52 protein-coding genes and 1 tRNA gene (1 of these 53 running past the window's edge) are annotated in these 57,671 nt (G+C 37.3%); 27 read left to right on the top strand and 26 right to left on the bottom strand.

Annotated features, from left to right (window positions below):
* The 6 genes from FBT53_RS13370 to FBT53_RS13345 form a co-directional block, all read left to right on the top strand.
* Positions 1-217: the end of a VCBS repeat-containing protein gene (locus tag FBT53_RS13370; protein WP_169630369.1), read on the top strand. Its footprint begins 3,074 nt before the window's first position; only the last 217 of its 3,291 coding nucleotides appear in the window; its start codon lies beyond the left edge, outside the window; the stop codon is at positions 215-217.
* 19 nt (positions 218-236) lie between these two features.
* Entirely contained in the window at positions 237-1,958 is a 1,722-nt protein-coding gene (locus tag FBT53_RS13365) for a GMC family oxidoreductase (protein WP_136951691.1), read from the top strand.
* Positions 1,959-1,960: 2 nt separating this feature from the next.
* Positions 1,961-2,671 (top strand): gluconate 2-dehydrogenase subunit 3 family protein, encoded by a 711-nt coding sequence (locus tag FBT53_RS13360; RefSeq protein WP_136951690.1) that lies wholly within the window; start codon positions 1,961-1,963, stop codon positions 2,669-2,671.
* A gap of 127 nt (positions 2,672-2,798) precedes the next feature.
* Complete coding sequence (locus FBT53_RS13355) at positions 2,799-3,209, top strand: 6-carboxytetrahydropterin synthase (protein WP_136951689.1); 411 nt, start codon at positions 2,799-2,801, stop codon at positions 3,207-3,209.
* A gap of 25 nt (positions 3,210-3,234) precedes the next feature.
* Positions 3,235-3,309 (top strand) — tRNA-Val (locus tag FBT53_RS13350).
* 190 nt (positions 3,310-3,499) lie between these two features.
* Positions 3,500-4,456 (top strand): hypothetical protein, encoded by a 957-nt coding sequence (locus FBT53_RS13345; protein ID WP_136951688.1) that lies wholly within the window; start codon positions 3,500-3,502, stop codon positions 4,454-4,456.
* 2 nt (positions 4,457-4,458) lie between these two features.
* On the opposite strand, the gene FBT53_RS13340 is transcribed toward FBT53_RS13345, so the two are convergent.
* The 3 genes from FBT53_RS13340 to gldJ all read right to left on the bottom strand — a co-directional run bounded on the left by FBT53_RS13340 (position 4,459) and on the right by gldJ (position 7,908).
* Positions 4,459-4,830 carry a thiol-disulfide oxidoreductase DCC family protein gene (locus FBT53_RS13340; protein WP_136951687.1) on the bottom strand — a complete coding sequence of 124 codons (372 nt, stop codon included), beginning with the start codon at positions 4,828-4,830 and terminating at the stop codon, positions 4,459-4,461.
* An 83-nt stretch (positions 4,831-4,913) separates the two neighbouring features.
* A complete protein-coding gene (gene murF, locus FBT53_RS13335; protein WP_136951686.1) occupies positions 4,914-6,188 on the bottom strand; it encodes a UDP-N-acetylmuramoyl-tripeptide--D-alanyl-D-alanine ligase in 1,275 nt (424 codons plus the stop codon).
* A 67-nt stretch (positions 6,189-6,255) separates the two neighbouring features.
* Entirely contained in the window at positions 6,256-7,908 is a 1,653-nt protein-coding gene (gene gldJ / locus FBT53_RS13330) for a gliding motility lipoprotein GldJ (RefSeq protein WP_136951685.1), read from the bottom strand.
* Positions 7,909-8,237: 329 nt separating this feature from the next.
* Here gldJ and porV point away from each other — a divergent pair, with 329 nt between their 5' ends.
* From porV to FBT53_RS13300, 6 genes are all read left to right on the top strand, one after another.
* Positions 8,238-9,380 carry a type IX secretion system outer membrane channel protein PorV gene (porV, locus tag FBT53_RS13325; protein WP_136951684.1) on the top strand — a complete coding sequence of 381 codons (1,143 nt, stop codon included), beginning with the start codon at positions 8,238-8,240 and terminating at the stop codon, positions 9,378-9,380.
* 71 nt (positions 9,381-9,451) lie between these two features.
* Positions 9,452-9,943 (top strand): cytidine deaminase, encoded by a 492-nt coding sequence (gene cdd / locus FBT53_RS13320; protein ID WP_136951683.1) that lies wholly within the window; start codon positions 9,452-9,454, stop codon positions 9,941-9,943.
* An 81-nt stretch (positions 9,944-10,024) separates the two neighbouring features.
* On the top strand, positions 10,025-11,023 hold the full coding sequence (pdhA, locus tag FBT53_RS13315) for a pyruvate dehydrogenase (acetyl-transferring) E1 component subunit alpha (RefSeq protein WP_136951682.1): 999 nt from the start codon (positions 10,025-10,027) through the stop codon (positions 11,021-11,023).
* A 4-nt stretch (positions 11,024-11,027) separates the two neighbouring features.
* A complete protein-coding gene (locus FBT53_RS13310) occupies positions 11,028-12,668 on the top strand; it encodes a pyruvate dehydrogenase complex dihydrolipoamide acetyltransferase (protein ID WP_136951681.1) in 1,641 nt (546 codons plus the stop codon).
* 77 nt (positions 12,669-12,745) lie between these two features.
* Positions 12,746-13,792 (top strand): M28 family peptidase, encoded by a 1,047-nt coding sequence (locus FBT53_RS13305; RefSeq protein ID WP_136951680.1) that lies wholly within the window; start codon positions 12,746-12,748, stop codon positions 13,790-13,792.
* Positions 13,793-13,798: 6 nt separating this feature from the next.
* Positions 13,799-14,479, top strand: coding sequence for an SDR family oxidoreductase (locus tag FBT53_RS13300; RefSeq protein WP_136951679.1), 681 nt, complete (start codon positions 13,799-13,801; stop codon positions 14,477-14,479).
* Between the two features lie 14 nt (positions 14,480-14,493).
* Here the strand turns inward: FBT53_RS13300 and FBT53_RS13295 are convergent, their stop codons facing one another.
* Positions 14,494-16,875 carry a glycogen debranching protein gene (locus tag FBT53_RS13295; protein ID WP_136951678.1) on the bottom strand — a complete coding sequence of 794 codons (2,382 nt, stop codon included), beginning with the start codon at positions 16,873-16,875 and terminating at the stop codon, positions 14,494-14,496.
* A gap of 51 nt (positions 16,876-16,926) precedes the next feature.
* Entirely contained in the window at positions 16,927-17,781 is an 855-nt protein-coding gene (locus FBT53_RS13290; RefSeq protein WP_136951677.1) for a metallophosphoesterase, read from the bottom strand.
* 118 nt (positions 17,782-17,899) lie between these two features.
* Between FBT53_RS13290 and FBT53_RS13285 the strand changes: the two genes are divergently transcribed.
* Genes FBT53_RS13285 through FBT53_RS13275 form a run of 3 tightly spaced genes read left to right on the top strand, consistent with a single transcriptional unit; the run spans position 17,900 to position 21,046 of the window.
* Positions 17,900-18,505: a SprT-like domain-containing protein gene (locus FBT53_RS13285; RefSeq protein WP_136951676.1), complete on the top strand. Its 606-nt coding sequence runs from the start codon at positions 17,900-17,902 to the stop codon at positions 18,503-18,505.
* 9 nt (positions 18,506-18,514) lie between these two features.
* Complete coding sequence (locus FBT53_RS13280; RefSeq protein ID WP_136951675.1) at positions 18,515-19,594, top strand: mannose-1-phosphate guanylyltransferase; 1,080 nt, start codon at positions 18,515-18,517, stop codon at positions 19,592-19,594.
* A 3-nt stretch (positions 19,595-19,597) separates the two neighbouring features.
* Positions 19,598-21,046: a DUF389 domain-containing protein gene (locus FBT53_RS13275; RefSeq protein WP_136951674.1), complete on the top strand. Its 1,449-nt coding sequence runs from the start codon at positions 19,598-19,600 to the stop codon at positions 21,044-21,046.
* A gap of 30 nt (positions 21,047-21,076) precedes the next feature.
* Here the strand turns inward: FBT53_RS13275 and FBT53_RS13270 are convergent, their stop codons facing one another.
* Both FBT53_RS13270 and FBT53_RS13265 read right to left on the bottom strand, forming a co-directional pair.
* Positions 21,077-21,844, bottom strand: coding sequence for an ABC transporter ATP-binding protein (locus FBT53_RS13270; protein WP_136951673.1), 768 nt, complete (start codon positions 21,842-21,844; stop codon positions 21,077-21,079).
* The gene (locus tag FBT53_RS13265; protein ID WP_136951672.1) at positions 21,844-22,581 is read right to left on the bottom strand and encodes an ABC transporter permease; all 738 of its coding nucleotides are present in this window, start codon (positions 22,579-22,581) and stop codon (positions 21,844-21,846) included. The genes FBT53_RS13270 and FBT53_RS13265 overlap by 1 nt, the downstream gene beginning before the upstream one ends.
* Before the next feature lie 113 nt (positions 22,582-22,694).
* Between FBT53_RS13265 and pafA the strand changes: the two genes are divergently transcribed.
* Positions 22,695-24,368, top strand: a complete 1,674-nt coding sequence (pafA, locus tag FBT53_RS13260) for an alkaline phosphatase PafA (RefSeq protein WP_136951671.1) — start codon at positions 22,695-22,697, stop codon at positions 24,366-24,368.
* Positions 24,369-24,414: 46 nt separating this feature from the next.
* Here the strand turns inward: pafA and FBT53_RS13255 are convergent, their stop codons facing one another.
* The 4 genes from FBT53_RS13255 to gcvP all read right to left on the bottom strand — a co-directional run bounded on the left by FBT53_RS13255 (position 24,415) and on the right by gcvP (position 29,911).
* Positions 24,415-25,266: a glycosyltransferase family 2 protein gene (locus FBT53_RS13255; protein WP_136951670.1), complete on the bottom strand. Its 852-nt coding sequence runs from the start codon at positions 25,264-25,266 to the stop codon at positions 24,415-24,417.
* Between the two features lie 2 nt (positions 25,267-25,268).
* Entirely contained in the window at positions 25,269-25,793 is a 525-nt protein-coding gene (locus FBT53_RS13250) for a methyltransferase (RefSeq protein ID WP_136951669.1), read from the bottom strand.
* A gap of 55 nt (positions 25,794-25,848) precedes the next feature.
* The gene (locus tag FBT53_RS13245; RefSeq protein ID WP_136951668.1) at positions 25,849-26,907 is read right to left on the bottom strand and encodes a 3-oxoacyl-ACP synthase III family protein; all 1,059 of its coding nucleotides are present in this window, start codon (positions 26,905-26,907) and stop codon (positions 25,849-25,851) included.
* 163 nt (positions 26,908-27,070) lie between these two features.
* On the bottom strand, positions 27,071-29,911 hold the full coding sequence (gene gcvP, locus FBT53_RS13240; RefSeq protein ID WP_136951667.1) for an aminomethyl-transferring glycine dehydrogenase: 2,841 nt from the start codon (positions 29,909-29,911) through the stop codon (positions 27,071-27,073).
* Between the two features lie 128 nt (positions 29,912-30,039).
* Between gcvP and FBT53_RS13235 the strand changes: the two genes are divergently transcribed.
* The gene (locus tag FBT53_RS13235) at positions 30,040-30,867 is read left to right on the top strand and encodes a hypothetical protein (RefSeq protein WP_136951666.1); all 828 of its coding nucleotides are present in this window, start codon (positions 30,040-30,042) and stop codon (positions 30,865-30,867) included.
* On the opposite strand, the gene FBT53_RS13230 is transcribed toward FBT53_RS13235, so the two are convergent.
* The 4 genes from FBT53_RS13230 to FBT53_RS13215 form a co-directional block, all read right to left on the bottom strand.
* Positions 30,862-31,104, bottom strand: a complete 243-nt coding sequence (locus tag FBT53_RS13230) for a hypothetical protein (protein ID WP_240729833.1) — start codon at positions 31,102-31,104, stop codon at positions 30,862-30,864. The two genes, FBT53_RS13235 and FBT53_RS13230, sit on opposite strands and share 6 nt — an antisense overlap.
* Entirely contained in the window at positions 31,095-31,649 is a 555-nt protein-coding gene (locus tag FBT53_RS13225) for a sigma-70 family RNA polymerase sigma factor (protein ID WP_136951707.1), read from the bottom strand. Before FBT53_RS13225 ends, FBT53_RS13230 begins: the two co-directional genes overlap by 10 nt.
* Positions 31,650-32,033: 384 nt before the next feature.
* The gene (locus FBT53_RS13220) at positions 32,034-32,450 is read right to left on the bottom strand and encodes a response regulator (protein WP_136951664.1); all 417 of its coding nucleotides are present in this window, start codon (positions 32,448-32,450) and stop codon (positions 32,034-32,036) included.
* On the bottom strand, positions 32,440-34,308 hold the full coding sequence (locus FBT53_RS13215; RefSeq protein ID WP_169630368.1) for a HAMP domain-containing sensor histidine kinase: 1,869 nt from the start codon (positions 34,306-34,308) through the stop codon (positions 32,440-32,442). The genes FBT53_RS13220 and FBT53_RS13215 overlap by 11 nt, the downstream gene beginning before the upstream one ends.
* 295 nt (positions 34,309-34,603) lie before the next feature.
* On the opposite strand from FBT53_RS13215, the gene FBT53_RS13210 reads away from it, so the two are divergent.
* Entirely contained in the window at positions 34,604-37,174 is a 2,571-nt protein-coding gene (locus FBT53_RS13210) for a toxin-antitoxin system YwqK family antitoxin (protein WP_136951662.1), read from the top strand.
* On the opposite strand, the gene FBT53_RS13205 is transcribed toward FBT53_RS13210, so the two are convergent.
* The 5 genes from FBT53_RS13205 to FBT53_RS13185 form a co-directional block, all read right to left on the bottom strand.
* Entirely contained in the window at positions 37,171-37,578 is a 408-nt protein-coding gene (locus FBT53_RS13205) for a two-component system response regulator (RefSeq protein ID WP_136951661.1), read from the bottom strand. The two genes, FBT53_RS13210 and FBT53_RS13205, sit on opposite strands and share 4 nt — an antisense overlap.
* Complete coding sequence (locus tag FBT53_RS13200; RefSeq protein WP_136951660.1) at positions 37,571-40,963, bottom strand: PAS domain-containing protein; 3,393 nt, start codon at positions 40,961-40,963, stop codon at positions 37,571-37,573. Before FBT53_RS13200 ends, FBT53_RS13205 begins: the two co-directional genes overlap by 8 nt.
* A gap of 202 nt (positions 40,964-41,165) precedes the next feature.
* Complete coding sequence (locus FBT53_RS13195) at positions 41,166-43,196, bottom strand: M3 family metallopeptidase (RefSeq protein WP_136951659.1); 2,031 nt, start codon at positions 43,194-43,196, stop codon at positions 41,166-41,168.
* 94 nt (positions 43,197-43,290) lie between these two features.
* Positions 43,291-43,782, bottom strand: coding sequence for a 5-(carboxyamino)imidazole ribonucleotide mutase (gene purE, locus FBT53_RS13190; protein ID WP_136951658.1), 492 nt, complete (start codon positions 43,780-43,782; stop codon positions 43,291-43,293).
* The gene (locus FBT53_RS13185) at positions 43,779-44,933 is read right to left on the bottom strand and encodes a 5-(carboxyamino)imidazole ribonucleotide synthase (protein WP_136951706.1); all 1,155 of its coding nucleotides are present in this window, start codon (positions 44,931-44,933) and stop codon (positions 43,779-43,781) included. Before FBT53_RS13185 ends, purE begins: the two co-directional genes overlap by 4 nt.
* A 119-nt stretch (positions 44,934-45,052) precedes the next feature.
* Between FBT53_RS13185 and FBT53_RS13180 the strand changes: the two genes are divergently transcribed.
* The 8 genes from FBT53_RS13180 to FBT53_RS13145 all read left to right on the top strand — a co-directional run bounded on the left by FBT53_RS13180 (position 45,053) and on the right by FBT53_RS13145 (position 52,830).
* Positions 45,053-46,159 (top strand): adenylate kinase, encoded by a 1,107-nt coding sequence (locus FBT53_RS13180; protein WP_136951657.1) that lies wholly within the window; start codon positions 45,053-45,055, stop codon positions 46,157-46,159.
* 25 nt (positions 46,160-46,184) lie between these two features.
* Positions 46,185-47,186, top strand: a complete 1,002-nt coding sequence (gene obgE / locus FBT53_RS13175) for a GTPase ObgE (protein ID WP_136951656.1) — start codon at positions 46,185-46,187, stop codon at positions 47,184-47,186.
* 58 nt (positions 47,187-47,244) lie between these two features.
* The gene (locus tag FBT53_RS13170; RefSeq protein WP_136951655.1) at positions 47,245-47,769 is read left to right on the top strand and encodes a DUF4136 domain-containing protein; all 525 of its coding nucleotides are present in this window, start codon (positions 47,245-47,247) and stop codon (positions 47,767-47,769) included.
* Between the two features lie 143 nt (positions 47,770-47,912).
* Complete coding sequence (locus FBT53_RS13165) at positions 47,913-50,222, top strand: S9 family peptidase (protein ID WP_136951654.1); 2,310 nt, start codon at positions 47,913-47,915, stop codon at positions 50,220-50,222.
* Between the two features lie 303 nt (positions 50,223-50,525).
* On the top strand, positions 50,526-50,714 hold the full coding sequence (locus FBT53_RS13160) for a hypothetical protein (RefSeq protein ID WP_136951653.1): 189 nt from the start codon (positions 50,526-50,528) through the stop codon (positions 50,712-50,714).
* A gap of 3 nt (positions 50,715-50,717) precedes the next feature.
* Entirely contained in the window at positions 50,718-51,002 is a 285-nt protein-coding gene (locus FBT53_RS13155) for a hypothetical protein (protein ID WP_136951652.1), read from the top strand.
* A gap of 23 nt (positions 51,003-51,025) precedes the next feature.
* A complete protein-coding gene (locus FBT53_RS13150) occupies positions 51,026-52,099 on the top strand; it encodes a sensor histidine kinase (protein ID WP_136951651.1) in 1,074 nt (357 codons plus the stop codon).
* Positions 52,096-52,830, top strand: coding sequence for a LytTR family DNA-binding domain-containing protein (locus FBT53_RS13145; protein ID WP_136951650.1), 735 nt, complete (start codon positions 52,096-52,098; stop codon positions 52,828-52,830). Before FBT53_RS13150 ends, FBT53_RS13145 begins: the two co-directional genes overlap by 4 nt.
* On the opposite strand, the gene FBT53_RS13140 is transcribed toward FBT53_RS13145, so the two are convergent.
* Both FBT53_RS13140 and FBT53_RS13135 read right to left on the bottom strand, forming a co-directional pair.
* Entirely contained in the window at positions 52,831-53,616 is a 786-nt protein-coding gene (locus FBT53_RS13140; RefSeq protein WP_169630367.1) for an SDR family oxidoreductase, read from the bottom strand.
* A gap of 4 nt (positions 53,617-53,620) precedes the next feature.
* Positions 53,621-53,932, bottom strand: coding sequence for a cupin domain-containing protein (locus FBT53_RS13135; RefSeq protein WP_136951648.1), 312 nt, complete (start codon positions 53,930-53,932; stop codon positions 53,621-53,623).
* A gap of 76 nt (positions 53,933-54,008) precedes the next feature.
* Between FBT53_RS13135 and murC the strand changes: the two genes are divergently transcribed.
* Positions 54,009-55,361, top strand: a complete 1,353-nt coding sequence (murC, locus tag FBT53_RS13130; protein WP_136951647.1) for a UDP-N-acetylmuramate--L-alanine ligase — start codon at positions 54,009-54,011, stop codon at positions 55,359-55,361.
* A gap of 59 nt (positions 55,362-55,420) precedes the next feature.
* On the opposite strand, the gene FBT53_RS13125 is transcribed toward murC, so the two are convergent.
* From FBT53_RS13125 to FBT53_RS13110, 4 genes are all read right to left on the bottom strand, one after another.
* Positions 55,421-55,822 carry a DoxX family protein gene (locus FBT53_RS13125; RefSeq protein WP_136951646.1) on the bottom strand — a complete coding sequence of 134 codons (402 nt, stop codon included), beginning with the start codon at positions 55,820-55,822 and terminating at the stop codon, positions 55,421-55,423.
* 118 nt (positions 55,823-55,940) lie between these two features.
* Positions 55,941-56,462: an SRPBCC family protein gene (locus FBT53_RS13120; protein WP_169630366.1), complete on the bottom strand. Its 522-nt coding sequence runs from the start codon at positions 56,460-56,462 to the stop codon at positions 55,941-55,943.
* Positions 56,463-56,473: 11 nt separating this feature from the next.
* Positions 56,474-56,812 (bottom strand): YciI family protein, encoded by a 339-nt coding sequence (locus FBT53_RS13115; RefSeq protein WP_205729046.1) that lies wholly within the window; start codon positions 56,810-56,812, stop codon positions 56,474-56,476.
* A gap of 103 nt (positions 56,813-56,915) precedes the next feature.
* The gene (locus tag FBT53_RS13110) at positions 56,916-57,428 is read right to left on the bottom strand and encodes a GNAT family N-acetyltransferase (RefSeq protein WP_136951644.1); all 513 of its coding nucleotides are present in this window, start codon (positions 57,426-57,428) and stop codon (positions 56,916-56,918) included.
* Positions 57,429-57,671: the final 243 nt, after the last annotated feature.

The raw sequence follows: 57,671 nt of genomic DNA, 5'->3' as shown, positions 1-57,671 counted from the left end.
TGAAATCGAAACACCCAAAAACGACGCAGGAATTGGTATCTTGTTGCTTGGTGATGGCAAAGGAAATTTCACTGCTCAAGAATATCAAGAAAGTGGTTTTTATGCAGCCAAGGATGCCAAGCAAATCACATTAATGCAAAAAGGGTACAAGTCTACAATTGTAGTAGCTAATAATAATGATGCACTACAGTTTTTTACATGGATAAATACAAACTAACAACAGAAAATAAAATAGAATGCAAATAATTGAAAAATCAACCTTTTACGATGCTATTATTGTTGGCTCCGGTGCAGGTGGTGGTATGGCGACCAAAGTGTTGGCAGATGCCGGGCTCAAAGTGGCCGTAGTAGAAGCAGGACCATTTTTTGACCCAGCAGACCCAAAACAACAGACACAATTAAAATGGCCATATGAGAGTCCTCGTAGAGGTGCAGGCACTACAAGACCTTTTGGTGATTTTGATGCTGCTTACGGAGGTTGGGAAATTGAAGGTGAACCATACACTCGTGCAGAAGGTACTAAGTTCGATTGGTTTAGGAGTCATATGTTAGGAGGGAGAACTAATCACTGGGGTAGAATATCACTTAGGTTTGGACCAGACGATTTTAAACACAAAGATATAGATGGGTATGGAGATAATTGGCCTATAAGTTATGATGATGTTAAGCCTTACTATGACCGTGTAGATAAATTAATTGGAGTTTTTGGAACTAATGAAGGTTTAAGAAATGATCCAGACGGTTTCTTTCTTCCGCCACCTAAACCAAGATTACACGAGTTGTTTTATATAAACGGAGCAAAGAAAACTGGTATTCCGGTGTATCCTTCCAGAATGTCAATGCTTACAAAGCGAATTAACAATGAACGAGGCGTTTGCTTTTATTGTGGACAGTGTGGTAGAGCGTGCCAAGTATATGCGGATTTCTCTGCGGGTACTTGTTTAATTTTTCCAGCACAAAAGAGTAGAGGACAAGTAGACCTATTTGTAAATTCTGTGGTTAGAGAGGTGACCACAAATGAAGAAGGTAGGGCTACAGGCGTTTCTTACATAAGTAAAGATGATAGAAAAGAATACAAATTAAAAGGTAGAGTCGTTATTTTGGCAGCCTCAGCGTGTAGTTCTGCGCGTATATTATTAAACTCAAAAAGCAAACAACATCCCAATGGATTAGGGAACAGCAGTGACCATATTGGTAAGTATTTGCACGATTCTACAGGGGCAGATAGAGCAGCTTTTATTCCAGATTTAATGAACAGGAAAATATCTTATAATGAAGATGGTGTGGGCGGTATGCACGTATACTCACCTTGGTGGGGCGATAATTCTAAATTAGATTTCCCTAGAGGTTACCATATAGAAATATGGGGCGGTATGGGTATGCCCGGTTATGGCTTTGGATTTAATGTTAATGAGTTCAATAAGTTCTTTGGAACTAAGGTTGGTGGTTATGGCGATATTTTACGTAGTGATGCTAAAAAATATTATGGAGCAGTAGTCGGTTTAAGTGGTAGAGGTGAGTCTATTGCTAGAAAAGAAAATTATTGTGAAATAGACCCTAATGTAGTAGATGAATGGGGTATTCCAGTATTGCGTTTTAACTATAAATGGTCAGATTTAGAACGAAATCAGGCGAAACATATGCAAGATACTTTTGAAGAAATCTTGATAAATATGGGTGGAGAACCTCTAGGGGATAAACCGGGTAAAGATGTAGATTATGGTTTGCATGCTCCAGGTAGAATAATTCACGAGGTAGGTACTACAAGAATGGGAGATAACCCTAAAACATCGGTAACCAATAAATACCAACAATTGCACGATGTTGATAATGTATTTGTAGTAGATGCTGGCCCCTTTGTATCACAGGCAGATAAAAATTGTACATGGACAATTCTAGCGTTATCGTGGAGAGCATCAGATTATATAGTGGACCAACTTAAAAAACAGAATTTGTAGTCATGGATAGAAGAGATAGTTTACGGTCAATAGTTTTAGGCTCAGTAGCAACAGGTTTAGCTTTACATGGCTGCACGCCCACAGCAGAAGAGACAGCACAGGTAACCAAAAGCGCTGAGGTTTTTTATGGTAGAACGCCTAAAGAGAAGGAGCGTGATGAAGAAATCATGGCAGAAGAATTTTTTAATGCACATGAAATGGAAACCATAACAGTTTTATGCGATTTAATATTACCTTCTAGTGATACCTACAAGGGAGCTTCTGATGCTGCTGTTGCAGACTTTATAGAGTTTATCGCTAAGGATATGCCCAACATGCAGAGAGATTTACGCGGTGGTTTAATGTGGTTAGACCATACCAGTAATACGGCCTATGAAAATGAGTTTAAGAAATTGACAGAAGAGCAACAAAAATCAATTTTAGACGAAATTGCTTTCTACGACCCAGATACTCCATCTAGAGAACGCCCTTTTGGGGTTAATTTTTTCTCGTTGATCAGAAACCTAACTATGACAGGTTTTTATACCTCTAAAATTGGGATAGAAGAACTGGGTTATAAAGGCAATTCACCAAATGTATGGAACGGTGTGCCAGAAGATGTTTTAGCACAACATGGAGTTTCTTATGATCCGGAATGGATTGCTAAATGCGTAGACCAAAGTAAGCGTAATGACGTGGCAGAATGGGATGAAAACGGAAATTTAATCACTTAGTATAATTTGTTTAGTAAAAGAACCCTTTTGAAGGCAATAGCCAAAGAAAGGGTTTTTTATGTTTAAAAAGGTAATTGCTTGGCGATACAAGAAAGTGGATTATCTTTGCAACCTTAAATGAAGTACCATGATTGCTACCATATGTAGAAAAGCTCATTTTAATGCGGCACACCGTTTACATAATCCTAAATGGAGTGATGAAAAGAATATTGAGGTTTTTGGTAAATGCAATAGCCCACATTACCATGGTCATAATTTTGATTTAGAAGTTAGAATCCGTGGAGAAGTAAACCCAGATACTGGATTTGTTATGGATTTGGCTGTTTTGGGTAGCCTGATTAAAAACGAAATTGAAGAGCGATTTGACCATAAAAATCTAAATGAAGACTGTCCAGAATTTGCAGATATTTTACCTTCTACAGAATACTTTGTGAAAGTAATTTATGATATTCTAAAACCTAAGCTTACTACAGGGCAGCTATTACATATCACCTTACATGAAACTACTAAGAATTCTGCCGAGTATGGAGATTGGTAGTTTATTGTAATCTATAATTATTTTAGGAGTATTAGCTCAGTTGGTTTAGAGCGCTGCCTTGACAGGGCAGAGGTCACTGGTTCGAATCCAGTATACTCCACTTTTTAAGGTGTTTATTTCGTTTTTAAGTTATACTGTAAATTAATTCCTAAGTAATAGTTCTTTCTTCTTTTTTTTTGTTCAACGCGTTGTTTTATAAACTGTTAAATCTTCCTGAAAGTTTTTGAAATTAGGTTCCTAATTTCAATTTGTATCCAATTTTAGATTTCATTTGCCGCCAAATTATAAATATGGAAATAGGCATAATGCTTATTGGTTTTTTACTGGCAGGATATGCTGTTGTAGCAAATGATGTTATACAGACCTTAGGCACTTTTATCGTATCTAATAAGGCTTATCATTGGTCTTTGTTATGGGGTTTTGCTGGTGTTATCTTAACATTAACCTTAGTTTATAGCTGGTATTTTAATGGTGGAGATGTGTCTTATCAAAGGTTAGACAAAATTCCATTACCAGAACGATTACATTGGTCATTTTTGTTGGCTCCTTTGGCGTTGCTTATTCTAACAAGGTTAGGTATGCCGGTGAGCACAACTTTTTTAATTTTAAGTGTATTTTCATCTCAACAGTTTATTAGTCAAATAGTTCTAAAATCGGTATTGGGCTATGCTATAGCTTTTGTAACTGCTTTTATTTTATACCTCATAGTTTCAAAATTTTTAGAGAGCAAAACTTCGCTAGAAAAAGTAGAGAACCTAAATAAAAATCGTTTTTGGTTAATAGCGCAATGGTGTACTACTGGTTTCCTATGGTCGCAATGGTTAATTCAAGATTTTGCTAATATTTTTGTTTTTTTACCTAGAAAACTTTCGATACTAGAACTTTTTTTAGCACTGGTATTTATACTCTTTGTTATGGCGCTAATTTTTAAGCAACGAGGAGGAAAAATTCAAGAAATTGTCGCTAAAAAAACAAATACGCAGCATATACGTTCAGCTACAATAATAGATTTGTTGTATGCCTTGTTATTGTTTTTTTATGGTAATGTAAATTCGGTTCCCATGAGCACAACGTGGACGTTTATTGGCTTGTTAGCAGGTAGAGAACTAGCTATTACTTTTGTAATGCACCGTACTAATAGTAAAGCGATAGTGATAATGGTAAGAAACGATTTATTTAAAGCTCTGACTGGATTATTAGTAAGTATTGGAGTGGTTTACTTTATCAAATATCTTGTTGGTATGTAATGTTAGATGGATAGATTGCAACTAGTGCTTTTACCAAACCAAGCAAGACGTTGGCTTGAAGCATAGTTGTACACATTATCTCTTACCCATAATGGCACCCATTGTAAGAGTTTGGCAATGGTATTAAATCTAGGTACTTGTTCTAAGATTTTAAGAAATCCGTCTGAATGGGTGTAAGCTGTACAATCCTTAATTAAAATAACGGTAGTAAGCCTAGCTTTAGGAAATTGATGGGTTGTTAGTAACGCTTGCCCTTTAGGTGATTGAAAAGGTATATACCGAAATTGCTGTTTAGAATCGCGGTTCAGTAACCAACTTACAACACCATTGCACAGGTTGCATTCACCATCAAAAATTATAATTTGTTCCTCCATAACGGCCTGGGTTTCTTTTATTTTGTACGCAGGACTAGGGAAGGCATTTCAACCTAAAGTAATATTTGGCTAAAGTTTAAGATTTACAGCAAATCTAAGATACGCTCCATTGCCATTCCTCTAGACCCTTTTATTAATAGTGTGCTCTTGGGTATCACCTGGGCGTTAAGGTGCTTCTTTAAAGCTTCAAAATTTTTAAATTGAAGCGCCATGGTTTTAACTTTATTATAATTTTCACCTACCAAGTATGCATTGTTCAGCCCCAATTCTAGTAAATAATCTGCTATGGCTTGGTGTTCTTGGTGAGCAGTTGCTCCAACTTCAAACATATCTCCTAAAAAAACAATTTTAGACTGATCAGGTAAAGCTGCAAAACTTGTTAGCGCAGCTTTAGTGCTCGTAGGGTTGGCGTTGTAAGCATCTAATATTACATGGTGGCCATTTTTTTCTAGTAACTGAGAGCGATTGTTTTTTGGGTTATAATTTTCTAAAGCTTTTTTGATGGCCTTTTTAGGTACATTAAAATATTTTGCAATGGTGATAGCGGCGCAGCAATTGGTAAAGTTATATGCTCCGATTAATTGGGTTTGTACTGTTATATCTTCAAATTGTAACCGTACTTTAGGGTTGGCACTTAACAATTGAATTTGGTAATAATCTTGCAGTTCTTGGCTAAAACCGATTTTCTTTATGTAGGGTGCCAATTTTTCTAATTGTATGGGGTCATCGGCATTTAAAAAGATATGTTTATCATGCTTTTTAAGGTAGCTATACAATTCGCTTTTACCTTTAATTACTCCTTCAATACCGCCAAAACCTTCTAAATGAGCTTTTCCAAAATTGGTGATATAGCCAAAATCTGGTTGTGCTAAGTTAGATAGAAAAGCTATTTCTCCTTGGTGATTGGCGCCCATTTCTACAATGCCTATTTCGGTGTCTGGAGTTAGTCTTAACAAGGTAAGGGGGACACCAATATGATTGTTGAGATTACCGATGGTTGCAATAGTTTTGTAGGTGGTGGAGAGTACAGCGTGTATCAACTCCTTTGTAGTGGTTTTTCCATTGCTACCTGTAAGGGACACAATTTTAGTTTTGCAATAGTTTCTATGATAGATGGATAGCTTTTGCAGAGTTTCTAATACATTATCTACTAAAATTGTTTTTTCAGAAATTTTATAGTTTTCTTCATCTATTAAAGCAAAACTGGCACCTTGTACTAATGCTTGTTCCGCAAAAGCATTACCATTAAAATTGGGTCCTTTTAAAGCAAAGAACATACAGTTAGGCGTAATTTTTCGAGTGTCTGTAGAGACACTGTCGCAGCTTAAAAAATGCTGGTGAATAAGGGCTAAATCCATGGCCCGAATATATAAAAAAAGCCCTTGGTCTAAACCAAGGGCTTTTCTATTTTGAAACTAAATTGTCTTATTTTGCTTTTTTATGTCTTACCGTCTTGTTTTTAGACTTAGACTTGGAGCCTACTCTAGACATGGCACATCTAAAGCCAACATCATCAGTTGCCATGTATTGTGGTAAATACCTTCTTTGAGCAGGATCTAACCAGAACGCTCTATCTCTCCAAGAACCACCTTTATAGACTCTTACTTCGTCATTAATTAAAGATGTTCTGTAGTTAGAGGTATCGTACTGTCTAATTAAATTTCCAGAAGAATCTCTTTCTACTTTGTGTTTAGGAGCATCGTACATTTTACGTTGGTCCTCTTCCTCTTCACTAAATCTATTAAAGAATCTAGAAGAACCTGCGTCACCATCTCTGTACCCTCTGTTATCGCTAGAAGAGAAATTAGTTCTTAAGTAGGTTTCTTCTTCTCCTACAGGCACTTCTTTTATTTCTCCTGGTAAATTCATTGCTACAATTTTACCGTTAGGCAAAGTGTCATATACAATAGAATCTCTTAAGATTTTTACTTTTCCGTCTTCTCCAATGGCTTTTTTCATGTAGATATTTCCACGGTAGTAGTTAAAATCACTTATTTCATCATCTACAATTGGTCGGTAAACATCAGCAACCCATTCACTTACATTACCGGCCATATCGTATAAACCAAAATCGTTAGGCTTATAAGATTTTACTTGAGCAGTGATATCAGCACCATCATCAGACCATCCAGCTATACCGCCGTAATCTCCTTTACCTTGCTTAAAGTTAGCCAATTGGTCTCCGCGTCCTAAACGTTGTCCGTTACGGGTATAATCACCTTCCCAAGGGTATTTTTTTCTACCTCTATAATTGTTGTACTCTCTAGAACCAATAAGCGCTTGCGCAGCATATTCCCATTCTGTTTCTGTTGGTAGGCGATATTCTGGAGTAATTACCCCGCTAGAACGCTTGGCGAATACATTAACAGAATCTTTTTGCTTTTTTCCTTGAAGGGAGTCTATTTGTCCACCGTAAACAGATTCAGGATTATTAAGATAAGCTTCAGTACTAAACGTACCATCAACATCTCCATTAAGAACTCCATACATGGCGTCTTCTTCTATATATCCGTCACGTACCAACATGATTTCGTTAACACGGTCTGTACGCCATTCTGCATATTGCGTAGCTTGTACCCAGTTAACACCAACTACAGGATACTCCGCATAAGCAGGGTGTCTTAGGTAGTTATTGGTCATGGTTTCGTTAAATCCTAATCGGTTTCTCCATACCAAGGTATCTGGCAAAGCACCTTTGTAAATGTTCTCATACATTGGGTTTTCTGGTGGATACACCTTTTTTAGATAGTCCAAGTACTCCATGTACATTACATTGGTAACCTCAGTTTCGTCCATATAAAAGGACTGTACGTGCTGTTGCGTAGGAGAATTATTCCAATCATGCATTACATCGTCTTGTACTTGTCCTTTGGTAAACGTTCCTCCTTCTACAAATACAGTTCCTGGAGGTGTCTCTTGTTCTTTAAAATCGGAGTTATGTTCAAAACCTCCATCCTTTCCATTGATATTCCACCCTGTGGCCCTAGAAACGTCTCCGCCACCAGATGAGTTTTTACAACTGGCCAAACTTCCAATAACCAATGCAGAAGAAAGTGCTACTTTAAAGTATTTTTTCATAATAAAGACTTGAGTTCAAAAGTCGATGCAATTCACATTCGACACTTTAGTTTTATTTGATTTTATAAATCGCTTTCGGCAAATAGAACGCAAAGATCCTCACAATATTTTATTTATCTCAAATTTTATTGGAGAAACTTAGCAATCCGCACAAATCATAACGCATATCTTTGGTCCTAAGTATGATGTCATTTAAAAAAAGATAAATTTTATAGTACAAGTATAAGATTTGAACAAAAAAACCGTTTTAATGGTCATACGTCTAAGAAATTTGACCTTAGAGTCTATTTGTTTGACATTTCGAAACACTATATAATAGTCACAACCAAATGAGAAAACTTATTCTTTTTGCTGTACTTGTTGGATTGGGTAAAGTACAGGCACAACAAGACAGAACAATTACTACTGCAGTTCCATTTTTAAATATTGCCGCTGACGCTAGAGCAGCAGGTATGGGAGATATGGGTGTAGCTACTTCGGTAGATGCTTTTTCCCAGCAATGGAACCCTTCTAAATATGCATTTGCAGAACGTAAGTTTGGAATCGGGGTAAGTTATACTCCGTATTTAGAAAGTATTGTGAATGATATTTCTTTGTTGAGCGCCAATATGTACAACAAACTGAATGAAAGAAGTGCTTTTGGTGTAGGTATCCGTTATTTTGGTTTAGGAGAAATTGAATTACGCCAAAATGCTAGTGATCAAGCTACTTTGGTTAAACCTAATGAGTTTGCTATTGACGGTACTTACGCATTAAAATTGAGTGAAACCTTTTCCATGGCTATTGGAGGACGTTTTATAAGTTCTAACCTCAGATTTCAAGAAGGTACACAAGATTCTCAAGCGGCAAATAGTTTTGCTGTGGATGTGTCTGGTTTTTACCGGTCAAGAGAAATAGCTTACAATAGCTTTGACGGTCGTTGGAGAGCAGGATTTAATATTTCTAACTTAGGAGGAAAGATTCAGTATGATGAAGGTGGACAAGAAAACTTTTTACCAACCAATCTTAGATTAGGGGGTGGTTTCGATTTTATCTTGGATCAAGACAACGTTCTTGGTGTTTATACGGAGATTAACAAATTATTAGTTCCAACTCCCCGTGATTTTAACGGTGATGGGGTAATAGATCAATCGGATACTGATGAGTATCAGCAAATAGGTTTCTTTAGTGGGGTGTTTGAATCTTTTGGTGACGCACCAGATGGATTTAAAGAGGAATTACAAGAAACAACCCTTGCTTTCGGTGCAGAATACAAATACCAAGAAGCATTTATGCTAAGAGCAGGCTATTTTAATGAGAATGAGAACAAAGGAGCTAGAAGCTTCTTTACATTAGGAGCAGGCTTTAAATTTAAAGCGGCTCAAGTAGATTTGTCTTATTTATTCTCTACTTCTCAGGTAAGAAGTCCTTTAGAAAATACGTTGCGTTTTTCTTTGACCTTTAATTTAGGTGAAGAATTCTATAACGATTAACAAAAAAGATGTTACATTGAAACCCCGACCTTATGTCGGGGTTTTTTATTTTTAGCACATATTTATACCTGATGATTAAAAAAACTATTAGCTGCGAAATAGAGGTTTATGAAAGTGAAAAGGCGCTACAGCCAAATGATAAAAGTTTAATGCAAGCCGCCGTTGAGGCACGTGATGGTTCTTATGCCCCGTACTCTAAATTTAATGTGGGTGCAGCCTTACTTTTAGAAGATGGAATTGTAGTTAAGGGGAGTAATCAAGAAAATGCCAGTTACCCGTCTGGCCTATGCGCAGAGCGGGTTGCCATCTTTGCAGCAGGAGCTAATTATCCAAATAAAAAAATCATGGCCATAGCTATAAGCGTAGCATCTCAGTTGCATTTGGTAGACCGTCCAGCAGCTCCATGCGGTAACTGTAGACAGGCAATTCTAGAATACGAAGTAAAACAACAAACCCCCATAAGCATCCTTATGCAAGGGGCTGAAGGTGCAGTATATAAAAGCGAATCATTGGGTAATTTGTTACCATTATCATTCGATGGTTCTTTTTTGGGTGATTCTTAAATCAAATTTTTCCAAAAAACATATATATACGTATTTTTGTTCCTTGCTCACGGAGGGCGTAGTATCTAACAATACATACTCATGAAAAAAATCACAAAAGAGGTATACCTTAAGTGGTATGAAGACATGCTTTTTTGGCGCAAGTTCGAGGACAAGCTTGCCGCAGTTTATATTCAACAAAAGGTAAGAGGGTTCTTGCACCTGTACAATGGTCAAGAAGCGGTATTAGCAGGTTCTTTACATGCAATGGACCTATCTAAAGATAAAATGATTACTGCTTACCGTAACCACGTACAGCCCATAGGTATGGGAGTAGACCCTAAAAAAGTAATGGCAGAATTGTATGGTAAGGTAACAGGTACCTCTAAAGGTATGGGTGGCTCTATGCATATTTTCTCTAAGGAACATGGGTTTTATGGAGGACACGGTATTGTTGGCGGTCAAATTCCATTAGGTGCAGGTTTGGCATTTGCAGATAAATATTTTAAACGAGACGCTGTAACATTATGTTATATGGGTGACGGCGCGGTAAGACAGGGGTCATTGCACGAGACCTTTAACCTTGCAATGCTGTGGCAATTGCCAGTAGTTTTTATTTGTGAAAACAACGGGTATGCCATGGGTACTTCTGTAGCTAGAACATCTTACTCCACAGATATTTACAAGCTAGGTTTGGGTTACGAGATGCCATGCGCGCCTGTAGATGGTATGGATCCGGCAGTTGTAGCTAAAGAAGTTTCTAAGGCAATTGAACGCGCTAGAAGTGGCGGCGGACCAACATTCTTAGAAATGAAAACGTACCGTTACAGAGGTCACTCAATGTCTGATGCTCAGCATTACAGAACTAAAGAAGAAGTTGAAGAATACAAAAAAATAGACCCAATTACGCAGGTAAAAGATGTGTTATTGGAGAAAAAATACGCTACCGAAGAAGAGATTAAGGAAATGGATAAGCGTGTGAAAAAGCTTGTTACTGAGTGTGAGAAGTTCGCAGAAGAATCAGACTTTCCTCCAGTTGAGCAATTGTACGATGTGGTTTACGCCCAAGAAGATTACCCATTCTTAAAACATAAATTATAGACTCATGGCAGTAGTAGTAAATATGCCAAGATTGAGCGATACCATGGAAGAAGGTACCGTTGCTAAATGGCTAAAAAATGTTGGGGACCACGTAGAAGAAGGAGATATCTTAGCAGAGATAGAAACTGATAAAGCCACTATGGAGTTTGAATCCTTTAATGAGGGTACTTTACTTCATATTGGTATACAAGAAGGAGAAGGGGCTCCAGTAGACTCTCTTCTAGCCATTATAGGCGAAGAAGGAGAAGACATTTCTGGATTGCTAAATGGTGAAGGAGCATCAACTTCAGAAAAAGAGAAAGAAAAAGAAGAAACAACATCCCAAGAGAAAGAAGAAGTAGCATCTACAGGTGAACCTGCTGATATTCCAGAAGGTGTTGAAATTATTACCATGCCAAGACTGAGTGATACCATGGAGGAAGGTACGGTTGCTTCTTGGTTAAAAAAGGTTGGTGATGAAGTTGAGGAGGGGGATATCCTAGCTGAAATTGAAACAGATAAAGCTACAATGGAGTTTGAGTCCTTTTACTCAGGTACCTTATTACACATAGGTATTCAAGAAGGGGAAGGAGCTCCTGTAGATTCTTTATTGGCTATAATTGGTCCAGAAGGGACTAATGTGGATGCTATTTTAAATGCAAAACCTTCTGAAGGAAAATCAGAAGCTAAAAGTGAAGCGCCTAAAAAAGAAGAAACTCCTAAAGAAGAAAGACAAGCCGAAACAGCAAGCTCAAGCTCAGCATCTGGTGGTCGTATTTTTGCATCACCTTTAGCTAAGAAAATTGCTGCAGATAAAGGTATAGATTTAGCAACCGTGAAGGGAACTGGAGATAATGGACGCATTGTACGTAAAGATGTAGAAAACTTTACGCCAAGCGCACAAGCTGCTGCTCCAGCTACTGCTACTTCTAGCACAAGTGCTGCGCCTGCTTCGGTTGCGCCAATAAACTTACCCGTAGGAGAAGAACGTTCAGAAGAGGTTAAAAACTCTACCATGCGTAAGGTAATTGCTAAACGTCTGGGAGAATCTAAGTTTACAGCGCCACATTACTACCTGACCATAGAGGTAGATATGGACAACGCTAAGGCTTCTAGGGCACAAATTAACGGATTGCCAGATACTAAAGTATCTTTTAATGATATGGTACTAAAAGCATGTGCTATGGCACTTAAAAAGCACCCGCAAGTAAATACCTCTTGGAACGGTGATACTACTGTTTACAATCATCATGTACATATGGGTGTAGCAGTAGCGGTAGACGAAGGTTTGGTTGTACCTGTTTTAAAATTTGCAGACCAAATGAGCTTAACTCAGATTGGTGCTTCTGTTCGCGATTTAGCTGGTAAAGCTAGAAACAAGAAGATTAAGCCTGATGAAATGGAAGGTAGCACATTTACGGTTTCTAACTTAGGTATGTTTGGCATACAAGAGTTTACTTCCATTATCAATCAGCCAAACTCTGCTATACTGAGTGTTGGTGCAATAATAGAAAAACCAGTGGTTAAAAATGGTGCAGTTGTACCTGGTAGTACTATGAAAGTTACTTTGGCTTGTGACCATAGAACGGTAGATGGTGCAACGGGAGCTCAGTTTTTACAAACGTTAAGAGCTTACTTGGAGAACCCAGTAACTATGTTGGCATAACCATTTAAGACTTATAAATTTTTAAAAGCATCCTTTACAGGGTGCTTTTTTTATCTTTATAATTTAATACAATAGAGATGAAAAGAGTATCAATATATATATTAGGGTTAAGTTTTTTGGCCTGCGGAACTCCAAAATTAGTGGTAACAAACCCAGAAGATGTGCAGCCTGCAAGGGAAGAAACTACTTTGCAATCTGGACCAGATGGCTTAAAAGCGGATACAGAAAAATTTAATACTGCGATAGCTAAATCTTACCCTGTAACTACTTCCGAAGAGGTGGGTAGAATTATGGGTTTCTTGGCTTCTGACGAGCTACAAGGAAGAGATACAGGTTCTGAAGGAATTGAAAAGGCTGCCGTTTTTATCGAAAATCATTTTAAAGCGAATGATGTTGCTCCGTATTATGAGACGTATAGAGACGAGCTGAGCAATTATACCAAGCCAGCTTTTAATGTTTTGGGAATAGTGCCTGGTAATGATGAACTTCTTAAAGACGAAGTAATCATAGTCGGAGCACACTATGACCACATAGGTACTATGAGTCCTGTGGCTGGGGATAAAGTAGCAAATGGGGCCAATGATAATGCCTCTGGAACTACAAGTGTTTTGGAAATGGCAAAGTATTTTGGACAGCATAAGACCAATAAACGAACTATAATTTTTGCTTTATTTAGTGCAGAAGAAAAAGGGTTATTAGGCTCGGCCCATCTAGCAAAACGGATGAAAAAGGAAGGCGTTAATCTCTATGCAGTCCTAAATTTTGAAATGATTGGAGTGCCCCTGCAAAACAAAAATTATGAAGTATATATAACAGGTTACGAAAAGAGTAATCTAGCAGAAATAAGTAATGCATATTCTGGTGCTAATTTGGTGGGTTATTTGCCAACGGCAAAAAAAAATGGATTGTTTGCTAGGTCTGATAATTATCCATTTTACAACGAATTTAAAATTCCAAGCCATACGTATTGCACCTTTGACTTTACCAATTTTAACTTTTACCATAAACCAGATGATGAAGTAGAGCAAATGGATATGTCGCACATGGCTAACACTATAAATAAATTTACACCAATGGTAGAAGGTATTGCTAATGGACCTAAGGGTGAAATAAAAATGAACTAAATACAGATGGCAAAAAATATTATTATCACTGGAACCAGCAGAGGAATTGGTTTAGAAATGGCAAAACTTTTTGCTGATGAAGGGCACAAAGTGTTAGCATTATCTAGAAATCCTAGACCAGTTTTGGACTTGAATCACGCTAATATTGCCACATTTCAGTTTGATTTAAGCAAGGTAGAAGAATACCAAAAAGTAACTGAATTTATTAGCGATTGGGATTCTGTAGACGTGGTCATTAACAATGCCGGTAGTTTAGTGAACAAACCTTTTGAAAAGTTGTCTTTTGAAGATTTTGAAGCCGTGTATCGGGTTAATGTTTTTGGCGTAGCCGAATTAATTAAAACAGTACTTCCCAAAATGAATGCTGATGGCCATGTAGTCACCGTTAGTTCCATGGGAGGCATCCAAGGAAGTATGAAGTTTCCTGGACTAGCTGCATACAGCAGCAGTAAGGGAGCTGTAATTACATTGATAGAATTATTAGCAGAAGAATACAAAGAAAACGGTCCTTCTTTTAATGTTTTAGCATTAGGAGCGGTACAAACAGAGATGCTAGAAGAGGCTTTTCCGGGTTATAAAGCTCCAATTACTGCTTTAGAAATGGCAAATTATATTAAAGACTTCGCTTTGACTGGCAATAGATTTTACAATGGAAAAGTGTTACAAGTAAGTAGCTCTACACCATAGAAAACTAGAAAAACTTATTTAGATATTGTAAGACTGATTTCTTTAGCATTAGAAGTCAGTCTTTTTTCTGAGTTATTTGCTTTTGCTTCATTAGAATTGGCAGTTATTTTTTTAAATCCTCTGGGAGCATCTATTAAAAGTGTCCAATCTGTGTTGATTTGTGTTACCTTTAATTTTATTGTATCGCCTTTTCTTTCAAAATAAACGGATACGCTATTTTCACCATCACCCACCTGTACATTTTCTAGACTAGCCTTATTCCATTTTGACGGCATATTGGGTTTTATATGTACGGTTTTATTTTGTGCTTCTGGTTGAATACCAAAAAATTGATGAACCATTGGATAGGCGTAGCTATAAATGTTCCATGCCTGTGTCATCATACCATAATCTGGAGAAACCTCATACATGCTTCCAGGTAATGCATAACTAAAGCTTCTGGTCATCCGTTCTAGATATTCCAAAGCTTTATCTGGCCTGTTGTAATTGTTCTCAGCAATGGCTTGTACACCTGTCGGTAAAGTCATTACAGCACCTGTATAGGAAAAGACTTTAGGCGCTACAAAGGTGTTTTCGTCTGCACCTGCAGAAGCATCCCTGTCAATACCTGTTACAAATACGCCAAACGGATTCACAAATTGTTCTGCGGTTTGTAGCGCTTTCAATGCTTTGGCTGTATCTGCAATGCCGACTTCCATTGGTGTATTTACAACCCAATTGTGGTGCAATACAAAAGGTCTTGGAGTATCCGAAGGATTTTTTTTAATGAAATCAGCTGTATTTTTCAACTCCTTAATAGCCCATGGTTTGTTTAAAGTATCCGCTCGGATAATGGCATCATCTATCAAATGCAACGCCTGTTCATCTGTGCCTATAAAATCAGCATAACTATTAAAATCATCTGACCAAAATTCCTGATTTATTTTAGTTGTAAGTTCGGTTGCTTTTTTGTGGTAGTCTTTGGCTAAATCAATTTGATTTAATTCCATTGCCATTTGCGCAGCAGCGGCAAATGCTTGCTGGGTATAGGCTGCTACATCTATCATTTCACTATCCAATCCATGAATTTCCATCATACCAAATCCTTCAGGGAAACCATTCTTATCCAAATCATTGTGGGCTAATAACCAAGCTAATCCTTTTTTAACGGTAGGAAAGTAGCGTTTTAAAAAAGCCTTGTCACCGTTCCATTGATAAACGCGCCAAAGTAAGGTGGCAAATTGTGGGGTTTCGTTGATATTTCCAGGATTAAAAACAGCACCATTGGTAGACATTTCATGAATAATCTTGCCATTGCCATTTACTTTTTCAGAAACACTATCTAAAAGTCTTATGGTATTGTAAACCGCATCGGTTTGACCAACCGCCATGTAGCCTTGTAAAGCATATTCACTATCTACACCAAACCACCAAGGATAATCTGGTAAGCCTGCTGTAATTCCACTACCTACTTCTGGTACATTACGTATTAACCAATTACAATTATATTTTAACCATCTAAAAGCCTGTTCCATATCTTTATCTGGTATAGTAAGTTTGGTTTTTTGTGCCAAAGCTTGGTATCTACTTTTCTTAGCTACAAAAGCCTGGTGCCAATGTTGTTGAATATTTTTAAGAGTTTTAAGAGTAGCTTCTTTAGAAGTATAAGAACCTGCAATCGCAAAATTAATAAGCTTGTCTTTTTGCGCGCCTATGGTGAATTCATATTGCAGAGAATTTAAAGAGGTGTTGTCTATCGTTACTTCGGTAGTATTTCCTGTTGATTTTTCTGAACTATTAAACGCGGTAAACCATGAATTTGCTTCGTCCTTAATTAAAAAACCGTCAATGGTACTATCAAACTCAGCACGGTCTTTACCATCAATCATATCAGTACGCTCTCCAAGCCATGTCGGTCTTAGGTCAGAGGTTGTCTTAAAATTTAAGTCTATAGCTGTAGGAGTTTTGCTTTTGTTTTTTATCAGTACTTGTACTAAAACTCCTTCTGTATCATCGGGAACAAATTGCCAACGTTCTATTTGGAGCTGTGGTTCTTCTAAATTGTAGGTGTGCTGATTGTAAAAAGGATAATTGGTAAAAATATCTGCTTGAGTTAAAGCATACTCTTTGTTATCCAAAATAATAGAAAGCTCAAAACCATCCATTAGTTTTATTGGGTGGATCCATATGCCGCCCATTTCTCCTTTAATGTGCCATCCTAAATCAGGAAAACTCCCATTTTGATGCCCTACCATGTATACTCGATTACCAGCAGTTACAAAAGGGGAATCTAAATACGCAGACTTTCCTTGGATATGTTCTATCTCGGTACTTAATGCAGCTATGTTACTAGAAATGTCGTTTTTCTTGCAAGCAAAGCATAGTAGCGATAAAAAAACTAATACGTGGAGCTTCATACATTCAGTTTTACTAAATGTACTTAGAGTTGTTTTAAAATTCAGATTTTTTTAACCAAAAGAATTTAGTTCTTCCAAGGTAAAGACCGTTATTTCTGGCCTAACATTAAATCGTAATTGATGCAAATGTCCTAAGGCTCTGTTGATATATAGCGTACGGCCATCAAACAGGTCAATTTCACCAGCACTGTACCTAGGATTTTGTACGGGAAGTATTGGGGGTTCTAAAAGAGGTAATTTGCATTGCCCACCATGGGTATGTCCGGATAAAATCCAGCCTTGATAACCATTCCATACATCTAAATCGCACACATCTGGGTTGTGGCATAGGGCAATATTAGCTTGGGAAGCATCATACTGTTTCAATACATTTTTAGGGAAAAAGTTAGTGCCCCAGTAATCGTCTATGCCTATAATATTTAGCCCGTGAATATTTTGCTGTTCGTTACGTAAAACGGTAATACCCTCTTGCGTTAATAAGTCTGTGATAGTATCCGCAATTTCTGCATCTAACCACTGTTCTCCATAATCATGGTTTCCAAGGATAGCATAGGTGCCCAAGGCTCCTTTTGGTGCTTTTTGTAAAACTTTTTTTAAATCTAAAAAGGTGTCGTTGTTTTCAAAATGGATAAAATCTCCTGTGTAAACTACAAAGTCTGGGTTTAAGCTTGTGCCTTTTGCAACTGCATCTAATAGGTATTTTTGATTTACTTTAGGTCCAACATGGATGTCACTAAGTTGTAATAAAGTTTTGCCAACGAGTGGTTTAGGTAAATTGGCAACAGGCATACGTTTGTGTACAAATTCTAACCAATGTGGTTCTACTTGCCAGGAATACAAGCCCATTATTGCTCCTGTGCCGGCAAGTGCTGCTGCTCCCTTCAAAAATCTCCTTCTGCTTACCATAATGTTGGTTGTATTTACACGAATAAAATTAAAATACACCCTCTTAACGTTTGTAAAGTTCTCATTATTTTATCGCTACGTCTTAAAATAGTAGCTTTCTAATCTCTATTTTTGTTGCATGAGCCAAGTGTTGGAAAAGTATTTGCCAGAAATGGCTGTGACACCTTGTTTGGAATTAATTAAGCAGTTTGGAGTTCATTTAAAGATTGTGAACAAACGCGTAACTAGGCATGGGGATTATAGACGGCTGCCTAACGGACAACATCTAATTACTATGAATGCCACAAGTAATAAGTACCAGTTTTTAATTACGCTAATCCATGAGATTGCGCATTTGGTGGCTTTTGAAAAATATGGTAGGCGAATAAAACCGCATGGGGTGGAGTGGAAACAAACCTTTATAAATTTAATGGTGCCATTTATAAGACCAGAAGTTTTCCCTACTAAATTGCTGCCGGTAATTGCAAATCATTTTAGAAATCCTAAAGCAAGTAGTAGTACAGATACTAATTTGGCCCTTGCATTGAAACAGTATGATGCAGTGCAACATAAAGAAAATTCTTACGTTTTTGAATTACCTATGGGAAGTGTTTTTCGTATTTATAATGGAAAAATCTTTAAAAAGGGTAAAAAAAGAACCAAACGCTATGAGTGTTTGGAGGTGGCAACGGGACGGATGTATTTGTTTCAGCCCAATGCTGAAGTAGAAGTATTAAAAGACTAAATATAGACCATGAATAAAAATTATTATGCCGTTTTAATGGCTGGTGGCGTAGGATCACGCTTTTGGCCGGTAAGTACAACCAATAATCCAAAGCAGTTCCATGACATGTTAGGAACTGGAAAGTCCTTAATACAAAAAACATTTGACCGTTTAAATAAATTTATACCCACAGAAAATATTTTAATTCTCACCAATGAACGTTATAATGATTTGGTGTTAGAACAACTCCCAGCAGTAAAGCAAGAACAGGTGGTGCTAGAACCTGCAATGCGTAATACCGCACCATGTATTTTATATGCATCGTTAAAGATTCAGAAAATGAATCCGAATGCGGTGATGATTGTAGCACCGAGTGACCACTGGATAGAAGACGAAGCTGCTTTTGAGGCAGACGTAAAAGCTTGTTTTGCTAAGTGTGAAGAACAAGATGCATTATGTACGCTGGGGATACAGCCTACTTTTCCTAATACCGGATTTGGGTATATTGAATTTGAAAAATCGGCCACAGAAGATTTAAAGCCAGTAGCACAGTTTAGAGAAAAGCCCGATTTAGAAACGGCAAAGTCATTTATAGAACAAGGTAACTTTTTATGGAATGCCGGTATTTTTATGTGGAGCGTAGAAACTATTGTAAATGCCTTTAAAGCATACCAGCCATCGCAATATAACTTGTTTGAGAAAGGTTTGTCTTGCTATAATAATAGCGAGGAAAAAGATTTTATAGCCGAACATTATCCACAGGCAGAAAACATATCTATTGATTATGCTATTTTAGAACAGGCCAAAAAGATTTATACCTTACCTGCTACTTTTGATTGGAATGATTTAGGTACTTGGGGCGCTTTATACGATAAGTTAGAAAAAGACCCACAAGATAACGCAACAGTAAATGCCAATACCGTACTAAACGATGCTAAAGGAAATATGATTAGTACTAAAGCAGGTAAAATAGTAGTGATTGATGGTTTGGATGATTATATTGTTGTAGATAAAGATGATGTGTTGTTAATTTACCCAAAATCCAAACAGCAAGATATAAAGCAAGTAAGAGGGCAGGTTAGTGATGCGTTTGGAGACGAATTCGCATAATATATGAGTCAAAATTTATTTAAAGAAGACGACCACAAAACCGAATCTAATTCGGAAGACGTTAAAAAGGATTTTCAAGGTTTACTAGGTAGTGTAAAAAAGTTCTTGTCAGAGCTTTTAGAGATTAGAAGTAATACAGACGCTGTAGCCACAAAGGAATCTATTATACAAGATATACCTTTTAAAGGCCATACATCTTGGATTCTCATTTGTTCCATATTTATTGCGTCTATTGGGTTAAACGCCAATTCTACAGCAGTGGTTATTGGAGCAATGCTAATTTCTCCGCTTATGGGCCCTATATTAGGTATGGGATTATCCTTAGCCATTAATGATGTGGAGACCTTACGCAAATCTTTAAAAAACTTTGTGGTCATGGTGGTACTTAGTGTAATTACCGCCTTTCTTTTCTTTTATGTTTTTCCTATACAAGACGAAAGTTCTGAGCTCTTAGCTAGAACAAAACCAGATATTAGAGATGTATTAATTGCATTCTTTGGTGGTTTGGCATTGGTTATTGCACGTGCTAAAAGAGGTACCATTGCAAGTGTAATTTTTGGAGTAGCCATAGCCACAGCATTAATGCCGCCACTATGTACTGTTGGTTTTGGTTTGGCTATTGGTAAATATTGGTATGCGTTAGGGGCTATGTACCTGTTTATAATTAATACCATTTTTATAGGCTTAGCAACCTTTTTGGTAGTAAAATACCTTCGTTTTCCTATGGTTAAGTATGCCAATAGCCAAAGAAGACGTTTTATTGCACGTATTGCATCCACCGTAGGTTTTTTAGTAATGCTCCCAGCGGGTTATACTTTTTATATGGCTTTTAATGAGAGTATGTTTAAAAAGCAAGCGCAAGAGTTTTTAGGAGATACTATTGAGTCTTATGAGTTTTCTAATAATGGTAGGTATGTAGATAACCTTACTAAACTAGAATACGAGAAAGATGGTGGTGTAATAGAAATTGTTTGCATGGGTACTGAGGAAATCCCAGAAAACATCATCAATTCTTGGCGTACTAAAAAGAACAATTTTAGTAAGCTTAAAGATGCGGAATTACACGTTATACAGGGTGGTAAGGATGATTCTGAAGAAAAATTTAACTACGTGACCGAGTTATACGAAGCTAAAAAGGCAGAATTGCTAACCAGAGAAGAGCGAATACATTTTTTAGAGGCAGAAGTGGCCCGTTTGAGTAGAAATGTAGGAAAGCAAATTCCTTTTAGCGAAATTACGGCTGAAGCTAAAATTAATTATGAGGATTTAACAGAAATCAATTTTGCATATCAAATCAAATCTAACTTTAAGAAGTTAGATACTGTACCTGTTTTTGAGGTAAAATGGGACGACAAGATAAAAGAGGCTCATATAAAGAAAGAGCAAGAAAAACTTTCTAAATGGTTAAAGCAGCGTTTGCAAGATAGTACGTTGCAGATAAGACGTTTATAAATCTAGAGTAAAAGGAGCTGATTTTTTAAATCAGTTCCTTTCTTCAATATACATTTGGCGAACCTTTTTAAACAGTTCAGAAGAATATACAAAGTCTGTAACCGCTTCATTTTCTGTTTTAAAAATTTCTTTATTGGTGCCTTCCCATTCTAGATGACCATTCTTTAGAAAAATAATTTTTTCTCCAATTTCCATTACAGAATTCATGTCGTGCGTATTAATTACTGTGGTAATATTGTACTCATCCGTAATTTCATGAATTAGATTATCTATAATGATAGCTGTTTTGGGGTCTAAACCAGAATTAGGTTCATCGCAAAATAGATAGCTAGGCTTCATTACAATAGCTCTAGCAATGGCAACCCTTTTTTGCATACCTCCAGAAATTTCTGAGGGATATTTTTTATGCGCGTCTTTCAAACGAACCCTTTCCAAAACAAAGTCTACACGGTCTTGCATTTCAGACTTACCCTGTTTGGTAAACATATCTAAAGGAAAGCGTACATTTTCTTCTACCGTCATAGAATCAAATAGAGCGCTACCTTGGAAAACCATCCCCATATCTTGTCGTAAATCTCGTTGCTCATCATTTGTCAACTGGGCATAATCTTGGCCACTATAGCGTATAGCGCCTTGTTCAGGAAAAAATAATCCTAACAAGCATTTTAAAAAAACAGTTTTACCAGAACCACTTTGGCCAATGATTAAATTGGTTTTTCCTTGCTCAAAAGTGGTGCTAATCCCTTTTAATACATGGTTCTCACCAAACGTTTTATGGATGTTGTCTACTTCTATCATTAGCCAAGCATTAATTGGGTTAAAACATAATTTAAAATAATTAGTACCACAGAGGTCCAGACAAATGCTGTGGTACTTGCTTTACCAACTTCTAGCGCTCCCCCTTGCATATAATACCCAAAATAAGAGGGCATTGTTGCTATGACAAAAGAGAATAGTAATGTTTTTATAAAGGCATAATACACATGGAAAGGAATAAAATCTAACTGTAAGCCCATAATGTAATCTCCACTAGGGGCATAATCTCCAAATACAGCTGCTACCCAACCTCCTAATACTCCGGTGTACATGGCAATAGCTACTGCAAATGGATAAAAAAGCATGGCAATAATTTTTGGGAAAACCAAGTAGTTTAAAGAGTTTACACCCATAACTTCTAGGGCATCTATCTGCTCTGTAACCCGCATGGTACCGATACTAGAGGTAATGTAAGAACCCACCTTTCCTACCATGATAATAGAGGTAAATGTTGGTGCAAACTCCAAAATAACAGATTGCCGTGTGGCAAAACCAATAAGACTTTTTGGGATTAATGGGTTAGTAAGGTTTAAAGCGGTTTGTATGGTTACCACCCCGCCAATAAAGAAGGCTATAAATATTATAATCCCCAGAGAACCATATATAAGTTCATCTATTTCTTTGAGTATCAAAGTCTTCATGATGGACCACTTAGTAGGTTTTTTAAAAACCTCCCAAACCATAATAAAGTATTTTCCAATAGAAGCAAGGTAATTCATGCAGCGAATGTCTATATCCTTTGGTAAAAATAAGAATAATGCTGCGCTTTTAACCTTGTTTTAATCCATTAACACGGTTTATTGAATAGTTTTGCATGGGATAATTTATAATTATGAATAAATACAGATTGTGTATTGCACTACTATTACTGTGTGCAATAACTTGGACCACATCAGCACAAAGGAGGAAGAAGAATGCTAAGGAGACACCAGAAATTCACCAAACTCAAAAACCAAAACTTGTAGTTGGTATTATTGTAGACCAAATGCGTTACGATTATCTTACTCGTTTTTGGAGCCACTATGGAGAAGGCGGTTTTAAAAGATTAGTAAATAATGGTTTTAATTGTAAAAACCATCACTTTAATTACGCTCCCACAAGTACTGGGCCTGGACATACATCGGTCTACACTGGTACAACACCGGCTGTACATGGTGTAATTGGCAATAATTGGTACGATAAAGAAACAGATAAATCTGTTTACTGCGCTGCGGATGACAGTTACACCTCTGTAGGTACAACATCTGCTAAAGGACAAATGTCTCCACACAGAATGTTGACAACAACCATTACAGATGAGTTAAGATTGTTTACGCAAATGAGAGGTAAGACCATTGCAGTAGCTATTAAAGATAGAGGGGCTGTCTTGCCTGGTGGCCACACGGCAAATGCAGCCTATTGGTTTGAAGGTGGTACTACGGGTAACTTTATTACCAGTTCTTATTATATGAATCAATTGCCCAAATGGGTACAAGATTTTAATACATCTTCTATTGTTGAGGACTATAAAAAACCATGGGAAACTCTTAAGCCAATCACAACTTATAAAGAAAGTGTTGTAGATGCCAATAATTACGAGGGTAAGTTTAGAGGTAAAGATACTACAACCTTCCCATATGATTTGCCAGTACTTTGGGAAGAAAATGGGCAATTTAGTATTTTGAGTAGTACGCCATACGGCAATAGTATTACTACAGATTTTGCCTTAGCAGCTTTAGAAGGCGAAGCTTTAGGTGCGGATAACGACACTGATTTTTTAGCGGTGAGCTATTCGAGTACAGATTATGTAGGTCATAAATTTGGGGTAGATTCCAAAGAGATACAAGATACATATTTAAGATTAGATAAGGATTTAGAACGATTATTAAATGGTTTGGATGCTAAAGTTGGTGCAGGTAATTATACTTTATTCCTAACTGCAGACCATGCCGCCATACCTGTACCGGCTTATTTAGAAGACCAAAAAGTGCCAGCCGGATATCTAGAAATGGACGCTATTAAAACCCAATTTCAAGAGTTTTTAAAATACCGTTACGGAACCACAGATATTGTAAAGAATATTAGCAATGAGCAAATCTTTTTAGACCATAAAGTGGTTAATAATTTAGATATAGCATTGGCAGACGTTCAAGAAGAAATTGCGTATGAGATTTTGGGTTACAGTGATATAGATAAAGTATACACAGGCAACCAAATGTGGCAACAAAATTATACCAAAGGCATACCTTACATTTTGCAAAATGGATGGCACCAAAAACGTTCTGGGGATGTAATTTATGTGCCTAAACCTGCGCACATTAGTTATTCTAAGACAGGGTCCACGCATGGTTCTCCTTTTATTTATGATACTCATGCACCGCTATTGTTTTATGGTGTAGGATTTAAAAAAGGGGAAACGGCTAACCGTACAGAGATACCAGATATAGCCCCTACCTTATCGGTTTTATTAGGCATTTCTTTTCCTAACGGAGCTACTGGAACGCCGATAGAAGAAGTGTTAGAATAAGGTGTATTGATAGAATAAGTAGAAAGTCGCTTTAGAGCGACTTTTTTTATATCCTTAATTTAGAAATAACACCTTTCCAGCGGTGCTTTCTAATGTATTTGCCTTCGGCTTTGGTAACAAAAGGTTTTGTGCCCGTAAAAAATGCTTTTAAGTAGCCTACAATTCCTTGTAAATAGAGTAGGGGAGATTTTGCTTGTAGCGCCATTTTTAACAACGCAATTTTTGCTAGCGCGATGTCGTATCGCATTTGATAGAGTGCTTTTCCTTTTTGTTGATAGCTTTTAACAGAGTACCCATGTCCAGTAGGTCTTAAATGTTTTACGATGAGGTTTTCATCTGTTTCTATTTGAAAATCGTGAAACATACATAACAGCGTGTCTACGGTATCCCAGCCAACACCAGGTTTTAGCCCTCCCATGAGTTCAAAAAGCTGGCGGTAATACAATTTAATAGGGCCACGCACATGGTTTTTATTAGCGATACCCTCAAACTGCCAAACACCATTTTTTTCTACATGCAAAACTCCCGAGCACATGCCCAATAGCCAGTTGGCTTTAAATCGGTTGCGCATGACTTCAAAGTAATTGGGAGGCAGAATGATATCAGCATCAAACTTACCAATTAAGTCGTACGCAATTTTGGTTTTTTGCAAGCCAAAGTTAAAAGTGTCTACCACTTTTTTTCCGGGAATGTGTACATCTTCACTCTTACGTTGCACTACGGTAATCCAAGGGTGTCTGGTAGCAAAAGAAGCTGCAATTTGGTACGTCTCGTCGGTGGAATTATCGTCCACTACAATGAGCTCGTCTGGAGGCTGTGTTTGTGCCACAAAGGAAGCTAAACAAGCGTTTAAATATTTAGCTTCATTATGAGCAGGGATGATGATGCTTATTTGCATGTCTATTTTTTTCGCTCTGCGTAGACAATATAATAGCGGTTGGTAAAATACCTAAGTAAAGGGCGTACACCAATCTTTTTGGTTGGGTTAGTCCACTTGGCACTATCTTTAATCTCCCATCCTGCTTTTTCTAACAACCAATTAAACTGCCAATCTTCAAACTCGTGATAGTGTCTGTCCCAAGGGTCAGTTTTACTGCGGTATGCAGGGGCAAACCATAAGCGCATGGGTATGCTCGCTACCAACTTATCTGCTTTAATGGCTTTTAAAACGTTATAAGGGGCAATTAAATGTTCAAAAATTTCAAAAGCTGTAACTACTGGAGCATCACTACTTTCAACACTAGAAAAATCTTCGTCTAGGTCTTCTCCTTTGGTGTTTTCTACTGCGTAACCTGCCTCCGTCATTACGTTAGTAAAGGGATTTTCTACCCCTAAATCCAACAGATTCTGGTCCGTAGAAATGTGTTTTTGCAAGAATGCTAAAGTATGTTTATAGCGTTTATGCGGAAATTTGCCTTCGTACATAAGGTAAAGATTCAAATTTCCGTAAACATATTCCAAATTTGTGCGCTAAAAAACGCTAAACTTTGTAAAGCATAGCATTGATGTTCATCCCTGCCCCAACACTTGCAAACAGAATAACATCACCTTCTTGTAAAGCATGGTTTTCTAACTGCCCTTTACGTACCATATCTAACAGCGTAGGTATAGTAGCAACAGAGCTATTCCCTAGTTGCTGAATATTCATGGGCATAATGCCATCTGGTACCGGCATGTTGTATTGCTTGTAAAAACGCTTAATGATGGCCTCATCCATCTTTTCATTTGCCTGATGTATAAAAATTTTTTTGACCTCATCTATGGCTACATCACTTTTGTCTAAACAGGCTTTCATGGCTTTGGGTACTTTAATACAAGCAAATTCATATACTTTTCTGCCATGCATTTTTATATACTGCTGTTCGTTTTTTGCAGAACTCTCATAACTAGAATCAAAGTATAAAAAGTATGCTTCATCATTAGCGTAGGTCTGTGTTGCATGAGCTAGAATACTGCCATTGCCACCATCTTTTTGCAGAATTGTGGCGCCTGCTCCATCAGCAAAAATCATACTATCTCTATCATATAAATCCACTACACGAGACAAAGTTTCCCCACCAATAAGCAAGCAAGTTTTTGCCATGCCGCTAGCTATGAGTGCTTTGGCTTGTATCATTGCCTCTAGCCATCCTGGGCAGCCAAATATTAAATCGAATGCTACGCAGTTAGGATTTTCGATTTGCAATAGATGCTTTACTCTACTGGCTAAACTCGGTAGTACATCTCCTTGAGGTTTACCCGGAGCAAGGTCGCCAAAGTTATGCGCGTAAATAATATAATCAATGGACTCCTTGTTTATATTGGCATCTGCTATGGCGTTCTCTGCTGCTAAATATCCCAAGTCTGAAGCCTTTTGTTCTACGTTGGCGTACCTACGTTCTTTAATGCCCGTGATGGCTTCAAATTTTGAAATAATCTCAGTATTTGGAGCAGCAATCGCCATTCCATTAGCATCTACAAATGCATGAGATAAAAAATCTGAGTTTGGTACAGCAGTTTCGGGAATGTAACTACCCGTTCCGGTAATAGTAATATTCATTCAGTTTAGTCTTACAGGGAAAGATACCGAAAACTACCATTAAATACTATGCATGCATAATAAAATGTATTATGCCCAAAAAATAAAAACACCACTATTCATTAAAAAAGAAAGTGGTGTTTTATAAACTATAGTTTTAGGTAACTCCCAGTTTTATAAGGGCTTATTGAGCTTCTGCATACGCTTCTATAGGCGCACAAGTACAAATTAAATTACGATCTCCAAAAGCTTCATCCGTTCTTCTAACCGATGGCCAAAATTTATTATCAGCCACAAATTCTAAAGGATATGCGGCTTGTTGCCTGCTATAAGGAAACTCCCAAACATCTGCCGTAACCATAGCCATTGTATGTGGCGAATTTTTCAGGACATTATTAGGTTCATCTACATCTGCAGCTTCAATCTCTGCTCTTATAGAAAGCATAGCCTCGCAAAAACGGTCTAGTTCTGCTATACCTTCGCTTTCAGTAGGTTCTATCATCATGGTGCCTGCTACAGGAAAAGAAACCGTTGGAGCATGAAAACCGTAATCCATCAATCGCTTTGCGATATCTGTGACTTCAATACCATTCGCTTTAAAAGGTCTACAATCAATAATCATTTCATGAGCAGCTCTTCCTCTTTCTCCTGTGTACAATACCTCATAACTACCCGTTAGTTTTTCTTTAATATAATTGGCGTTTAAGATAGCGTACTTGGTAGCATTAGTTACACCTTTAGTTCCTAACATACGTATGTAGCCGTAAGAAATTAAACATACCAGTGCACTACCCCAGGGAGCTGCAGAAATAGCAGTTATGGCATTTTCACCGCCAGTAGCTATCACAGGATTTGTGGGTAAAAATGGTTTTAATTGTTCTGCTACACAAATAGGACCTACACCAGGGCCACCGCCTCCGTGTGGAATGGCAAAGGTTTTATGCAAGTTTAAATGGCAAACATCTGCCCCAATAGTTGCAGGATTGGTTAAGCCTACTTGCGCATTCATATTTGCACCATCCATATAAACCTGACCACCATGTTCATGTATTAGGTTGGTTATGTATTTAATAGACGACTCAAAAACACCGTGCGTAGACGGATAGGTTACCATTAAAGAAGACAGGTTTTCTGAGTGTAATTTTACTTTTTCTTCTAAATCTGCCACATCTATATTACCGCGTTCGTCTGTTTTGGTAACCACTACCTTCATCCCAGCCATTACTGCAGAGGCAGGATTAGTACCGTGCGCAGATGCTGGTATTATACAAATATTTCTATGTCCCTCTCCATTAGCTTCATGGTATGCACGTATGGTCATTAAACCAGCAAATTCTCCTTGAGCTCCTGAGTTTGGTTGTAGCGAGGTTGCCGCGAAACCAGTAATTTCTGTAAGATAGTCTTCTAAGTTCTTCAGCATTTCTTGGTAGCCAGCAGCTTGGTCTAATGGTACAAAAGGGTGTATATTACCCCAATTAGTCCAACTTAACGGCAACATTTCAGAAGCGGCGTTTAATTTCATGGTACAACTACCCAAAGAAATCATGGAATGGTTTAGCGCCAAATCTTTACGTTCCAATTTTTTAATGTAACGCATTAAATCGGTTTCTGAATGGTAGCTGTTAAAAACTTCGTTTTCTAAATAGGGGGTATCTCTTTCTAGATTTTCTGGAATACCGATTACAGCGGACTTTTGCGTATTTGCTAAATTGTCATTAAACAGTGCAATAAGCTCTTCAACATCCGTTTCAGAAGTGGCTTCATTTAAGGCAATACTTACTGTGGTAGCATCCCAATAATTTAGGTTAATTCCCTGTTCTAAAGCTTTATTTTTTAATGCCTCAGTATCTTTAACAGTAACGGTGATGGTATCAAAGAAATTTGCGTTAGCTAAACCAAATCCTTTTTCTGTAAGAGCTGTTGCTAATTTTTTAGTTTTTCTATGTACACCTTCTGCAATATATTTTAACCCTTCCGGGCCATGATAAACCGCATACATGCCAGCCATTACAGCTAAAAGGACCTGAGCTGTACAGATGTTAGAAGTTGCTTTGTCTCTTTTTATATGTTGTTCTCTGGTTTGCAATGCCATACGCAGAGCGGGGTTGCCATCTGTATCTTTGGTTTTACCAATAATACGCCCAGGAATATTTCTTTTATAGGCATCTTTGGTAGCAAAAAATGCAGCGTGCGGACCTCCATAACCTAAAGGAATACCAAAACGTTGGGTGGTGCCTATTACTACATCTACACCCCACTCTCCAGGAGCTTTAAGTAATACTAGGCTTAAAATATCTGCAGCAATCGCTATTTTAATACCTTGTTCTTTAGCTTTATTGGCAAAATCTGCATAGTCATAAATCATTCCGTTTTTGCCCGGATATTGTAGTAAAGCGCCAAAGAATTCTGTGCTAAAATCGAACGTTTGGTGGTTGCCAACTACAAGTTCTATTTCTAGAGGAATGGCACGGGTTTGCAGTAAACTTAGGGTTTGTGGTAGTATTTCTTCTGACACAAAAAATTTGAGTATGCCTTCTTTCTTTTGTTGTCTGCTTCTCAAATCGAAAAGCATAGTCATTGCTTCTGCCGCGGCCGTACTTTCGTCTAAGAGAGAAGCATTGGCAATTTCCATTCCGGTTAAATCGCACACCATAGTCTGGAAATTAAGAAGAGCCTCTAATCTACCTTGAGCAATTTCTGCCTGATACGGTGTGTAGGCGGTATACCATCCTGGATTCTCTAAAATATTTCTTTTAATCACGGAAGGCGTTAGGGTATTGTGGTAACCAAGCCCAATATAAGTCTTTAATACTTTGTTTTTTTCTGATAGTTTCTGAATGTGTTCCAAAAACTGATGCTCGCTAAGGGCAGTAGGTAAATCCAATTCCTTTTTAAGGCGGATATCATCTGGAATGGTTTGGTACATTAATTCTTCTAAATCTTGTACCCCAATTACTTGAAGCATTTTCTTCAAGTCTTGTTCCCTAACCCCAATGTGGCGGGCTGCAAATAGTTCTGTATTCATAGTACCCAAAAAATAAAGTGATCAAAATTACTGATTAATTCACTTATAATTGGCAAATTGGCGACAGGGCAAATCTAAAGTTGTTAACCAAGAATTAACCTTCTAAAAGCTTTGGCTACTTTTGTTTAATGAAAACGTTTAGGCGCTTACTACAATTTTATTTGGATGCTAGTATCCATGTAGGTTTGGCGGTTTCTTCCTTGTACTATGTAACGCTAGAAAAGCTAAACATTTCTTTTGATTTTTGGTATGCAATCTTTTTATGGAGTGCTACGATTGTTGGTTATAATTTTATAAAATACGGGGTAGAAGCTAGAAAGTATATTCTAGTGTCTACTCCACACCACAGAACTATACAGTTATTTAGTTTTATAGTTGGTTTTTTAGCGTTTTACGTTCTGTTTGTTTATGTGGATACGCAGTTGTACCTGCCGCTTTGTATCTTGGCGGTCATCTCTGCCCTATATGCCATTCCTTTTTTGCCGAGGGCAAAAAATTTACGAAGCTTAGGGGGGGTAAAAATTTTTCTGGTGGCTTTGGTTTGGGCAGGATTTACGCTTTGGATTCCTATATTGGCAGAATGTAAAGTATTTGATTTAACCATTTTGTGGTTGTTTTTACAACAACTCGTATTAGTATTGGTGTTATTGATACCTTTTGAAATTAGAGACTTAAAATACGATGCATTAGAGCTAAGGACCTTACCACAACGGTTTGGGATTGCTAAAACAAAGCAAATAGGTTACGGTTTGCTGTTGTTTTACGTACTTTTAGCGCTAATAGAACGGCGAGTATCAACTATAGGGTACTGGCAAGATGTACTTTGGATTTTTCTTTTATTCCTTGCACTTTTTTTTACACGTATACAGCAGAAAAATAACTATGCAGCATTATGGGTAGAGGCAATACCGATAGTAATGGCCTTATTTACGATGTTGTACAAAAGTGCGTTATAATTCTTTTTCTAAGGTCTTTTTAAGTGCTTCTTTGTCACTTACACTCATTGTGTGCAAATTAGCCTTATTACACAGCGCTGTAAGTTGGGTATTCTTTTTAGAATGTGTTTTGCAGTGTTTGCAATAGAACACATGTATTTTTAATTTTAAAATTTCCCAAAAGCCAGCTTCATCATACTGACTTTTATTACAAATTTCGGCAGCTTTATCGCAAGAAATCATAAGTACTAAAACCAATTTTGATTTAAACAACCCATGAGGGATGTTCGGGCTCTGTGTATCATAACCCAAAGATTAGACGGGTTAATTCCTAATTCATTACAAATATCTTCTGTAGCCATTCCTTGTATGGTTTTCATCCTAAAAACATCGCTTTGCTTTTTAGGTAATTTAGATAAGCAATTATAAATAGCTACACCCAATTCTTCATTTTCCATAGCATCATCACCACTTAAAGAAAATAAATCTGCTACTTTTTCTTCTAACCAATCGCCTTCTTGCTCATCGTTAGCAACAAAGTTAACTTTTACCTCTGCTTTACCTTTTTTAGAGTTGATTTTGCGGTAGTGGTCTATCACCTTTCGCTTTAATATAGCAATTAACCAAGTCCGTTCGGCAGCATCACCTTTATAGTTTTTGGCAGAATTTAAGCCGGCCATAAAGGTTTCTTGTACCAAATCTTTGGCTATTTCGGTGTCATTAACACGACTAACTGCGTAATTAAAAAGATAGTCCGCGTAATTATCCACCCACATATTTGGGTTTAAATGGTTAACTGGCATGTGTTTTTTTCGTAATTCCAAATGTAGTGAATTTAAGGAATGTGGTACATTCTTTAGTTAGACTACAAATTTGCACCCCAAGGTTCACAAAACTCTCACAGCATTACCCTAAAACATTGTTCATCTATTTTTATTGATTTTCCTAGGATTAAACAATTTTCTTAGCGTGTTTTTTGAGCAGCTACAAAAAATAGAATTGAAATAAAGGTTATTATTTTTTCTTTAATCTCTTAAATATTTCACAAATTGTGATAAATTGAAAGCAAAACCTTGGCTATGGTATTCAAATACGGAAAAGGAATTGTTGCGTTGGTAGCGGTATTAGTCGTTTTATGGGTAGCCTTTAGAATGGTATCTATAGGAGTTGAAACTTTGCCCTAGAAATTACAGTTTACCAGTGGAGCGTAATTCTTCTACAATAGCTTTTAATTTAACCGGTCTAATAGGTTTTATAATGTAGTCCGATATTTCGCTAATAGAATTGGCTTTATCAATGTCTCTTTGGTCTACTGAAGATGAGACCATGTAAATGGTTATTTTTTTACCCACTCGTGGCTTAATATTTATGTATTCTTCCATAAACTGAAAACCATCCATTATAGGCATGTCTAGGTCTAAGAAAATAACATCTGGTAATTGTTTATTATTGTCTAGGTTAGAAATTAAATATTCTATAGCCTCTTCTCCGTCAGAAAAAACCAAAATTTTATCAAAAGACTTTAGTTTTTCTAAAATTGAAGTCATTGTAAACTGGTACACTGCATCATCATCTACTATACAAACATTAAGATTATTTGTCATCAAGGGTGTAATTTAAATCTATGGTAAATGTGGTTCCTACATCTACTTTACTATCTACTCTAATGGAACCGCCCATGGCTTCTACCTGGGCTTTGGTCATAAACAAACCTACGCCGCGTGCTTCTGGATTTCTATGGAATACCTTATTTAGGCCAAATATTTTGTGGCCGTAACGCTGTAAATCTATCCCAAGACCATTATCGGCGAATTCTAGAAACGCTTTACTACCTTCTAATATTGTACGTATTTTAATATGAGCAGCTCTATTGGGTGAACGGTACTTGATTCCGTTGCTCATTAAATTTAGGAATATGCTTTCTAAGTAAATGGGGTTATATCTTAAAGTATCTAATTGTGAAAAATCTACAGTTATAGAGGTGCCCGTTTTCTGTAAATCTGGACCAAGCATCTCTTTGGTTTTTTTAAAGGTTTGGCTCATGGAGGTTTCTAATACTTCACCTCTGTTATTTTTTACAGTTAAGGAGTCAATTAAAGTGTTTAATGTGCTTGTTAAATGGTCTACAACGGTTTCAAACTTTTCAAAGATAAGAGCACGTTCCTCATTGTCTTCAGCTTCTTTGTAAAAACCTAAAAGCGTATTTAAATTGCTTACAGGTGAACGTAAATTATGAGAGGTGATATGGGTAAAATCTTCTAATTGTTTATTCTGAGTTTTTAATTTTGTAGTGGTATGTCTTAAATTTTGGTTGGTTTCAAGAATTTTATACTCGGCCCGTTTTTGTTCGGTAATATCTCTGATGGCTATAGAAATTAAAGTGCCTTCCGCAGTGGCTACAGGGTTAACACTAATCTGTGCAGGGATGTATTTGCCTTCTTTATTAGTAATGAATAAATCGTGACTAGATTTAAATAGAATATTCTTAGGATTTTTATAAAAATCTTTACCGTAAAATACTTCTAAATCTCTTAAACTGGTGGGAGTTAGTAGTGTCACCGGTTTTTTAAAAAGCTCTCGTAAAGAATAACCAAAAAGAAGTTCTGCTTGATTGTTTATAAGTTGTATACGCCCCCGCTCATCTGTTATGACCATAGCATCCGGAGCGGATTCCATTAATCCCCGGAATTTAATTTCTGCCATACGTTGCTCCGTGATATCTTGGCAAGAACCAAAAAGTTCAATTACTTTGCCATTCTCATCCGTAACGGTCTTACCAATAAGCTCTAAATACCTTATAGTACCATCCTGTTTAACTACTCTATGAATGTATTTTTCAAACTTTTTGGTTCTAAGAACTTTAGTCAAGTGCTTGTTTACCCCATTTAAATCCTTTTTGTGTACCCTAGAGTAAGCATCTGCAACACTTAAGGGTTTACCTAATGGCAAATCGTACATTAGATACAAATTGTCAGACATGGTCAAATTGTCATTTACTAAATCCCAATTCCAATAACCAATCATGCTCAGTTCTTCTGCAAAAGTGAGCTGCTTGTTCTTTTTATCTAAAAGAATCTTATTCTTTGTCCTTTCTGTAATGTCTTGGAAAATACCATATACTTTAACACAACGCCCGTTAATATGTTCTGCTTGTCCAATAGAGCGTACAAAACGTTGATTCCCTTTAGCCGTTTCTATTTCTAAATCAACATCAAAGGGTTCACCTGTTTTAATGGTATGGATAAAAGAAGCATAGATAGTATCTCTGTTAATTCCTTCTTTATAAAAACCAAAAGCGGTTTGTAAGGTAGGTTCAAAGTCGTGCGGTATTTCCGCAATGTCTTTTATAATATTATTCCAATGCAGTTTTTCCTCAACCAAATCGTAATACCAAATCCCTATTCTCGCAATATGATTGGTTTCTTCAATAATGTTTCCGGTGAATTCGGAATAGCTGTCCATTACCATTGTTCTTTATTTAAGGTCAAGGTGTTTATTAGCGTATGACTAGTCTTTTTGGGTGTTTATGTTTTGATACTCAGCTTGTAAAGCGGAGATGCCTTGCAAATTAAATAAATTAATCTCCTCTTTAATAAAATTTAACAATAAATTTCCTACCTATGTTTTATGAAGTCTCTTATGCTAACGTCGTTTATGTAGGGTTTAGTATGGTTTTGCTAGAGAAACCCTGAAATCAGGGAGGTAATCGTTTTCGTGGCTTTTTATCTTTGGCTTGAATCAAAATTTGAGAACAAAAATGAAGTTTAACCAGTTGTCCGTCTTTTTTATTTTCTGTATGGTAAGTTTTGCATACAGCCAATCTAATAATCAGAAAGATACTGTTTATTTTGATGCTAAATGGAAACCAGTTGCCAGCAAAAGTATAGCAAGTTATTACCGATTGCCAGTAATTAAAGAAGGAGATTTATACCGCTACAGAGACTTTTATATGAGCGGACAAAAACAGATGGAAGCAACTTCCACATCGCCTACCAAAGAAATATGGCAAGGTACAGTAACATGGTATAAAGAAAATGGTGCAGTGTTGCAACAAGCGGCGTATGTAAATGGAAGATTAGAAGGACCATACATTAGTTATTTAGGTGGAGAAAAGCTGGTAGCTACGTATAAAAATAACAAACAGATTGCAGGTAAAAGAAATACCATTACAGTAGGCTTTGGTGGCAACTACATAGAAGTTAAAGGTGATACCATTAAGGAGATAGTTTACCAAGATGATATTAAAGGTATACGTAGGGTACGTATTGGTACTCAAAAGGAATATGAAACAGCTGCAGTTTACTATGGTAAAGACGGAAAATATTTAGGTAAAAAAGTAAAGCTAGACAACTTTGGAATAGATGGTATAGAAGTTTTTTATAATTATAACCCCATGCGTGTACATGCTATCAATTACTATAAAAAAGGAATCTATTTAGGGCAAACCTTGTATTACGACAACGGAAATGTAAAGATAGCACTGACTCAAGAACCACAGCTTAAAGAAACATTTTATACTAAGGATGGAAAAGAACTAGGGGCTGTCGTTTACACCTTTGAACAATATGGTAGAAAAGTAGATAGTGGTACGCTATTTAAGTATGGGAATAATTATAGTAAAGACGGGTTTACAGAAGAAGATGTAAAAACAGCAATTACGTATAACAAGGGTAAACAAGTGGTCCACAAAGAATATTATGCTAACAGGCAATTAAAGGTTGTTAACATTTTTGATAATGGTATTAAAAAATCACAAACCAGTTATCTAGAAGATGGTACGGAAGATGCATCTATTACGTATGAAAATTATGCGCCTGTAACTGGCACAGAAATTAGCGGAAATTTTAGGACTATTTATAAAGAAGGAAAACTAATAGAAAGAAAAGAATATTTTCTCGGTACAAATAAGATAAAGGTGAAAACTATACCTGGGAAAGAAATGTATTTTGATTATCAAGGGGAGCAACTAGGTATTTTAGAATTAGAAGGGGAAGGTACATATGGCAAACCTTTAAACGGTCAACGCTATAGATTGGATTACCAAGACCATTCCGTACAAGAAATAGCAGACTACAAAAATGGCGTTTTACAACAACGGATTACATGGGTAAAACGCCAAATAGGAGAGAAGGACATCAAGAGGTTTAAAAAGATTACGGATTTTGATAAAACTGGCGGGAGTAAGGTTAGGGAGCAGTTTTTTTATAGCAACGGTAATAAACAAAGTGATATCTACTTCAAAAATTATAAGGAAGAATCTGGGACTTTCTACGCTTTAGATGCTAAAGTTTTGGGTACATACGATTATGTAAAAAAGGATGGAACGCTATATAAATTTTTTAGTGAATCAGATAAGGTAAAGGAAATAGCCAAATACAAAAATGGCAAAGAAGTGTACCTAGAAAAGTACGATTACGGCAGTGCTAGTAGTTATGGAGAAATAACCCCTGTACTTATTCAAAAAGTAGATATTGAATGCTGTGCTGTATTTTATAGCAAAGAGGGCGAATTAATAGCAGAAGCTACGTTTAAGAACGGGAAGGTTTGGAACGACACAGCTTATTTGCCAAGTACAAAAGAAAAATGGGAGTTAAAAGATGGTCAACGCCACGGTGTCTATCAAAAATTGAGTTACAATTTAAATGTTTTGACAGCGGGTACATACGTTAACGACAAACGAGAGGGTGTGTTTAAAACCTATTCTAATTATGGTCAGTTGCAAAGTGAATTGCATTATAAAGACGATGAGTTAGATGGTTTATCTATTTATTATGATGATAAAGGCGCCGTAATTGGTAAGATGGAGTATAAAATGGGTAAGCCATACCATGGTGTTAGAGAAAAACCATTGTCTTATGGTCGTTCTTTGGTTATACAAACGTTTAAAGACGGTATGTTAACCAAAGAAGATTCTACGGATAAAGAAGGGAGATTGGTAAAGGACTATGTTGTAGGGGGAACGGCTCATTGTACCCGGTTTTACCCAAATTCTATGGCGAAAAAACTTGATTATACTTTAAAAGACGGAGTGTTGACAGGAGTTGTTACTCGGTATGCCAAAGAAGGTAATCCGTTGGCTAAAGCAACCATTAAAGACAATAAGTTGGTGCAAGGTAGCTTGTACCTAAATAATACATATAGCGGTCAAAAAAGCTTTAACTACTACATTTTGGCAATAGAAGACGACTTTCTAACGATAAAAATTTATGATGCAGACCATTCGTTACAGTTCCAATCTAAAGAAAAAATGCTGTTCGGAGCTGTAGGTACATTTTCTAACAGCTTAAATTTAGGAGTAGACTATATCAATGAATCTAGTTTATACTAAACGTTATGCAATTTTTCTATTATTTGTGTAAGCTTACTGTCTTCTATTGGTTTTACAATGTATTCTACTATGTCGTGTAATTTAGTAGCTTTTTCATAGTCTTTAGGGTCTAAAGAAGAAGAAGTCATATAAATAATGATGTCTTTTTTTACTCTTGGTTTTAACAGATTATATTGTTCCATAAATTGAAAACCATCTAACACAGGCATGTCAATATCTAAGAAGATTACATCTGGTAATTTATCTGTTGCTTCACAATGGTCCAAAAAATAGCTCATAGCCTCATCACCGTTGTCAAAAATATAGATATGTTCAAAAGCGTTTCTTTTTTTAAGAATAGCTTTCATGGTAAATTGATAGATGTCGTCGTCATCTATAATGCAAGCACTTGGTTTTTTAGACATCAAGAGATAGATTTAAATCGATTTTAAATGTGGTTCCTTGGTTCACTTCACTTTTAATTGTAATAGAGCCACCCATGGCTTCTATTTGAGCTTTTGTCATATACAGGCCAATGCCTCTAGCTTCTGGATTTTTATGAAAAACCTTGTGTAAGCCAAAAACTTTATGACCATGTTTTTGCAAATCTATACCTAGTCCATTGTCATTAAAATATAGAAATGCACTGTTTTGCTCCCATTTGGTACTTACATTAATTATAGGACTACGCTCAGGAGAACGGTATTTTATAGCGTTGCCAATAAGGTTTAAAAAGATACTTTCTAAGTAAATATCATTGTAAACTACAGTAGATATGGCTTTAAAATCTGCCTGTATTACTGCTCCAGTTTTCTTTATTTCTGCTGCGAGTAGTTCCTTGGTTTTTTGTAAAACAGCATTTAAATCTAATTGCTGCCTTTCAATATTGGTGTCACTTTTTATCATTAGACACTCAATTAAGGTGTTTAAGGTGTCGTTTAGGTGATTAGCAACAATGGTAACTTTATCAAACAAAACGTCTTTTTCTTCTTGCTCATCCGTTTCATTATAGAATTTAATTAAGGTATTAAGATTGTTTACAGGAGAGCGTAAGTTATGAGAGGTAATATGTGTAAAATCCTCTAGCTGTCTGTTTTGTTCTTTTAATTTTTCTGAACTTGCTTTTAATTCCGTATTCGCGGTAAGTAGTTCGGCTTCTTGTTGCTTTTGTAAGGTGATATCTTTTAAGGTAATAATAGCTAAAACCTCATTATTTGTTTTAAATGGACCTAAGGTTACAGTGGCAGGAATACGGTCACCTCTGCGATTTATAAGATGTAAGTCGTCAAAATCAGTTAGGGTGATGTTTTGCGGATTTCTAAAAAACTCTTCGTAATAGGCTACACTTTTGCGCTTGTATCCTTTAGCCACAAGGTCTACAACAATAAATTCTTTTAGTTCCTTTTCTGAGTAGCCAAAAAATAATTCTGCCTGTTTATTTACCAATTGTATTTCTCCCGCCTCATTAGCAATGAGCAAAGCGTCTGGGGTAGAAGCGAGCAAATCTTTAAATCTTAACTCTGCTTCTAACTCTTGAGTTACGTCTTTGATGGTGCCAATGATATCTTCTATTTGTCCTTCTTCATCTAATATTAATGAACCTTCACTAACAATATTTTTAACGACTCCGCCGGGAGTTTTTATACGGTACGCATGTTTAGGAAAATGTTTCTCCTTAAAAATGGCCTTTTTAGCATCAATTACAATAGAACGGTCCTCTGGCAATACAAGTGTTAATAGGGTATCGAACTCCATAGGAGTGCCTAACTCAAAACCAAGAATTCGGTAATAGTTGTCAGATAAGTCAACAGCACCACCTTTTTCTGCCTGCATACGCCAATAGCCTACACTGCTGGCTTGTTCTGCTCTGTTTAGTAATTCGTTTTTTAAGATTAGTTCTTGTTCTCTTTGTACTTGCTCAGTAACATCTTGTAAAGTGCCATTAACTTCTACCAACTCATTGTTGTTGTATCTGCCAACAGCAATCAAACGAATGTTTTTTACACTCCCATTCTGTAGGGTAATTCTGTGTAATACGTCATGGTGTTTTTTCCCAGCATACCCTAACTCTACCTGTTTTTGAACATAATCTCGGTCGTCCTCGTGAATGTAATTATAATATGTTTCAAACGTAATGGGAGCGCCTTTTTCGTGCTCAAATATAGTATAAAGATTATCTGACCATAAAATATCATGCGTTACTGTATCCCATTGATAGTAACCAATTTTAGTGAGGCGTTCCGCAAAGGTTAGATAGTTGTTTTTTCTTACTAATTCTTGTTCTTGCACTACTTGTTCAGATATATCTTGGCAAGTGCCTAACATCTCTGTAACGTTACCATCTTCATCAAAAATTACTTTTCCGACGGATCTGATTGTCTTAATAGTGCCACTTTTAAGCTGTATACGATAGACCTGCTTTTCAAAAATTCCAGTGTCAAAAGCTTTTCTTATTTTATCAGATACGGCCTTTTTATCTTGAGGGTGAACGTAGCCAATATAGGTGTCATAACTGATGGGAGTGCCAAGTTCGTGCTCGTAAATTTTATACAAATTGTTAGACCATGTGACCCTATTGATAGATGGAAACCATGACCAATGCCCCACAATGGCCATTTCTTCTGCTAGATTAAGCTGATGGTTTTTTTGTATGAGTAATTTTTCCTTACTAACCTGCTCCGTAATGTCTTGGCATGTGCCAATCATTTCTACTACACGGTTATTAGCAATAACTTTTACTTCACCTACTGTTTTTATGATTTTGGTTTCGCCACTCTCAAGGTTTATAGTATAAACAATATCTTTAAAAACTTTGGTTTTAATAGCGGTCTCTATAACCTGATTAACTCTTGCTTTATCTTCTTCTGCTATAAAACTTGTAAATTTATCTAAGCTGATAGTGGTGTCCCTCTCTACACCATATATGTCGTACAGATTGTCTGACCATAGGGCAATGTCTTCATCTAAATTCCAAGTCCAATGCCCAATACGGGCCATTTTTTCTGCTTTATTCAGCTGATAGTTTTTTTGGAATAATTCGGTTTCTTTGGCTATTTGTGAGGAAATGTCTTGAGCCGTGCCTACTAGTTGGGTTATCTTGTTATTTTTATCTACTGTAGTATGGCCCTGCAATTCTATATGTTTTACCGTGCCATCATCTAGTACGATACGATAGTTAAACTTATTAAATTGCCCTGTTGTTACAATTTGATGTGTACATTGTTCTACATGGGTTACATCATCGGGATGCACTTTTGCAACGGCATCATTGAACTTAAGTGGAGTACCAGGGGCTACGTCAAAAATAGTGTATAAATTCTTGGACCAAATAACTTCATCGGTCTCCAAAGTCCATTTCCAATACCCAATTGCAACCGTTTTTTCGGCAAATTGTAATTGTTGGTTTTGGGTTTTTAAGTCTTTTTCAAGGAGTTTACGCGTGGTAATATCTTGAGCTATACCATATATTTTGGTGGGGACTCCATTTTTTAATTCTACTTCACCTATACACCATACAAATTTTTGATTGCCTTTCGGCGTGCGTATCTCTAAATCTACGTTCATCATTATACCTTTACTGATGGCCTTAGTAAAAGCATTACGTAGTAAATACTTATTACGGGTACCTTGTAATAAAGAGAATACCTGTGGTAGGTTAGGGGTAACATTCATTTCTGTCTCCGTCATCACCCGGATTCCATCACTCCAGAATAGCTCCTGTGTGGCAATTTCATATTCAAATATTCCAACCTTGGCAATTTTACCTGCTTGCTTAAATTTATCCGTATGTATTTTAGGAAGACTAAACATGTGGTTAGTAACGACAACTTAACGAATTAATTATCTTATTAATTATGATATACATCTACTATAAATGTAAGTTAATATTTATAGATTAATAAGAAAATTACTGCTAGATGTAAAAAACCTATGGTATATTGACAGGAAATATTCCGTGAAAAGTGGCAATACAAACTCCCCAAGAATTAAAATTAGGGAGTTTGTGTTATCCTTAAGCCGATTTGTTTAGTAATCCTGCTCGTTCTAAAAGTGCTTCAATTTTAGGTTCTGTACCTCTAAATTTCTTGTACAATTCCATAGGATTTTCTGTCCCTCCTTTAGAAAGTACGTAATCTTTAAATTTAGTGGCTATCTCCTTATTGAATATCCCGTTTTGTTTAAAATATGCAAAAGCATCCGCATCTAAAACTTCTGCCCATTTGTAGCTGTAATACCCAGAAGCATAACCTCCCTGAAATATATGGGAGAAAGAAGTACTCATAGAGGTTTCTGGTGTTTCAGGATATAACTGAGTGCCTGCAAATGCTTTGCTTTCAAAACTTTTTACATTGGTAATCTGGGTTGGATCTTGACCGTGCCAAGCCATGTCTAATAAACCAAAGCTTAATTGGCGTACGGTTTGCATCCCTTCTTGAAAGGTGGCAGAATCTTTTATTTTTTGCACCAATTCCATAGGAATTAGTTCTCCTGTTTCATAATGATGGGCAAACAATTCTAGCGCTTCTTTCTCATAACACCAATTCTCGAGAACCTGACTTGGCAACTCCACAAAATCCCAATATACAGAAGTTCCAGAAAGGCTAGGGTAGGTGGTGTCTGCCAGCATACCGTGTAAACCATGACCAAATTCATGGAATAAGGTAGTAACCTCATTAAACGTTAATAAGGAGGGTTTGCTAGCTGTAGAGGGGGTAAAATTACACACATTACTTACATGTGGCCGCACATTTTTGCCGTCCTTTCTAAATTGAGATTTAAAAGAAGTCATCCAAGCGCCACCACGCTTGCCAGGTCTAGGGTGAAAATCGGCATAAAAAAGTGATAAGAAATCATCATTAGCATCGTAAACTTCAAAGGTTTTTACATCTTCATGGTACGTATCTATGTTGGTTACTTCCTTAAACGTAAGTCCAAATAGTTTTTCGGCAACCTTAAAGACACCAGCAATAACATTTTCTAGTTTAAAATACGGTTTAAGCGTTTCATCATCCAAATCAAAAAGCTTCTGCTTTAGCTTTTCACTATAAAAAGCACTATCCCACTTTTGTAGTTGGTCTATACCGTCTATTTCTTTGGCAAAATCTTGTAATTGCTTAAACTCAGCTTCAGCGGCAGGCTTAGCTTTGCTCAATAGTTCTTGTAGAAAATTGTTTACTTTTTCTGGGGTTTCCGCCATACGCTCTTCCAGCACATAGTGTGCGTGGGTAGCATACCCTAACAATTGGGCACGCTCAAAACGTAGTTTGGCTATCTTTAAAACATTTTTCTGGTTGTCTAGTTCATCCCCATGAAACCCTTTGCTGCCAAAGGCCAAGGATAGTTTTTTGCGCAATTCCCTGTTTTCTGCATATTTCATAAAAGGGATGTAACTTGGGTAATCTAGGGTAATTAACCAACCATCTAATTCTTTTGTTTTTGCCAATTGCGCGGCCGCCTCTTTGGCACCTTCTGGCAAGCCAGCTAAATCAGACTCATCCGTTAGATGCATTTGAAATTTGTTGGTTTCTGCCAATACATTTTCACCAAAGGTGAGTTTTAATTTTGCCAGTTCCGCATCAATTTCTCGCAACCGCTCTTTTTTGTCTTCTGGTAAGTTGGCGCCGTTTCTGCTAAACGCTTTGTAACGCTTGTCTAGCAATTGTTGTTGCTCGCCACTAAGGTCTAAACTGTCTTTTTGTTCATAAACCGTTTTAACCCTTTTAAATAAGCCTTCGTTTAAGGTAATATCGTTCTGAAAAGCTGATAATAATGGAGAAACTTCTTGAGCTATTTTTTGAATGTGCTCATTGGTCTCTGCTGAGTTTAGGTTAAAGAAAACGCTCGTAACCCGATCCAATTGATAGCCCGCATAGTCCAACGCCGCGATGGTATTCTCAAAGGTTGGGGCTTCTTTATTGTTGGCAATTGCCTCAATTTCTGCTTTTGCCAAGGAGATACTTTCTTCTATTGCAGGTTTAAAATGCTCGTTTTTAATCTGGGAAAACGGAGCCATATCAAACGGTTCTAACAAAGGATTTTTCATTGTTTTCTTTTTCAAATTTTAATTTCTTCAGTTTCTTACCATCAACCATCAACCATCAACCATCAACCATCAACCATCAACCATCAACCAATAACTAATACTTATTTCTAACTTCTTCTGCGCCTGTGATTACCTTTTCCTTTAGTCCTTCTTTATACACTAAAATTTTATCAAGCACACACTGGTCACTTGCGCCAATTATCTGTGCCGCCAAAATACCGGCATTTTTTGCGCCATTTAGGGCAACCGTAGCTACAGGTACACCGCCCGGCATTTGTAAAATAGATAAAACACTGTCCCAACCGTCTATGGAGTTAGAACTTTTTACAGGCACGCCAATCACGGGTAGAGGAGACATGGAGGCAACCATACCCGGTAAGTGTGCGGCACCGCCTGCACCAGCAATAATTACCGCATATCCGTTTTTGTGTGCATTGGTACTAAAATCAAATAGTTTTTGTGGGGTTCTGTGGGCAGACACAATGTCTACATCTACCTCAATATCAAAACCTTTTAAAATATCTATAGCATCTTGCATAACCGGAAGGTCGCTTGTGCTGCCCATTACTACTGCTACTTTGCTCATTTGCTTATTACTTTAATTTTTTCTTTTACCTCTTGTGCTACCTGCCTGGCCTTTGCCATATCGGCATCTACTATGGTTACATGACCCATTTTCCTAAAAGGGCGCGTCATTTTTTTACCGTAAATATGTGGGGTAACCCCGTCCATGGCTAAAACCTCTTCTATGTTTTCATAAACTACTTCTCCTGTATGGCCTTCTGCCCCCACAAGGTTTACCATAACACCAGCTACTTTACTTTCGGTTTTTCCTAAAGGCAAACCAAGAATGCATCTTATATGTTGCTCAAACTGATTGGTAAAGCTGCCCTCTATGCTATAATGCCCACTATTATGGGGTCTTGGAGCCACTTCATTCACTAAAATAGCATCGTCTTCTGTCTGAAAAAGTTCAACGGCCAACAAACCTACCTGTCCAAAACCTTCGCTCACTTTTTTTGCAACGGCTTGCGCTTTTTGTGCTACTTCTTCTGGAATACGTGCTGGACAAATTACATATTCTACTTGGTTGGCCTCTGGATGAAACTCCATTTCTACCACAGGATAAGTCTTGGTTTCGCCCTTACTATTGCGAGCCACAATTACAGCCAATTCATTTTTGAAGTTTACCATCTCTTCTGCAATGCACTCTACGTTTGGTAAACCTTCTAAATCAGCTAATTCACGAACAATTTTAACCCCTTGTCCGTCATAACCAAATTGCGCACTTTTCCAAACAAAAGGCAATTCCAAACCGCCATTTTGCACACTTTCTTTAATTTCAGAGGTATAGGCGTATCTAGTAAATTCAGATGTGGGTATGTTGTTGTCCCTATAAAATAATTTTTGTGTAGCCTTGTTCTGGATAGTGCGCAAAACTTTAGGTTGCGGATAAATGGTTTTACCCTGTTCCTCTAAGGCTTCTAGCGCATCTACATTTACATTTTCTATTTCTATGGTGAGCACGTCTACATCCTTTCCAAATTCCATCACGGCATCATAATCTAAAAGGTCGCCAAGAACAAACTCGTTACAGGCAATAGCGCAAGGTGCTTCCTTGGAATCGTCCATAACTTTAGTTGTTATGTCCCATTTACGGGTCTCATAAAGCATCATTTTACCCAATTGGCCACCGCCTAAAATACCCAGTTTAAAATCCGAAGAAAAGAAGTGCATGGTTATATCTAATTTTAATGCTGGCAAAAATACGGGTATTCCTTTAAAGCAAGAAGTTTTAGGCGTTAAGGGCCGTTAAAAAATAGTATATTTGCCCACTGCAAAAACAGGGGACACAGGTGATACAATTGCACGATAAATTTTTTAAGCCGTATTTGAGCGAGGCTCAGATACTCAATGCCGTAGAGAAAATGGCACTTGCCATTGCGGAAGATTATAAAGATGAAGTGCCTTTGTTCGTTGGTGTGCTCAACGGTTCGTTCATGTTTGTGTCAGATTTTCTTAAAGCCTATCCCCATCCATGTGAGGTTTCTTTTGTAAAGCTGAGTTCTTACCAAGGCCTTACCTCTACAGGGATTGTAGAAACCCTGCTGGATGTCTCTGAAGATATAGCGGGTAAGAGCGTAATTATTTTGGAAGATATTATAGATACGGGCCGTACATTGCAGCAGTTGGTGCATTTGTTTTCTGATACCAATGTAAAGGAGTTTAAGATTGCTTCCTTATTTTATAAATCCGAAATTTATAACGGGGAGTATGCCATAGATTATTTTGGCATGGACATACCCAACAATTTTATAGTGGGCTACGGACTAGATTACAATGAACTTGGCCGTAACCTAAGAGAAGTGTATACACTAAACCAAACAAATATGATAAACCTAGTGCTTTTTGGTAAGCCAGGGGCAGGTAAAGGCACCCAAGCAGGATTTTTAAAAGAAAAATACAATTTAAAACACATTTCTACTGGAGATGTTTTTAGATACAATATTAAAAACCAGACGGAGCTAGGAACACTGGCTAAGTCTTTTATAGATAAGGGCGAATTGGTACCAGACGAGGTTACCATTAATATGCTCAAGGATGAGGTAGAAAAAAATCCGGATGCAGCAGGATTTATATTTGATGGTTTTCCTAGAACCACAGCGCAAGCAGAAGCTTTGGATAACTTCTTGGAGTCTAAAGACATGAAAGTAGATGCTACCATAGCCTTAGAAGCAGAAGACGATATTTTGGTGCAACGTTTATTGGAGCGCGGTAAGGTTAGCGGCAGAACAGATGATCAAGATGAGTCCAAAATACGTAACCGATTTGACGAGTACAATGAAAAAACAGCGCCATTAAAGGCTTACTATGAGGCGCAGGGTAAATTCCACTCGGTAAACGGAATAGGAGAAATAGAAGCTATTACAGAGCGTATAAAAACGGTAATAGAATCGCTTTAAAAATAGGGTAGTAGTTAGTTAAGTTATGACCGAAGGGAATTTTGTTGATTACGTAAAAGTACATGTTAACTCTGGCAAAGGTGGTCAGGGGTCAACGCATTTACGTAGAGAAAAGTTCGTGGCTAAAGGTGGCCCGGATGGCGGTGATGGTGGTCGTGGAGGTCATGTTATAATCAAGGGGAACAAAAACCTTTGGACACTGGTACACTATAAATTTAAAAAACACTTTAAAGCAGGGCACGGAGAACACGGTAGTAGACAACGTAGTACCGGTGCAGACGGTGCAGATGTCTATCTAGAAGTACCTTTGGGTACCGTGGTAAGAGATACGGAGTCTAACGCCATTCTTTTTGAGATTACGGAAGATGGAGAAGAAAAAATCCTTGCAAAAGGAGGGTTAGGCGGGCGCGGTAACTGGCATTTTAAAAGTGCAACCAACCAAACCCCGCGTTACGCGCAGCCAGGTTTGCCGGGAGAAGAAAAGCACTTAACCTTAGAGCTAAAAGTCTTAGCAGATGTTGGCTTGGTAGGGTTTCCTAATGCGGGGAAATCTACCTTACTTTCCGTAATAACATCGGCAAAACCAAAAATAGCTGACTATGAATTTACGACGCTAAAACCTAATTTGGGTATTGTAGAGTATCGTGATTTTCAAAGTTTTGTTATGGCAGATATCCCTGGAATTATTGAGGGAGCTGCAGAAGGTAAAGGTTTGGGACATTACTTTTTAAGACACATAGAACGCAACGCAACCTTATTATTTTTAATCCCTGCGGATAGTAAGGACATATCAAAAGAATATCAAATACTTTTGGACGAGTTAAGAAGATACAATCCAGAGCTATTGGATAAACAACGTTTGGTAGCTATTTCTAAAGCAGACATGTTAGATGATGAGCTAATTAGTGAAATGGATGGCTTATTGAAAGAAGATTTTAAAGATGTAGAGTACATTTTTATTTCTTCTGTTGCTCAAAAAGGAATTCAAGAGCTAAAAGATAAGTTGTGGGCTATGCTTAACAATTAATAACATACACAGCACCCCAAGAACTCATCATTATTTGTACTTTGTCTAAAAGTAAGTTATGAAAAGAGTACTTCTACTTTTAATTGTAATTGTTTTTGCCTCTTGTGCAGGTACACGAGTGGTATACGATTATGATGAAACCACAAATTTCACCAATTACGCAAGGTATACTTATTATCCAGAAATGGAATCTGGCCTTAGTCAGTTAGATGAAAAAAGATTACTTCGTGTTTTAGATTCTACCCTTTTAGCTAAAGGTTTTATAATGGCGGAGGAACCAGATTTTTATGTTAATGTATCGAGTTCTTCATATCGCACTCCACCGCAGAATAATGTAGGTGTAGGTGTTGGGGGTACGGGCAGAAACGTTGGTGGGGGCATATCCATCGGTTTGCCTATTGGTAATTCTGGTATGCAACGCAGCATACAGTTCGATTTTGTAGACGTAGCCAAAGACCAGCTGTTTTGGCAGGCTATCGCAGAGCAATCTTTTAGAGATAATGCTTCACCTTCGGTAAGGGAACAACAACTAAAAGCGGTAGTAGACAAGGTCTTTAAAAAGTTTCCGCCTTATACCAAATAACTTTCCGTTCACTAGTTTAAAATTACCGCTGCCCATAAATGCATAGGGTAAATCTTAACTTTCTAGTACTTTTAATTTTAGATAGTAGGTAACAAATCAATTATTTTACCTACTCATATTCACAATCAATTAAAAGGAATACTATGAACACAATCAAAAAGCAAGCAGTAATGGCACTGTTTTGTATGCTTGGCGCGTTTAGCGTTGCCGCACAAGACATTGCAGGTAGCTGGAAGGGAAAATTAGAGGTACAGGGTACGGAATTACCTTTAATTTTTAACATCACAAATGCCTCTGGTGAACTATCCAGTACCATGGATAGTCCAACACAGGGCGCAACGGGCATCCCCATGGATGTAACCACTTTAAACGATAAAGAATTAACAATAGAATTTAAACAAGGGGGAATTAAGTACGTTGGTGTATGGGATAATGCCAATATTAATGGTACTTTTTACCAAGGCGGAATGGAGTTCCCTTTAATGCTTATGAAGACAGAAAAAACAATTCCGGGTAATCCGGCTTTAGTAAGTTCGGAGGCCGATTTACAACAATTGCAAGCCTTAGATAAAGGAGATTACAAATACAGTGTAGAAGATTATTTTGCAAGACCCAAAGCTTCTTCTTTCCGCTTTTCGCCAGACGGCAAGTATATGTCATATATGGAAAAAGACGCTAAGGGTAAACGCCATGTTATGGTTAAAAATGTAGCCACTGGTGATGTTAAGATGGCCGTGGAGGAAAAAGAAGAGCTCATTAGAGGTTATGCGTGGTTAAACAACAATCGTTTAGCCTATTTAATGGATAAAGGTGGGGATGAAAATTACCATGTATATGCCGCCAATCTGGATGGCAGTAATACTATGGATTTAACTCCTTTTGAAGGGGTTAAGGCAGAGTTTTCTAATTTATTGAAAGAAGACAAAAACCACATTATTGTTTCTATGAACAAAAACAACCCACAAGTTTTTGAACCATTTAAGGTGAATATAGAGACCGGAGCTTTGGAACAATTGTTTAAGAACGAAGATCCGCAAAACCCAATTATGGGGTACAATTTTGATAAGGATGGAAATCTAAAGGGCTATGCTAAAATGGTAAATGGGGTAGATATGCAGTATTATTATGCAGATGGTAAAGGCGGTTATGCTCTATTTAAAGAGCTGAACTGGAAAGATACTTTTTCTGTTTTGGCTTTTGATTATGCTACGGACAACCCAGATGATGCTTATGTACTTACCAACTTGGAGAGCGATAAGACCAAAATTATAAAGTTCGATTTTAAGACGGGAAAAACCTTAGAAGAGGTATATCAGAATCCAAATTATGATGTATCTAATTTATCTATTTCTAAAAAGCGCGGGTACGAGTTAGACTACGTAGCCTACGAGGGAGAAAAGTATCAATTAGTGCCTATTAGTGCGTCTTTTAAAAAATTACACAAACGCATCGCTCAAAAATTCCCGAATCAACAATTCTACCTTACAGATGCTACAGAAGATGAAAACCAAGTGTTGTTATACATTACAAGTGATAAGTTGTATGGCGAATACTACGCTTATAATGTAGCTAAAGACGAGTTTACCTTTCTGTTCGATTTAATGCCGCAGCTTAAGGAAGAAGACATGGCAGAAATGCGGCCAATAACGTTCAAAAGTAGGGACGGTAAAACCATACACGGTTATATTACCTTGCCTAAAGCAGCCTTAGAAGGCCAAAAAGTACCGGTAATAGTAAACCCACATGGTGGCCCACAAGGTATTAGAGATAGTTGGGGCTTTAATCCAGAAGCTCAGTTATTTGCTAGTAGAGGTTACGCTACTTTACAGGTTAATTTTAGAATATCTGGAGGGTACGGGAGAGAATTTTTAGAGTCTGGCTTTAAGCAAATTGGTAGAAAAGCTATGGACGATGTTGAAGATGGCTTACAGTATGTGGTAGACCAAGGCTGGGTAGATAAGGATAAGGCAGCCATTTATGGAGGTAGCCATGGTGGTTATGCGGTACTACGTGGTTTAACCAAAACGCCAGACTTATATGCCTGCGGTGTAGATTATGTGGGGGTGTCTAATCTGTTTACGTTTATGGATTCTTTTCCAGAGTATTGGAAGCCTTATTTAGAGATTGTACAAGAGATTTGGTACGACCCTAATGTTCCAGAGGAAAAGAAAATTATGGAAGAGGTTTCTCCCGTAAATCATATAGATAAAATTAAAAAGCCCTTGTTTGTAGTGCAGGGTGCCAATGACCCAAGAGTTAATATTAACGAATCTGACCAAATTGTAGAAGGGCTGCGGGCCAAGGGGCAAGCAGTACCTTATATGGTAAAGTATGATGAAGGCCATGGGTTTGGCAAAGAAGAAAACCGTATTGAGTTGTACAAGGCTATGATGGGCTTTTTTGCAGAACATTTAAATACCCAACAACCCATTAAAAAAGCAGTAAAAGGCTAGTAAATACAGGGTTTTTAAAGAGTTTAAGGGAGCTACGGCTCCCTTTTTTTATTTTGTAAAATGGCTGATTTTCAACTGGGTATAATAAGCTTGCCGTTCGGGCAAGGGAACTTACCATTCGTCATAATTTAGTTTCAAAAACAGCATCGTGGTAGTAGTTTAGCTTTATAATTAAAAACGGACAGCATGGTAACAATTGTAAAAATAATAGTAAGCTTAGTACTAAGCATTTTTATGTAATTCATCAATCAACAATCAACAATCGTCAATCAACAATCAACAATCAACAAAAAACAAGTCATCATGAAAACAATGGACATCACAAAGAGAACAGTATTAGGTATAGGTAGTTTAGCTATCCTTTCAGGAACTTTCGGAATTTTTGCCGGTGCGGCAACAATGACAGTAGCGTTTGCGATCTACACCGGTTGTATACTTATTGGCAGCGTACTATTGCACAAAGACGGTACAACTAATTATACAAAAGCATAGTTTATGAAATTAACCATCAACCAATCCTTACTACTGGCAGCTGCCATTCTGTTGGCAGCTGTTTTACTTTCTAATGTAGCTAACAATGAACTTATTATTAGTTCTATAATGCTTTTAGGCGGTATAGGTACACTGGTTTATACTTTTTTTAAAGACAAAAGGGCTTTGCATTGTTTAATAACAAAGGGGAATATCTATCGTAAGATTTTAGTGATAATCGCTTTGGCGGCCTTGTGCTTTGGCGTTGGTACGGCAGTAGGTAAAGTTGCCTATCTTTGGATAGGATAATTAGAAAACGGTAACTCATATACATGGCAAAAAGCGTTTGGGACAGGTATAGAAACCTTTTGTTTTGGAGCATTCAAGTAATTTCTTGGGGTGCTATTTTAGGTTTTGCCTATGTGTTTACACCAGATGTAGACGGGTTTAAATCTTCTGGTTTTTTAAAATTTTCTTTAGCAACCAGCTTTGTAATTGGACTGTTTTGTACTGGATTGCTTAGAGCTTATTTAAAGCGAAAAATTGAACTCAACGATTTTAAAAAGCGCTACTGGCTTTGGATATTTATAGGCGTAATAGTTTGTGCTGCCGCTTATGCGTTACTTTCTTACGGTGCGGGCTATTTATCGCATCAATTTTTTGAATCTGACGTTACTAAAGTTCCGGATATCTACAAAAATGCCGGTTGGGGCGTGCTTATTGCCAATTCTTTCATTACTATTTTTGGTTGGACCATGCTCTATTTTGCCATTAAGTTGATGTTAAAATCTAACCAAGACCATTTAGAGCGTACAGAGCTCAACAGCAATTTAAAACAAGCGCAGTTGAATACCCTTAAAGGACAGATTAATCCGCATTTTATGTTCAATAGCTTGAACAATATCAGGGGGTTGATGTTAGAAGATGTAGAACGTTCTAGGGATATGATTACCAAACTGTCCGAGATGCTTCGGTATTCTTTAACACAGAATGCTAAAAACTCTATTGCGTTAGAAGAAGAACTAGAAATGGTGGCTAATTACATCGATTTGTCTAAAATTCAGTTTGAAGAACGGTTGCAATTTGTGACTAACATAGCGCCAGAAACCAAGAGTTTGCAAATACCTCCAATGATTATTCAATTGCTGGTAGAGAATGCCGCAAAACACGGTATTTCTAATTTAAAAAACGGCGGTACCATCGCCCTAATCACGAAAAAAGAAGCTACTGATTTGCTTATAGAGGTACGTAATTCTGGAAAATTACAACTGGCAAAAGGGGGAACTCATTTAGGACTAAAAAATATTAGGCAACGCTTGCAATTGCTGTATGGCGCCAAAGCCAGTTTTTCGCTTACGGAAGATGGAGATGAGGTTGTGGCTTTAATAAAAATTCCTTTGATATGATGATAAAAGCAGTCATTGTAGAAGACTCCCGTTTGGCACGTAATGAGCTTAAAGAGCTATTGAAAAAACACAAGGATATAGAGCTGTTGGGCGAAGCAGAAAATGTAGACGAAGGGTTTAAATTGATAAATGAAACCAACCCAGATTTACTGTTTTTAGATATTAACATGCCAGAAAAAGATGGGTTTGAGTTGTTAGAAATGTTGGATGAGGTGCCCATCACCATTTTTACGACCGCTTTTGATGAGTACGCTATTAAATCCTTTGAATACAACGCTCTTGATTATCTTTTAAAACCCATAAACCAAAAGCGGTTTGATAAGAGTATAGAAAAAGTACAGGGAATCTTGCAAGAAGAACAGGCGACGGAACCCACCAATGCGCAAGAGGCGCGGTTAAACCTACAAAGTCAGATTTTTATTAAAGATGGCGAAAAATGCTGGTTGTTAAAGATTGGAGAAATATCGCATTTTGAAATAGTGGGCAATTATACCCGTGTCTTTTTCCAGGACCAAAAACCGATGTTGTATAAATCTTTGCAACAAGTGGAAGATAAGCTGCCACAAGAACAATTTTTTAGGGTAAGCAGGCAGCAAATTGTAAATATTGGTTTTATAAAGGAGGTAATTCCGTGGTTTAATGGCAAGCTAAAGCTAAGCATGCAAAATGGAGACGAGATAGAAGTATCTCGCCGCCAATCGTATTTGTTTAAAGACAAATTAAGCCTGTAGTTACATACTTTTTAAGAGCCCACCGTCTAACGGAATGTTGGTGCCTGTTAAAAAAGCGGCCTTATCTGATGCTAAAAAAGTAACCAAGTAACCATATTCTTCTGGCTTGCCAATACGCTTTACAGGAACCATATCCTCCATAGTACGGCGCACTTCTTCTTGAGAAACATTCATCTTTTCTGCTTTTTTAGCATTTAATTGGGCTATACGGTCCGTATCAAAATACCCCGTAAGGATGTTGTTTACAGTTATACCAAACTGGCCAACATCTAAAGACAACCCTTTAGCCCAGGTAGTTACGGCTGCTCTTACGGTATTGCTCAACGCCAAATAGTTTAAAGGCTCTTTTACAGAAATAGAGGCCACATTAATAATACGACCCCAAGCGTTTTCTTGCATTTTGGGTAACGCCTTCTCCGTGGTGTAGACTACGGTTTTAAATAACAAATCAAATGCCTGTTGGTAATCGGCTACCGTTTTTTCTAACGCACCGCCAGCAGCGGGTCCTTGCGTATTATTTACCAGAATGTCTACGGTGTTTTGTTCAAAATAGGCGCTTATAATGCGCTTGTAATTCTCAAAATCGGTAAAATCTACTAAAAGATATTGGTGTTGTTGCCCTTGGTCCGTTGGTAGCTCCTTTAAAATAGCCAAAAGTTTCTCTACACGATGCGACATTAAAGTCACACTAGCTCCACTTGCGGCTAACTTTTTAGCAATAGCCAAACCAATACCGTTAGAACTACCACCCACCAATGCCTTTTTTCCTTTAACTGATACTTCCATACGCTTATTTATAATCTTCCCTAACGGGGGTAAATACATCCATGAGTTTGCAAGGAGTTATGGCTTTACCCCCGTGTGGTACGTTAGAAGGAATTACCACTACATCTCCCGCAACATAGGTTTTGCTTTCACCGTTTAAGCTGAATTCAAATTGACCTGCTACCACATGCATAATTTGTTCGTGAATATGGTGATGTTCTGGTACTATGGCGCCAGCTTCAACCTCCCAGAAAGCCCAGCTCAACGCATCGCCATGAATTAATTTACCATGTAGGCCGGGTATAATTTCTTTAGCAGTTATGTCTTTTAAGTTCATTTTGGTGTTATTTAGCCATCAAGATAAAAATAATCCTAAGACGCATTGGTTATCTTTGGGTTATAATTAGAATTCAATGAAAATACATTTTATCGCTATTGGGGGCAGTGCTATGCATAATCTAGCTTTGGCCCTACAGCATAAAGGATACCAGATAACAGGCAGTGATGACATCATCTACGAACCCTCTAAAAGTCGGTTAGAAAACAAGGGTTTGCTACCCTTAGAATTTGGATGGTACCCAGAAAAAATAACCGAATCTTTAGACGCTGTGATCTTAGGGATGCATGCCAAACCAGATAATCCAGAGTTACTGCGAGCTAAGGAATTGGGTGTGACTATTTATTCTTATCCCGAATTTTTATACGAACAGTCTAAAGACAAAACTCGAGTAGTTATTGGCGGTAGTCATGGTAAGACCACCATCACTTCTATGATTTTACATGTATTGGCGTATAATAACATAGCGGTAGATTACATGGTAGGGGCACAATTAGACGGTTTTGATAGAATGGTGCACCTTACCACGGAAAACGATTTTATAGTATTAGAAGGCGATGAATATTTATCTTCACCCATAGATAGGCGCCCTAAATTTCATTTATACCATCCTAATATTGCCCTGCTATCTGGGATAGCTTGGGATCACATTAATGTTTTTCCTACTTACGAGAACTATGTGGAGCAATTCAAGATTTTTGTAGATGGCATTGTAAGTGGAGGTAGCATTACGTACAATACGGAAGATGCAGCGGTTAAAGCAGTTGTAGAAGCTTCTGAAAATACCATTCGTAAATTTCCTTATGAAACACCAGAATATACAGTAGCGGATGGCACAACGTATTTAGAGACAGAAGATGGTCCCATGCCGTTAGAAATATTTGGACAGCATAACTTAAACAATCTTGCCGGTGCCAAATGGATTTGCCAACAAATGGGAGTGGATGAAGTGGATTTCTACGAGGCTATCTCAACTTTTAAAGGGGCGAGTAAGCGTTTAGAAAAAATAGGAGCGAATAAAAATGCAGTAGCTTTTAAGGATTTTGCACATTCGCCCAGTAAAGTAAAAGCGACAACCAACGCCGTTAAAGAGCAATACCCCAATAAAAAGGTGTTGGCTTGCCTAGAATTGCATACCTATAGTAGTTTAAATGCCGAATTTTTAAAGGAATACAAAGGGGCTTTACAAGCAGCAGATGAAGCTGTGGTTTTTTATTCGCCAGAAGCTGTAAAAATAAAACAGTTAGAAGAAGTTTCTGAACAAGATATTGCAGCGGCATTTGCAAGAGAAGATTTGAACATTTATACAGATTCAGCAGACTTTAAAGAGTTTCTTTTTTCGCAACCGATGGAAAATATGGTCTTGCTTTTAATGAGCTCTGGTAATTACGGCGGTTTGGACTTTAAAGAAGTTTCTAAGTTATTTTAAAACATAAAACCCGTTCAGACTCAATTGAACGGGTTTTTAAGAGTTTAAAGAACTGCTTTTTAAACTCTATGCCAAACAAGCGATTTTTTTTCTTCTACATCTTCCTCTGTCTGCTCCACACGCTTGTAAAGTATGTAAGTGACCAATAGCGGTATTAAGCAGAGTACCGCGGAGGCACCATTTCCAAAATCAGACACTAGGTGTGCAATAAAGCCTAACACTAGATTTAAGAAAAACCCAGCGTACGCCCATTCTATAAACCATTGTCCTTTATTAAAAACCAACAACACTACTCCTAAAACTTGTGCTGCACCTAGAATCTCTATAAGATAGGTTGGGTATCCAAGTTTTACAAAAGTTTCAGCCACTACATCGTAATTAACAATAGAATTGGCAACTGCTCCTAACATGGCCAGACAAAAAAGGCCTAAGCTTAACCGATAGATTAGTTTATTATTCATAACTGTAAGGTTTGGGATTACCAATTTACACAGTAAAAGCTCCCTAGTAAGAATGGTGTAGTTATAATTTACATTGCTGAAGGTCAATGGCGTAAAAGGATAGATGAATGGTTTTACGCTATTCTACAGAGGCCTTTAAAAGCTGTAAACCTCTTGCATTTAATTGTTGCATTTGCTTTTTGGTTCCAAACAGCCACATGAAGATGGCATTCACGGTGCCTGATTTTAGCTCAAATTGTTGAATAATCTTGGTGGTATTACCTACGGGTACAAATAGATAGGTAAATTGAGGTTCTGCCGTATAGGGTTTTTCTATAGTACATTTAAATACCAGCTTTGCTTGTTCTTCCATAGCTGTTAATTCTTGGTAGCCTACATCTTTACCTTGGTTGCCAACCCAATGGTATTGTGCCCCTATAGTACCATCTGTACCGGTTACGGTTATCTTTTGGGTAGGGTCTACCTCTAAAAACGGGCTCCATTCTGGGAATTTTTCTAAATACCGTACTTGACTAAATACCCGTTCTAAAGGAGCCTGTATGGTAATGCTGTTTTCTAAGTAAATATGTTTGGTAGCGTTAGCAGCTATTAATACAAAAACAATACCTGCCAGTAATATGGCGATTAGGATATACATCATCTTTTTCATTTTTAATCTTGCATTGGAATTATAGTTCTTACTTCTACATAACCACCCAGTTGTAGTATGGGCGAGTTTTGGGCTAAAGCACAAGCTTCTTCCATAGAATTGGTTTTAATTACCATGTTGCCGCCAATTATTTCTTTGGATGTTATACCACTATTTGGGGTATGGCCCACATATTGCAAGTGTTGCCCTAATTGATGGGTGCTCACTAATTTTTCTTTAAGGGCGATGGTACCTATAAATTCACCCCAAGCATGGGCTACTGTTGCTTCTTCTTCCTTGGATAATGTTACGGCGTCTGGTTGATACTTAAAAAGCATCATAAATAAAGTCTCGTTGTTCATTTGATTGTTTTTAAATGATTACGAGCCAAAACTAGAAGAGCGTAAACAGAAAAAACTTGTCATAAGACAAGAAAGCAGTATAGTTTATTGTTAGCTACCGGATTTAGTCTATTTTTAGTTTCATCATAATGTCAGTTTGTTCATCATTTCCGAGCCTGAAAATATGTTTGTCAAACGCTTTAAATCCATTTTTTTCATAAAATCTGATAGCTCTTGGATTTTGTTCCCAAACTCCCAACCAAACATATTCCACATTATTTTCTTTAGCCAACTCAATTGCTTTGCCATAGAGAATTTGTCCAACTTTTTTTCCGTGAAATTCTTTTAGTACATAAATTCGTTCTATTTCGAGTGCGTTTTTATCTTTAATTTCGGTTTGAGAATCTCCAACATTTATTTTTAAATATCCGATTATTTTTTTGTCAAGTTCCGCAAAGTAAAATTCAGTGTTTTGGTCCGTTAGTTCTGCAGCCAGTTTTTCTGTTGAAAATGCGTTTTCCAAATATTCTTTCATATTCTCTTCGCTATTTTCTGAAGAAAAAGTTTGGGCAAAAGTTAATTTTCCGATTTCTTTTAGTTTTTCAATATCCTGAATATTTACTTTTCTGATTTTCATTTACTGTCGCACGGTTTTTTTTAGCATACAGCCAACTGTTAGCACTATGAGTAGTTGCGTGGGCTGGCACTAAACTTTACAAGAACACACCAAGTTGGAAATTCCGTAGGAATTTCCAAAGTAGACGATAACAAGCAATTACTTTTAGCCAATGTGCCTGTTGCACAAGTTAACGAAAAAACCATATAGGGTAAAGACGATCTTAACGTTGGGGCGTTAACTTTAGGTATGCAGGGAAAAAAG

The sequence above is a fragment of the Flavobacterium sp. ASW18X genome, assembly GCF_005144745.1.
Lineage (GTDB): Bacteria > Bacteroidota > Bacteroidia > Flavobacteriales > Flavobacteriaceae > Croceivirga.
Note: the sequence above shows the minus strand (reverse complement) of the source record. Positions and strands in the feature narration are given on the sequence as shown.

Bases quoted from the DNA above. Each gene is read 5' to 3' on its own strand.
- FBT53_RS13365 (WP_136951691.1), top strand. From the start codon at position 237: ATGCAAATAATTGAAAAATCAACCTTTTACGATGCTATTATTGTTGGC.
- FBT53_RS13360 (WP_136951690.1), top strand. From the start codon at position 1,961: ATGGATAGAAGAGATAGTTTACGGTCAATAGTTTTAGGCTCAGTAGCA.
- FBT53_RS13355 (WP_136951689.1), top strand. From the start codon at position 2,799: ATGATTGCTACCATATGTAGAAAAGCTCATTTTAATGCGGCACACCGT.
- FBT53_RS13345 (WP_136951688.1), top strand. From the start codon at position 3,500: ATGGAAATAGGCATAATGCTTATTGGTTTTTTACTGGCAGGATATGCT.
- FBT53_RS13340 (WP_136951687.1), bottom strand. From the start codon at position 4,830: ATGGAGGAACAAATTATAATTTTTGATGGTGAATGCAACCTGTGCAAT.
- murF (WP_136951686.1), bottom strand. From the start codon at position 6,188: ATGGATTTAGCCCTTATTCACCAGCATTTTTTAAGCTGCGACAGTGTC.
- gldJ (WP_136951685.1), bottom strand. From the start codon at position 7,908: ATGAAAAAATACTTTAAAGTAGCACTTTCTTCTGCATTGGTTATTGGA.
- porV (WP_136951684.1), top strand. From the start codon at position 8,238: ATGAGAAAACTTATTCTTTTTGCTGTACTTGTTGGATTGGGTAAAGTA.
- cdd (WP_136951683.1), top strand. From the start codon at position 9,452: ATGATTAAAAAAACTATTAGCTGCGAAATAGAGGTTTATGAAAGTGAA.
- pdhA (WP_136951682.1), top strand. From the start codon at position 10,025: ATGAAAAAAATCACAAAAGAGGTATACCTTAAGTGGTATGAAGACATG.
- FBT53_RS13310 (WP_136951681.1), top strand. From the start codon at position 11,028: ATGGCAGTAGTAGTAAATATGCCAAGATTGAGCGATACCATGGAAGAA.
- FBT53_RS13305 (WP_136951680.1), top strand. From the start codon at position 12,746: ATGAAAAGAGTATCAATATATATATTAGGGTTAAGTTTTTTGGCCTGC.
- FBT53_RS13300 (WP_136951679.1), top strand. From the start codon at position 13,799: ATGGCAAAAAATATTATTATCACTGGAACCAGCAGAGGAATTGGTTTA.
- FBT53_RS13295 (WP_136951678.1), bottom strand. From the start codon at position 16,875: ATGAAGCTCCACGTATTAGTTTTTTTATCGCTACTATGCTTTGCTTGC.
- FBT53_RS13290 (WP_136951677.1), bottom strand. From the start codon at position 17,781: ATGGTAAGCAGAAGGAGATTTTTGAAGGGAGCAGCAGCACTTGCCGGC.
- FBT53_RS13285 (WP_136951676.1), top strand. From the start codon at position 17,900: ATGAGCCAAGTGTTGGAAAAGTATTTGCCAGAAATGGCTGTGACACCT.
- FBT53_RS13280 (WP_136951675.1), top strand. From the start codon at position 18,515: ATGAATAAAAATTATTATGCCGTTTTAATGGCTGGTGGCGTAGGATCA.
- FBT53_RS13275 (WP_136951674.1), top strand. From the start codon at position 19,598: ATGAGTCAAAATTTATTTAAAGAAGACGACCACAAAACCGAATCTAAT.
- FBT53_RS13270 (WP_136951673.1), bottom strand. From the start codon at position 21,844: ATGATAGAAGTAGACAACATCCATAAAACGTTTGGTGAGAACCATGTA.
- FBT53_RS13265 (WP_136951672.1), bottom strand. From the start codon at position 22,581: ATGAATTACCTTGCTTCTATTGGAAAATACTTTATTATGGTTTGGGAG.
- pafA (WP_136951671.1), top strand. From the start codon at position 22,695: ATGAATAAATACAGATTGTGTATTGCACTACTATTACTGTGTGCAATA.
- FBT53_RS13255 (WP_136951670.1), bottom strand. From the start codon at position 25,266: ATGCAAATAAGCATCATCATCCCTGCTCATAATGAAGCTAAATATTTA.
- FBT53_RS13250 (WP_136951669.1), bottom strand. From the start codon at position 25,793: ATGTACGAAGGCAAATTTCCGCATAAACGCTATAAACATACTTTAGCA.
- FBT53_RS13245 (WP_136951668.1), bottom strand. From the start codon at position 26,907: ATGAATATTACTATTACCGGAACGGGTAGTTACATTCCCGAAACTGCT.
- gcvP (WP_136951667.1), bottom strand. From the start codon at position 29,911: ATGAATACAGAACTATTTGCAGCCCGCCACATTGGGGTTAGGGAACAA.
- FBT53_RS13235 (WP_136951666.1), top strand. From the start codon at position 30,040: ATGAAAACGTTTAGGCGCTTACTACAATTTTATTTGGATGCTAGTATC.
- FBT53_RS13225 (WP_136951707.1), bottom strand. From the start codon at position 31,649: ATGCCAGTTAACCATTTAAACCCAAATATGTGGGTGGATAATTACGCG.
- FBT53_RS13220 (WP_136951664.1), bottom strand. From the start codon at position 32,450: ATGACAAATAATCTTAATGTTTGTATAGTAGATGATGATGCAGTGTAC.
- FBT53_RS13215 (WP_169630368.1), bottom strand. From the start codon at position 34,308: ATGGACAGCTATTCCGAATTCACCGGAAACATTATTGAAGAAACCAAT.
- FBT53_RS13210 (WP_136951662.1), top strand. From the start codon at position 34,604: ATGAAGTTTAACCAGTTGTCCGTCTTTTTTATTTTCTGTATGGTAAGT.
- FBT53_RS13205 (WP_136951661.1), bottom strand. From the start codon at position 37,578: ATGTCTAAAAAACCAAGTGCTTGCATTATAGATGACGACGACATCTAT.
- FBT53_RS13200 (WP_136951660.1), bottom strand. From the start codon at position 40,963: ATGTTTAGTCTTCCTAAAATACATACGGATAAATTTAAGCAAGCAGGT.
- FBT53_RS13195 (WP_136951659.1), bottom strand. From the start codon at position 43,196: ATGAAAAATCCTTTGTTAGAACCGTTTGATATGGCTCCGTTTTCCCAG.
- purE (WP_136951658.1), bottom strand. From the start codon at position 43,782: ATGAGCAAAGTAGCAGTAGTAATGGGCAGCACAAGCGACCTTCCGGTT.
- FBT53_RS13185 (WP_136951706.1), bottom strand. From the start codon at position 44,933: ATGCACTTCTTTTCTTCGGATTTTAAACTGGGTATTTTAGGCGGTGGC.
- obgE (WP_136951656.1), top strand. From the start codon at position 46,185: ATGACCGAAGGGAATTTTGTTGATTACGTAAAAGTACATGTTAACTCT.
- FBT53_RS13170 (WP_136951655.1), top strand. From the start codon at position 47,245: ATGAAAAGAGTACTTCTACTTTTAATTGTAATTGTTTTTGCCTCTTGT.
- FBT53_RS13165 (WP_136951654.1), top strand. From the start codon at position 47,913: ATGAACACAATCAAAAAGCAAGCAGTAATGGCACTGTTTTGTATGCTT.
- FBT53_RS13160 (WP_136951653.1), top strand. From the start codon at position 50,526: ATGAAAACAATGGACATCACAAAGAGAACAGTATTAGGTATAGGTAGT.
- FBT53_RS13155 (WP_136951652.1), top strand. From the start codon at position 50,718: ATGAAATTAACCATCAACCAATCCTTACTACTGGCAGCTGCCATTCTG.
- FBT53_RS13150 (WP_136951651.1), top strand. From the start codon at position 51,026: ATGGCAAAAAGCGTTTGGGACAGGTATAGAAACCTTTTGTTTTGGAGC.
- FBT53_RS13145 (WP_136951650.1), top strand. From the start codon at position 52,096: ATGATGATAAAAGCAGTCATTGTAGAAGACTCCCGTTTGGCACGTAAT.
- FBT53_RS13140 (WP_169630367.1), bottom strand. From the start codon at position 53,616: ATGGAAGTATCAGTTAAAGGAAAAAAGGCATTGGTGGGTGGTAGTTCT.
- FBT53_RS13135 (WP_136951648.1), bottom strand. From the start codon at position 53,932: ATGAACTTAAAAGACATAACTGCTAAAGAAATTATACCCGGCCTACAT.
- murC (WP_136951647.1), top strand. From the start codon at position 54,009: ATGAAAATACATTTTATCGCTATTGGGGGCAGTGCTATGCATAATCTA.
- FBT53_RS13125 (WP_136951646.1), bottom strand. From the start codon at position 55,822: ATGAATAATAAACTAATCTATCGGTTAAGCTTAGGCCTTTTTTGTCTG.
- FBT53_RS13120 (WP_169630366.1), bottom strand. From the start codon at position 56,462: ATGATGTATATCCTAATCGCCATATTACTGGCAGGTATTGTTTTTGTA.
- FBT53_RS13115 (WP_205729046.1), bottom strand. From the start codon at position 56,812: ATGAACAACGAGACTTTATTTATGATGCTTTTTAAGTATCAACCAGAC.
- FBT53_RS13110 (WP_136951644.1), bottom strand. From the start codon at position 57,428: ATGAAAATCAGAAAAGTAAATATTCAGGATATTGAAAAACTAAAAGAA.